The sequence below is a fragment of the Ochrobactrum sp. 19YEA23 genome, from assembly GCF_029909865.1.
Classification (GTDB): domain Bacteria; phylum Pseudomonadota; class Alphaproteobacteria; order Rhizobiales; family Rhizobiaceae; genus Brucella; species Brucella gambitense.
The window spans coordinates 1-55,491 of sequence record NZ_JASAMQ010000009.1 but is presented as its reverse complement, the minus strand read 5'-3'; the positions used below and the strand labels follow the sequence as shown (position 1 = coordinate 55,491).

The following is a 55,491-nucleotide window of genomic DNA, read 5'->3' as shown; positions in this document are numbered from 1 at the left end:
CCGTCGACAAGCTTTCGGTGGTGCTTGTGGCGCTGTTCGGTGCTGTGTTTCTCGGTGAGCGCATGTCGACCATCAACTGGTTCGGTATTGTGCTGATCGGCTGCGGCGTCGTTCTGGTGGCGCTGAGGGTTTAGAGCATTTCCAGCAAAAGTGCGAAGCGGTTTTACGTTGGATAATGCGTAAAAACAAATAGATAGAGCGGTTCTGATGATTCCGTTAAAACTGGAACCGCTCTAGAACCCGGCCCACTGCCGGAGCGGATTGGTCGGGTCCATCAAAAGACGCACGGCCAGCGCGAGGCTGACCACGATCAGCAATGGCTTGATCATGCGCGAGCCGACCTTCATCGCAAGGCTCGCGCCGATTTGCGCGCCGATGAACTGCGCAATACCCATGCAGATGCCGATTTTCCAGTTGATGACGCCGACTGCTGCGAAGGTCGCAAAGCCGCCGACATTGGAGGCGCAGTTCAACAGCTTCGTATGGGCTGTCGCTTTCAGCACGCCATAGCCAGCCAGCGCCACGAAGGCGAGCATGAAGAACGATCCCGTGCCGGGGCCGAATACGCCGTCGTAAAAGCCGATCAGCGGCACGATGGTCATGCCAAACAGGAACGGGCCAATGCGGCGGGAACGGTCGATATCGCCGATATTCGGCTTCAGGGCAAAGTAGAGAGCGATTGCCATCAACAGTAGCGGCAGCGCCGTGCGCATAATTGCAACAGGCAGAACCGTTGCGAGCAGTGCGCCGAAAACAGAACCGACCAGCGAAGCGAGCGCTTCCTGCCATTGCTCGCGAATATTCACATGTCCCTTGCGCGCATAGGCGATCGTTGCCGATGACGAGCCGAACAGACCCTGCAGCTTGTTGGTGCCGAGCGCTTCAACCGGGGGAATGCCCGCGAGCAGCAAAGCGGGGATGGTGATCATACCGCCACCGCCGGCAATGGAATCGATGATGCCAGCGATGAACGCAGCAGCCGTCAGGAGCAGGGTGAGTGAGTCGAGAAATTCTGGCATGGGGAGGGTCCGGGAACTGTTATCGCAACATAACGTTGTTTTCCCGATGCGCCAGCATTAATGATGTGCTTCTAACCACGAACCCGGAGGGGCGCCTATGAGCGAAAGCATCTTCGACCGCATTAGCGCATTTTTGAACAAGAAGAGCGCCGTGCAGCGTGTTGCCGATGATCCGGCGCTGGCTTCGGAATTGCTGCTGCTTTTGCACGTCGTGTTCGCCGATGGCGACCAGCATCCTGCTGAAATCGCGGCCTTCAAGGAAATCGCCTTCAAGAATTTCGGTATCGCAGCGGAAGATATTCCGGAAGTGGCCGAATATCTGAAGGATTTCGCTTACGAAACCACGACCAAGCAGGCCGCGAATATGCTGGCCGAAATGGCCCCCGAACGTCGCCTCTCGCTGTTGCGCGATCTGATGACGATTGCCTGCGCCGATAACCGTATCGACAAATCGGAAACGGTGCTGATCCAGCGCGTCGCGGATGTGCTGGGCATCAAGCATGAAGAATTGCAGCAAGCGCAACGGGGTTCGCCCTGTGGGGCGTAAGGCACGGCTTTCCGTTTTGGGAATGGGCAGCTCTTCAGGCGCGACGCTTGCAGAGCTGATGGCGCTTGCGGGCAGTGTTTTATCGCAATGCGGACTGCCCAAGCCCGACATGATCGCCACACTGGCATCGAAAGCCAGTGAGTCCGTCTGGACCGAACTGGCGGCTCATTATGGGTGCGCCTTGCGCTTCTATGAGGCCGGGCGTCTGGAAGAAGAAACGCCGCGTCTCGCCAATCCGTCCGAAGCAGTATTCAGGCGCATCGGTTGCCACGGAGTAGCCGAAGCTGCCGCCCTTGCCGGGGCGGGGCCGTCAGCTCAACTGATCGTTCACAAGACGGGTGTGCTTCACGCTACCGCCGCAATTGCGATAGCGTAAAGCCGGATCAGCATATTGTCGTTCAGATTGTGACTGCCTTGCGACGACGCTGAACGAGACAGGTCGCAATCGTTGCGAAAAGCAGCAGGGCCGCGGTCGCAACAATCACCGCCACGTAAGCATTCTCAAAAGCGCTTGAGGCCAGAGCAGCGAGAGTTTCTGCCTCCAGCTTTGGCAAATTCTGGGCGACCAGAAGCGCTTCATCCAGACTGTCGCGAACGACAGGCGCAATGGTGCTGCCTTCCGGTAGCACAATGCTTGCCGTATACGAGGCAGACAGGATGCCGCCGAAGATCGTGACGCCCAGTGCATTGCCAAGCTCATAGGACACTTCCTCGATGGATGCCGCCATGCCGACCTTGTCGGCGGGGGCATTACCCATGATGGCGGAGGAAGCGGCAGTCATTGCAGCGCCAACGCCGAAACCCAGCAAGGCAAGCCCGATAAGATAGCCGTAGCCGGATGTCTTGAACGTCAGGATATAGACGATCACGCCAAGCGCTGCGGTGCCAAGTGCGCCGGTCAGCAATCTTCCCGCGCCGATGCGGGGCAGTTGCATGCCTGCCAGTGGACCTGCCACGAAGGCGGCAAGCGGAATTGGCAGAATCGCCAGACTGGCCTGCAAAGGCGAGAAGCCTTCGATCAGTTGCAAGCGTTGGCTGAAAACCAGCTCCATTCCAGTGATTGCTCCCGAGGCGACCAGCGCCGCGAACACGCCGATTGAAAACAGCCGATTCTGAAAGAGCGAGAAATCGATCAGCGGTTCTCTGCCGGAAAACTGTCTGCGCACGAAGATAAAGGCGGCGATGGCTCCGACGGCGAAAACGACTGCGAAGACACTCATTGATGCATCGCGCTTTGCCAGTTCCTTGACCGCATAAGTCAGCGCAATCAGCGCAACCATGATCTGGATCGAGCCGACCAGATCCCATTTGCGCGCGGAGCCAAGCGGGCGATTTTCCAGATTGTAGGCGGACAGCAGAAGAGCAATCGCAACAACCGGCACGTTGATGAGGAACACCGAGCCCCACCAGAAATATTCAAGCAGCACGCCGCCCGCGACCGGGCCGAGAGCCGCGCCGCCGGAAGCGATAGCCGACCAGATGCCGATGGCAAGCGAGCGTTCACGCTCGTCGGTGAAGGTCAGGCGGATGATTGAAAGCGTGGCAGGCATCATCATGGCTGCACCACAGGCCAGAAAGGCCCGCGCGGCGATGAGCGCTTCCGGGGTGGGCGAATAGGCTGCACAAAGCGACGCCACACCGAATACGACGAGGCCGGTCATGAACATACGCTTGTGCCCAAGCTTGTCGCCCAGCGTACCGAGACCGGGCAGCAGGCCCGCCACGACCAGCGGGTAAATATTCATGATCCATAGCTTTTCCGAAGCACTGGCTGCCAGATCGTGCGTCAGGTGCGGCAGGGCTGTGTAGAGCACAGTCATGTCCACGACGATCAGGAACAGCGCGCTGGAAACGATTGCAAGAACCAGCCAGCGATTTTGCGGCAACATCGGAGTTCACCTTTTCAATACGGTTGTATTTAAACTTGTCGAGCCGGGTGACATAATATAAATCCATCCGTATGGAAAGTAATAAGTTGCACAAGATGGGACGTCCCCGCACGATTGATCGCGATCACGTGCTGGACATGGCTGAAAAACTCGTCACGGAAGGCGGCGTTGCGGCTCTGACGATGGACGCGGTGGCTCAAGCTTCAGGCGTGACCAAGGGCGGTGTGCAATATTGCTTCAAGAACAAGGACGGGCTGTTGAAGGCCATGATCGCGCGCTGGGGCGACCGCTTCGATGCGGAGGTCGATGCCGTTAAAGGGAGTGGGGCCGATCCGCTGGCGCATATCGCGGCGCATATCAAGGTGACGCGCGATAGCGATGCGGAAGACAATTCCCGTTTCGCGGCAATGATGACGAGCCTCACCCCCAATACCGAGCATCTGGACGATACCCGTGACTGGTACCGCAAGCAGTGGAGCGGGCTTGATGTTTCGACGCCCGAAGGCCGCCGTGCGCGGCTCGCTTTCATTGCCAATGAGGGTGCGTTTTTGCTGCGTAGCTTCAATTTCTTCGAGCTGTCGCCAGAAGAATGGCAATCGATCTTCGACGATATCGAGGATCTGATGCCGAATGGCGCGGAAAAGTAATTGACTTTGTTCTCTCGCCGAAGGCATTCGAAGGGCAGGAGAACAAGGAAAAAGACGTGACCGTTCATTTCATTGGCGCCGGTCCGGGTGCGGCAGACCTCATCACTGTGCGCGGCCTGCGGCTGATCGAAAAATGCCCCGTCTGCATTTATGCGGGATCGCTGGTGCCAAAGGATGTGGTTGCCTCCGCACCGGCGGATGGGCGGCTCGTCGACAGCTCGTCCATGACGCTTGATGAAATCATCGCTGAAATGGCGGCGGCACATGCGAAGGGGCACGATGTCGCCCGCGTTCATTCCGGCGATCCGTCAATTTATGGCGCTGTCGCCGAACAGATGCGCAGGCTAGATGCGCTGGACATTCCCTATGATGTGACGCCGGGCGTTCCGGCTTTCGCCGCAGCAGCGGCGGCGATGAAGCAGGAACTGACGATCCCTGAAGTCAACCAGACGATCATTCTCACGCGCACGTCGATGAAATCCTCGGCCATGCCGGAAGGTGAAAACCTCGCCACGCTTGGTCGTTCGGGGGCTACCTTGGTTATCCACCTGTCCATCCGCAATCTTGGCAAGATCGAACGTGAGCTGACGCCGCTTTATGGTGCGGACTGCCCGGTTGTCGTGGCCTATCGGGTCGGCTGGCCGGATGAACTCATCCTGCGTGGCACTTTATCGGACATTGCCGGAAAGATCGAAGCGGCCGATCTGAAGCGAACTGCGATGATTTTTGTCGGGCGCGGGCTTGATCCGAAGAATTTTCGGGACTCGGCGCTTTATCATGAGGCGCATAGCCACGCGGCCCGGTCAAAGACCGAATCGTAAGCGGATCAGCCGGACTGTTTCTTCCACCGTTGTCGCGACATGTTCCGCCACGACCGCTGGGCGAGCGATCATCATGACCGGCAAGGCGAGATCGCGCGCGGCGCTGACCTTGGCATAGGAGGTGTCGCCGCCTGAATTGCGACAGACGATCAGCCCGATACGCTTTTCCATCAGAAATTGTTTTTCCTGCACATAGTCACCGGGTCTGGCGAGCAGGATTTCGCAATCCGCAGGCAAAGGGGCGTCGGTCGGGTCGATCATGCGCATGATGAAATGCGCGTCGGCGCGCGTTGCGAAAGGCGCAATATGCTGACGCCCGAGCGCGAGGAAGACACGTTTCCCCACCGGGATCAGTTTTGCTGCCTCTTCTTCATTGGCCACGATGATCCATTGATCGCCGCTCTGCTGCGCCCATTGCGCTCGTTCGAGCCGGAGCAGGGGCGTTCCGGTCAAAGCGGTTGCCGTCACTGCATTTTGAGAAATGCGCGTGGCATAGGGGTGGGTGGCATCGATGACGTAATCGATTTTCTCAGCCGTAATATAGGCGGCGAGACCGTCCGCGCCGCCGAAACCGCCGCTGCGCACAGGACCGGGCAAGGGTGCCGGATTGGCGGTGCGTCCCGCAAGCGAGGTCACGACTTCGACCGGCAGCGCCGAAAGCTCCTGCGCCAGCTGTGCTGCTTCGGTTGTGCCGCCCAGAATGAGGACCTTGGGTCTAGACGCGGGCAAGAATGGTTCCCACCCGGTCGGTCATGATGATTTCCACATCGACAGGCGCGCCGCGCAAGGTCGCAAGCGCCGTTTCCTTTGCCTTGACGGCAATCGGCATGGCGATATCAATGCCAATTGCTTGAGTCATATCAAGTACTTCCTTGGCGGTGTTCGCAAAGAGAATCCGGTCTTTAAGGTTTCCCGGTGCACCAGCCTGTTCGGCAATCTCGGCCAGAAAGCCCATATCGACCTGACTGCGGGCCGAATGCAGGTCGAGCGCGCCTTGGGCAAGCTTGGTAAGCTTGGCAAAGCCACCTGCGATGGTTAGTTTTTCGATGGGGTGGTCGCGCAGATATTTGAGAACGCCGCCAGCAAAATCGCCCATGTCGAGAATGGCGAAATCGGGCAGATCGTAGATCGCCTGCGCGGTATCTTCCGATGTCGAGCCTGTCGCGCCAAGCACATGTTTCTGGCCCGCCGCGCGCGCCACGTCAATGCCGCGATGAATGGAGTGAATCCAGGCCGAGCATGAGAAGGGATGCACAACACCGGTGGTGCCGAGAATGGAAATGCCTCCGACAATACCGAGGCGCGGGTTCCACGTTTTCTTGGCGATTTCCTCGCCATCGGGCACGGAAATGGTGATGACGAGATCAGCGGGCAGGCCGTATTCCGCACAGATTTCCTCGCAGATTTCGGTCATCATGCGGCGCGGAATCGGGTTGATCGCCGCTTCACCCGGTGGAATGGGCAGTCCGGCCCGCGTGACGGTGCCAACACCTTCGCCAGCGCGAAAGACCACACCGGTTCCGGGCGGTGCCGGGAAGACGGTGGAAATGATCGTCGCGCCATGCGTGACATCCGGGTCGTCGCCCGCATCCTTGACGATACCCGCCATGGCATAGCCGTCGCCAAGCCCTTCATAGGCCAACTGGAAATAGGGCACTTCGCCCTTCGGCAGGATGATTCCGACCGGGTCGGGGAATTCACCGGTGATAAGCGCGGTCAGCGCCGCTTTGGTCGCAGCGGTTGCGCATGCGCCCGTGGTCCAGCCACGCCTAAGCTCGCTTTTTCCAAGCTTTTTATTGGGATCTGCGGTTTCGTCGGTCATGGATGCCTTATAAGGTATCTGATAGCACTGCCGCCAGATGAAATAACGGTTGAAGAGAATGAGCGGAATCGGATCGACGACAGAACGGGGCATTGCCCTGCCAGCGATGGAGCCGGGCCATGTATGGCTTGTCGGCGCCGGGCCGGGCGATCCGGGTTTGCTGACGCTTCATGCCGTCAATGCGCTGCAACAGGCGGATGTCATCGTTTACGACGCTCTGGTGGATGAAGCCTGTCTTTCGCTGAAAAACGAACAGGCAGTGTTGGAATATGCGGGCAAGCGGGGCGGCAAGCCGTCACCGAAACAGCGTGATATTTCGCTCCGGCTTGTGGAACTGGCGCGACAGGGTAAAAAGGTCCTGCGCCTCAAGGGTGGTGATCCCTTTGTTTTTGGTCGCGGAGCGGAAGAAGCGCTGACGTTGGTGGAGCATAGCGTGCCATTTCGCATCGTTCCTGGCATCACGGCGGGGATTGGTGGATTGGCCTATGCGGGCATTGCCGCTACGCATCGCGATATCAACCAGTCGGTGACTTTCCTGACCGGGCATGACGCGACGGGATTGCTGCCCGACCGCATTGATTGGGATGGCATCGCAAAATCGTCACCGGTTATTGTCATGTATATGGCGATGAAACATATCGATCTCATCACGGCGCGGCTGATCGCTGCCGGACGCTCGCCGGACGAGCCGGTCGCATTTGTCTGCAATGCCAGCCTGCCCGAGCAGACCGTTCTCGAAACGACGCTGGCGCGCGCTGCCATCGACGTGGAAGCGTCAGGGCTCAAACCACCAGCCATCGTGGTGGTCGGGGAGGTGGTCCGGCTGCGCAATGGTCTTGACTGGATCGGCGCTGCACACGGCCGCCAGCTTGTAAGCGATCCGCTGGATATCAAACGCGGAGGCCAGAGCGCATGAAGGGTTTTATGATCGCCGCGCCCGCATCCGGTTCGGGCAAGACGACGGTTACACTTGGTTTGTTGCGCGCCTTGAAGCGTGGCGGTGTGGCTCTAGCGCCGGTGAAAGCCGGGCCTGATTATATCGACCCCGCCTATCACAAGGCTGCAAGCGGCGCGGATTGTTTCAATCTCGATCCATGGGCGATGCGCGTGGAACTGATCAGCGCCCTGTCGGCCCGGATGACCGAAGGCGGCAAAGTGCTGATCGCAGAAGGCATGATGGGCCTTTTCGACGGCGCTCTGGACGGGCAGGGCTCTTCCGCCGATCTGGCAAGGCTGCTTGATCTGCCGGTGGTGCTGGTGGTTGATTGCGCAAAACAGTCCCACTCCATTGCGGCGCTGGTCTCAGGTTTCAGCCGGTTCCGCAAGGATGTGTTCGTTGCAGGCCTCGTGCTTAATCGTGTCGGTAGCGCCCGTCATGAAGCCATGTTGCGCGATGCGCTCACGCCGCTGGGCATTCCGGTTCTGGGCGCATTGCCGCGCGATGCTGCACTGGTTTTGCCCGAGCGGCACCTGGGGCTTGTGCAGGCGGGCGAACATGCTGACCTGGAGCGTTTCCTCGACCATGCAGCAGATGTGGTAGAAGCGCATATCGATCTTGCCGCGCTGAAACATATCTGGTCGGCACCGAAGCGCTTCGATCCGATGGCCAATGTGCCGCGTCTACCGCCGCTTGGCAGCCGCATTGCTGTCGCGCGCGACGATGCTTTCGCCTTTGCCTATCCGCATCTTTTCGAGGGATGGCGCAGGCGCGGCGCAGAGATTTCCTTTTTCTCGCCTCTTGCGGATGAAGCGCCGTCGCCGGAGGTCGATGCGATCTATCTGCCGGGCGGCTACCCTGAACTCCATGCGGAACGGCTTGTCGCCGTGCAGAATTTCCAGAGCGGTATCAGGGCTGCGGCGGCGCGGGGCGTGACCGTTTATGGCGAGTGCGGCGGCTATATGGTGCTGGGCGAGGCGCTGGAAGATGCCAGCGGAAAACAGCACCCGATGCTGGGTCTTTTGCCGCTGCAAACCAGTTTTGCCAAACGCAAGCTGCATCTTGGCTATCGCGTTCTCGAACCGTTGAGCGGCTCGCCCTGGCAGATGCCGTTGAAAGGCCACGAGTTTCATTATGCCAGCATCTCGCGTGAAGGCTTAGCGGACAGGCTATTCAAAGTTCGCGATGCGGCAGGGGATGATCTGGGCGAGGCCGGTCTGCGGGTTGGCTCAGTCGCCGGTTCCTTCATGCATGTCATCGATTTTTCCGGAGAGCATGCGTGACATCCAACATTGAACATGGCGGCGCGCTGGACAAGGCAATTGCACGTTTTGGCGGTATGCCGGGCGACTGGCTCGACCTCTCGACCGGGATCAATCCCGAGCATTATCCATTGCCGGACATTCCAGCCGAGGTTTGGAACCGCTTGCCGGATGATCGGCTGTTGCTGGGAACATGCAAGCTTGCGCGCGACTATTACGGGCTGCCGGAAGGCGCACCTATCGTTGCCGCACCCGGCACGCAAGCGCTGATCCAGATCATTCCAGCGCTGACGAAGCCTGCGACCGTCGCCATTCTGACGCCGACCTATCAGGAACATGCGGCTTCATTCGCCGCTTCGGGTTGGCAGGTCGTGGAATGTGATGGCATCGCCGATGTTCCGGACAATGCGACGGTTGCGGTGATCGTCAATCCGAATAATCCCGATGGACGGGTGATTGCTGCGGATGAATTGCTCGCTCTGGCCCGAACTTTGGGTGCGAGAGGTGGCTTTCTGGTGGTGGACGAGGCTTTTGCCGATCCACATCCCGAAGTCAGCGTCGCAGCGCTGGCGTTGAACGAGCCGCTGATCGTGCTGAAATCCTTCGGCAAGTTTTTCGGCCTCGCCGGTGTGCGTCTGGGTTTCGCCATCGCGCAAGCTGGAATTGTAGACAGGATAGCGCGACGACTGGGTCCATGGGCTGTGCCGGGGCCAGCGCTTGTTATCGCTTCCGACGCCTTTGTGGGCGGCGGGACATTGCAGGCGTTTCGCACGCGGATAGACATTCGGCGCAGAAGACTGTCGGATGTGCTCGCGCGGTGCGGATTGTGGGAAGTCGGCGGCACCGCACTGTTCTCGCTGGTTGCCCACGACAACGCACACGGATTGTACAATGCACTCTGCGCGGAGCATATTCTTGTCCGCAAGTTTGCTTATGCTCCACATTGGTTGCGTATCGGCCTTGCCAATGACGATGCTGATCTCGCACGTCTGGAAACTGCGCTCAAGCATTGTCTGGGAAGAGCAGCTTGAAAAAGTGATTCATGAATCTCGGTTAAACCCATGGAAATAAAGCTGATTATTCTGTCGCTGGCGCTCATCCTTGATCGCGTTGTGGGTGATCCGCCACAGCTCTGGCACAGACTGCCACATCCGGTGGTTCTGTTTGGCAAGGCGATTTCCTGGGGCGAAAAGCGTTTCAATGACCGCACATTGCCGGAAGCGGTTCTGCGCCGAAACGGCATGTGGCTGACCATAGCGCTCGTCGCAACCTGTATTCTTGTAGGGCTGCTGATTGAAAACCTGCTGCCCTTTGCTGGCTCTGCCGGAGCGGTGGCGGAAATCCTCATCGTTGCCGTGTTACTGGCGCAGAAGAGCCTCGCAGATCACGTCGGCGAGGTTGCACGCGGGCTGCGTGACAACGGCATCGAGGGCGGGCGCAAGGCGGTTTCGATGATCGTCGGGCGCAATCCTGATCAGTTGAGCGAAGGTGGCGTCAGCCGCGCTGCCATTGAAAGTCTGGCGGAAAATGCATCGGATGGCATCGTTGCTCCGGCTTTCTGGTTTCTTGTCGGCGGTCTGCCGGGGCTGTTCGCCTACAAGATGATCAATACCGCCGATTCGATGATCGGCCATCTCAATGATCGCTATCGTCACTTCGGGCGTTTTGCTGCGAAACTGGACGATGTTGCCAATTACATTCCGTCGCGCCTGACCGGCCTTCTGGCTGCGCTGGCGACGGCGTTGACCCGCAGCAAAGGGGCAGCGAAGGCTGCTTTATCGGTGATGCGCAGCGATGCGCGGTTGCACCGCTCGCCCAATGCCGGCTGGCCGGAATCTGCCTTTGCCGGTGCGCTTGATCTGGCATTGGCCGGTCCGCGTCAATATGGCGAAGAGAAAGTGGAAGGGCCGATGCTCAATGCCTCTGGCAAGCGCGAGGCAGAAGCGACCGATATCGACGCGGCGCTGGACCTGTTCTGGGCGACCATGAGCCTTCTTACAGGCCTGTTGATCGCCGCCAGCATCGTAGGACTTATTGTCTGATCTAAAAGTCGCCATGCCGGTCTGCAAATGGCAATTTCTGCGCTTCCGGTGCTCACGTACCCAAATGTACGCTGCGCTCCGGTTCTCGAAATCACCATTTTCGCCTCGGCCTGTCGCTTTTTGATTCAGACATTTATCTATCGGCTGGTATGAAGCGCGAGCCTTCGTAGCGCTGCAAGCGGTTCGGGTTGTCCGTCCGCATGCCGGTACCATCGAATTTGATCGTGCCGAGCACTGTTTCAAACGATGCACTGCGCAGCGTGTCGAGTAATGGCTGCTTTTGTTCGTCGGCTTTGCTGACGACATCGGCGGCAATCTGCACAGTTGCGTAGCCGGTAATCGCATAGGATTCCACAAGGCGGCCCGCCTGATGCAGCGCGTCGATTGCCGGTTTCGCGGTCGGCAAATCCTGCGGCTTCAACGGTGCGGTCATCAATGTGCCGTCGCTCAATCGCTGTGCGCCGGGTGCCGCATCGAGCAGGCTGCCACCTGCGATGACCAGCGGATAATTGAGCGAAGCAGCACTTGCGCCAATGGCGGCTATGTCGTCGCGCTCGCCGCCGACATAGACATGTGTTGCGCCAGCGCGCTTGAGCCGGGCAACGAGAGCATTCTGGTTTTCAAGCCCCGGACGGTAGGTATCGGTGAAGACCGGCTGCAGTTGCTGTTCTTTCAAGCTAGCCAGAACCCGGCTTGCGCGCTCGCGCCCTTCAATGGTGCCGTCGTCGATCACCGCGAAAGGCTGTGCACGCCAGAGACTGCCGAGAAAACTCGCCGTCGCCTGCGTTTCCTTCTCCAGTCCCGTGCTCAGGCGGAACACCGGCAAGGGCGAAGCGGCGCGACGCTCGACCAGTGTTTGCTCGCTGACGCCCGACACGATAACCGGAATGTTGCGCTCGGCCAGAATGGGCACTGCCGCCTCCAGCGCCTCGGCGCAGAGAAAGCCCGATGCAATACGAACATTTTGCGCGATGAAGCGTTCTGCGGCCTGTTGACCGCCTTCGGCGTCGCAACGATCATCGAAGATGACGAGATCTGCGCTCTTTGCGTCAGCGGCGGCGCGTGCGCCTTGTGCAAGCTGATTGCCCAAAGGTGCGAAGGTGCCGGTCAACGGTGCGGCCAGACCAATCCGGATATTCTCCGCATAAGCAAATCCCGATCCCGCCAGCAACAGCATGGCAAGGCTTGTCAGAGCGGTGACGGGAAGCTTCCCAGACTCAATCACGTTATTGGTCTTCTTTATACAATTCGTGGCAATGTGATCGAAAAGTGGGTAGCGGTTTCCGCGCCTTTGTGCAATGCCCGTAATCTATGCCAGTATTTTGGCTAAATATTACGGTCGGCAATGGATCGATTCTGACGTGCAAACGATAAACAACATCATCTCCAGTGCGGCATCTGTGGAGCCAAAGGCTTACCGCGATGCCATGAGCCATTATGCTGGCGCGGTGCAGATTGTGGCGACCGATGGTCCGGCAGGGCGGCGGGGCCTGACATTGACGGCGGCCTGTTCCGTATCCGACGCTCCGGCAACGGTGCTGATCTGCCTTCAGAAGGTCCACGAGGACAATCGCCTGTTCATCGAAAATGGTGTTTTCTCCATCAACACGCTGGCTGGAACACATCAGCAGCTGGCCGACGCCTTTTCCGGGCGCATTGGACTGACACAGAATGAGCGCTTCGAACTGGCGACGTGGGACACGCTTGCCACCGGTGCGCCGGTACTGACCGATGCACTGGCGGCTTTCGATTGCCGGGTTGTCAGCATTCAGGATCATTCGACGCATCATGTGCTCTTTGGCGAAGTGATTGCCCTGCGCTCAAATCCCGATGCAACTGCACTCATCTATCTAAACCGGCGCTATCACACGCTCGATTTGTGATCGGCTGACCGGAGGGGAGGAGGCAGAATGAAGAAGCGATTGAACGCAACAGCGCGGGCTGGTCTTGGCGGCATTGCAACGCTGTTGTTGTCGGTGTCCCTCGCTTGCGCGCAAGGGCCATTACCGCCGTTCAAGGATGATGCCTTCGCCCATCCCGGCGTGTTGAGCAGTGCGGATAACGGCGACTATAAAGTCATTGATTACAATGAGATGCGTGACATCAACGGTCGCGACAGCGTGCCGGAAAAGCGCGTCAAGGACAGCTATATTTCGCTGAAGGCGCGCGCCTATCAAAAGGATGCCACCTTTCAGACTGCGGCTGGGCCGGTGAAAGCGATGGTCGCTGGCAAGCAGCAGGGCGCGTCCTTCATCGTGATCTATCTGCACGGGCGCGGTGGCAACCGCTTGCAGGGGATGAATGATTTCACCTTTGGCGGCAATTTCAACCGCGTCAAGAATCTGGCTGCGTTGAATGGCGGTCTCTATGTCACACCGGATTTCAAGGATTTCGCCGATACGGGCGAAGCGCAGATCGCTGGGCTGATCGACGCCTTGAAAGCGGCATCGCCTGCCGCACCGCTGATCCTGTCCTGCGGCTCGCAGGGTGGTTCGCTGTGCTGGCGCATTGCGTCCAATGAAAAGGCCGGCGCTCAGCTTGCCGGGCTCATTCTGCTCGGTTCGCTGTGGGATGACGGCTTCTTCACATCGGCGACGTTCAAACGGCGTGTTCCGATTTTCTTCGGGCACGGCAGCCGAGATCCGGTTTTCGCAATTGATCGGCAAGAAGCTTTCTATCGGGATATCCGCAAGCGCGCGCCCGGCTATCCGGTGCAGTTCCGGCGGTTCGAGTCTGGCAACCACGGCACGCCGATCCGCATGAGCGACTGGAGGGAGATGCTGAACTGGATTCTCGCAAAACAGTGACGACAGTTTTGTGGATGCGAATCGAAATTCCGGCTCTGTGGCGTTCCTGCCACTCGACAATCGGCTAAAAGCGAATAGTTATCGAAGTTAAAATTTTACCTATCCAGCAGACCTTATGAGGTAGACCATTATGTACGGACGAGTCCGCACCGGAGCCCGTTTCCTTGCCATTGCCATGTTGGCCCCGCTTGCTGCCGCCTGTACGACGACTGCACCGGTTGCCATCACCCCCGGCAAGACCGATTCGCCGGTGCCTGCCGCCAGCTCTTCGTTGCCGAGCTTCCTTCCGACCCCGGTGAAGACTGTCGAGTATTCTTTGGCGCAGCCTTGCATCACGGCTGCTGCCAACAAGTACTTCCTGCCAGAACATGCCATTAGCGCTGTCGACTCCCGCCCGGGCGCCAATGGCGGTACGGACGTGGACCTGAAGGTCGATCTGCGCACCGCAGTCTGCCAGCTGACCGCCAAGGGCGGCGTGCGCGCCGTTATCGACACTTCGCCGAAGAGCGCCGATCAGGTTGCCGCTGAAGCCGCAGCCGCCAAGGCAGACGCTGCAGCAGCTGCCGCGCCGAAGAAGACCAAGGCGAAGAAGAACTGATTCAATAAACTTGGATAAGTTACGAAAAAGGCAGGGATTTCCCTGCCTTTTTATTTGCTCATTTATCCGGCTTTTCGCCATACCAGCGCGGCGTATAGACCCATTCGCCGCCTGTTGCCCGCTCAAACCGCTGCGTGTGGGACGAGCCGACGATCACCACCGTGCGCATATCCACATCATCGGGCGTCAGCTGCCCAAGCGTTGTGACGCGGGTGGTTTCTGCCGGTCTGCCGATATCGCGACCGAGTACAACTGGTGTTTGTGGTGCGCGATGCTGGCGCAGAATTTCCAGTGCGCGGCCAAGCTGATGCGGGCGGGCCTTGGAAATCGGATTGTAAAAGGCCATGGCGAGATCGGCTTCTGCCGCCAGCGCCAGACGCTTTTCGATCACGTCCCATGGCTTCAGATTATCAGATAGCGAAAGAATGCAGAAATCATGGCCGAGCGGTGCACCAATGCGTGACGCCGCGGCCATCGCAGCCGAAATGCCCGGCTGAATGACCAGTTCGACGCCATGCCAGGCAGGATTGTCGGTTTCGTGCAGTGCCTCGACCACAGCAGCCGCCATTGCGAAAACGCCGGGATCACCGGACGATACCATCGCCGCAGTGCGGCCTGATGCCGCCAGTTCGAAGGCATGGCGCGCGCGCTGCATCTCTTCGCGATTATCGGTCATGTGGATGGTTTGACCGGCATGAAACGGCCCAGCCATGCGCACATAGGTCTCGTAGCCGAGAATATCTTCCGCCTGCTCGAGGTCGCGCTGCACGGCAGGCGTCATCAGATCGCGCGTACCGGGGCCAAGCCCGACCACGACCAGCTTCCCGCGTTTGCGCCCGACCCGCAGCACATCGGCTGGGGCAGGGGCGACGGCCAGCACAACGCCCTCCGTTTCTATCACGCGCAGCGGCTGCTCGACCGAAAGATTGGCGAGAGCAAGCGCATTTTCGGCTGACGGTACAAAGCGCAGTTCTGCACCGAGCGCGCTTGCCGCTTCATGGATTTGCGGCGCAGCGCAATGGCGTTCATGGGCAAGCACGAGCGCGAGCGATGACGGAGCGAGACCCGCTTCGTCGAAGGCTCTCGTGATTGCTTCCGCGATATTGTCAGTCGGCTGGCCGATTGCGACCGCGACGACCTGCGGGTGATAAATAAGCTCATCCGGCAACGGTGCGCGGTTTTCCGGCGTGATGCTGATGCTGAGCCTGCCATCGTCGGAGAACGGCAGTTTTGACGTTTGCAGCCAGCGGGAGCACCCATTGAGACGCAGTTTTGCACCTGCCAGAAGATCGGACGTAAAGGCTTTCGCCGCATCCGGATTGGCAAGCGTTAGTTCCGCTGGCGGGTGCAACAAATTGATCCCGAACCGCAATTCGCCGGAGGTGGTGATCGCCGGGGCGACCTCCAGTGCTGCGGCGATGGTTCGCGCCATGTCGTTGACGCCAGTCAATCCGCCGAGAAGCGGCACGACAGCGCTGCCGTCTTCGGCAATCGCCAGAACGGGCGGCTCACTGCGCTTGTTCTGCAAAAGCGGGGCCAGTGCGCGAATGACAATACCGGCGGCGCAGAGCGCGATGACCGGGCGGCCTTCTTCATAGAAGGCGCGTATGGTGTCGCCGAAATGAGCGAATGTTCTGTCCGCACCCGTGACGCGGTCCTGAAGTCCAAGCACTTCGGCCTGATCGAGCGCAGCGGCGATACGGCGCGCCGTCGGGATCGCCGCTTCCGCCAGCGCAACGATAGCCGGCTTCATACGCCGTTCCATTTCTGGCCGGGAACGAGAATGATCGAGAAATAAGGACAATCGCTGCCGCTGACATCCGATAGCGGTACAATGCGCTGATTGGCCATGGTGGCGCGCTCGACATAGAGTGCGCGGTCCATCAGGCCCAGATCGGTCAGCACGTCGCGCACCTTGTCGAGATTCTTGCCGAGTTTCATGATTGCCGCAGCACCGGTATCGGCAAGCCTGCGCTTCAATTCGTCGGCTTCCATGACGCCGGAGAGGATCGATAGCGTCTGGTTACGATAGACAAGCGGCGCGCCTAGCACAGCCGAAGCGCCGAGAACCGAACAGACGCCCGGAACCACCGTGGTTTCATAGGTTTCGGCGAGCCGGTCATGAATATACATGAACGAGCCGTAGAAGAACGGGTCGCCTTCCGCAATCACGGCCACATCCTGTCCCTGATCGAGATAGGCGGCGATTGTTGCGGTGATCTCACCGTAAAAATCGCTGACGATCTGCTCATAATCCATATGCGCAGGCAGCTTTTCCGTTGTCACCGGATAGATAAGCGGCACCAGAACCTGGTCCGGCGAGAGAAAATCCTCGACGATGGTGAGGGCGTTGCCCTTTTTGCCCTTGGCAGCGTGATAGGCCACCACGGGCGCTGATTTGAGCAGCCGAAGCGCCTTCAGTGTGATGAGTTCAGGATCGCCGGGGCCGACACCCAGACCGAATAGCTTGCCCTTTGTGGTCATTATTCGCGCTCCGAAGCCAGAGCATTGACCGCTGCGGCGGTCATGGCGCTACCGCCGCGACGTCCGCGCACGATGACATAGGGCACGCCGCGACTATTGGCGGCGAGTTCGTCTTTCGATTCCGCCGCTCCGACAAAGCCCACCGGCATACCGATGATAAGCGCTGGCTTCGGTGCACCAGTATCCAGCATTTCGAAAAGTCGGAAGAGCGCGGTTGGCGCATTGCCGATGGCGACGACACTGCCTTCGAGGTGCGGCAACCACAAATCGAGTGCGGCGGCAGAACGGGTATTGCCGATTTTCTTCGCCAGTTCAGGCACGGAAGGGTCGTTCAGCGTGCAGATGACCGGATTGTCGGCAGGCAGACGCGAACGGGTGATCCCTTCGGCAACCATGCGTGCATCGCAAAGGATCGGCGCACCCTTGGCCAGCGCTTGCTTGCCTGCCAGACCAGCTCCGTCCGAAAAGGCGATGTCGCTCACCACATCCACCATGCCGGAAGCATGGATGACGCGGACGGCGAGTTTTTCAAGATCGGCTGGGATATGGCTCAGATCCGCCTCAGTGCGGATAATGGCGAAGGAGCGGTCATAGATGGCCTGTCCGTCGCGAATGTAATCTGTCATGGTTTCCGCTCTGGTGAATTGAGAAGGCGCGCGGCAGCGTCGATGGTCACATCTGTCGCCAATAGCCGCCCGAAACGGGATGGTCCAGCCTTGTCTGCAAAAAAGACATCGTAGCGGCCCGGAGTGCGGGCCAGTAGCGTGTAAGGCAGCGGCGCAAGCGCTGCGCAGGACTTGGCGCAGCCGGTGAGATGGACCGCTTCTGTGCTGTCACCGCCGAGGAGCAACGCCAGTTCTTTCGCATCGTTCTGCGTGTCGGACAGGGCCGAGGCGCAGCCCTTCGACCCGGTGCAGCTGCGCAGTCGCGATTGTGGTGCCTTGGCGTCGGTCGAAAGGCCCAGCGCGTGCAGTTGCCGGATGGCATCGTCGCAGTTTGCTGCATCGACATTTGGCAGGATCACGCCCTGCCACGGTGTGAGCCGAATTTCTTCGCCGCTGACTTTTTGCGAAAGAGCGCCAAGCGCCCGCAGTTGCGTCGTATCGAGCCGCCCCAGAAGCGGCATCGCTCCAATGTAAAACCGCCCGTCCGCTTGAATGTGGGTTCCGAGATGGACGCTTGCGTGCGGCTGCTGTCGCTGCCAACCGGCGGCTGGCTCGACCGGAAAAGAAAGGCTCGCAATCAGTTCGCTCAAAAACTCTTCGACAGCAATGGCTTCGAAGAGCTGCTTCATCCGCGCTACGCCTTTGGAACGGGTGAGAAATAATCGCAGCACCGCTTCCACAAAGGGCAAGGCATGATCGGCTTCTATACATCCCAACGCCGTTTCATCGGGTGACGAAGCGAATCCGAAAGCAAAGTGACGACCGCCATCCGTTGCCGATAGCCAGATATCTCCCGGATGTGAAACCATTGCGCAGGCCTCGCCGCCATCGATCTGGAACGAGAATTTCGGCGAAAGCGCGTGATAGTCGGTATTGCTCTCAAGCGTTGCCAGCAATTGCTGCGCCAGCGGCGTGACATCACAAGTTTGATCGCGGTCGATACCGGCTGTCGGGCTGACCATGACATTGCGGACATCATCCGCTGCGGGATTATCGGCACCAAACCCGGCTTGATATAGCGCTGTGACCGCTTGTTCCCAGTTTTCAGGCGCGATGGCGCGCAGCTGAAAATTGGAGCGAATCGAAAGCTCCACGGCGTTCGGGCCAAATTTTTCGGCAATTTCGGCCAGTGCAAAGACCTGATCGGCGTTTACCTGTCCGAGCGGCAGTTTTATGCGTGCAATGGCACCGTCGCGCGCCATAACCATGCGCGACAGGCCGGGACAGGCATTTCGCCTGTCGGACGGTTCGGTCTTCGTCGCTATGGTCTTTTGGTTCAACATAGTTGCCTTATACGCCCCCCGTGACAGGCCGGAAAGTGGGAACCGCTTTCGGACTTGCACTTGCCATCGCCGCACCCTACGAACGAAGAAAACGGAGCGAAGAGCATGGCTTGCTGGCTAACGGTCATCGGCATCGGTGAAGACGGGTTGAACGGCCTTGGCGAGACTGCGCGGCGGGCTCTTGCTTCGGCTGATGTGATCTTCGGCGGTAAGCGACATCTGGGGCTGGTCGGTGAAACATCCAGTGCCCGGCAGATTGCATGGCCTTCGCCTTTCGACGATGCTTTTCCGATGATTGCTGCCGAGCGTGGCAAGTCAGTGGTGGTTCTAGCCAGCGGCGATCCGATGCATTACGGCATGGGTGCTTCTCTGACCCGGCACTTTTCACCCGAAGAAATGCTGATCCTGCCTCATCCGTCTTCGTTTTCGCTGGCCGCGGCGCGGATGGGCTGGTCGTTGCAGGACGTGCGCTGCCTCAGCGTGCACGGACGGCCGCTGGAATTACTGGCCAAGCATATTCTGCCCGGCGTGAAGCTATTGATCCTCAGCAATGACGGTTCTACGCCGGATAAAGTGGCACGGATGCTAAGCGCGCGTGGCTTTGGACCAAGCCGCATCGATGTGCTGGAGCACATGGGTGGACCGAACGAAAAGCACAGTTGTGGTGTTGCCGGGACATGGACGGTGCCAGCGGGTGCCGATCTGAATGTCGTCGCCGTGGAGTGCCTCGCCGAGCCGGATGCGAACATTCTTCCCGTGGGGATCGGCTTGCCGGATGAAGCCTTCGAAAATGACGGGCAACTAACGAAGCGCGATATCCGCGCCGTGACGCTGTCACGGCTGGCGCCGCTGCCCGGCGCGTTGTTGTGGGATGTTGGCGCGGGGTGCGGTTCTATCGGCATCGAGTGGATGCGCACGCATGCATCCTGTCGCGCCATCGCCATCGAGGCGAACGAGGGGCGGCAGGGTATGATCGCGCGCAATCGTTACGCTCTCGGCGTGCCGGGTTTGCAAATCGTGGCTGGCGAAGCGCCGGGCGCTCTTGCGGGACTGGAGACGCCGGATGCGATTTTCATCGGCGGCGGCGTGACAGATGAGGGCGTGCTGCAAGCCTGTTGGGATGCATTGAAACCCGGCGGGAGGCTGGTTGCCAATGCCGTCACGCTGCAAAGCGAAATGCAGCTTTTTGCCTGGCGGCAACGTTTTGGCGGAGAGCTGATACGGCTCTCGGTAGCGCAGGCCGCGGGGCTTGGCTCGTTCGATGTATGGCGTCAGGCGCTGCCCGTTACGCTTTATTCCGCACGCAAAGATAAATGATGACTTGAATTGTCATCTTATATTCGGGTAAGGCTGACGCATCAGATCATCCCAGAGGAGGACGGGTCGTGTCCGAACTCAACGCCAATACCCGCTTTGCGCTCACTAATGCCGGTCATATCGTCAATCAGCTGCTCGATCATTTCGTCGAACATGCCGATGTGCAACGCGACGGAACGCGCGCGAAGCTTGTTCTAAGCTTCGGTCAGGCCGATGTTCAATGGGATGATGAGACGGTCAGCGTCGATGTGAAAAGCGACGACGAGACCGGTCTAGCCTATATGAAATATTCCATTGCCGAGCATGTGCTCGAGTTTCTGGAAAAGGGCAGCCCAACGCCGAAAATCATCTGGCAGGGCGATGGCGCAGCGGGTCTGCCGCTGCCTTATTTCCGCGAAATGCGCGTGATGGCTGTGTCCAATGTCACGCCGCATATGCGTCGTGTGCGCCTGAAGGGCGACGACCTTCAACGGTTCTCGCATAGCGGGTTGCATATCCGCCTGCTTTTCCCACCCAAAGCTTTGGCGCAGCCGCAGTGGCCGGTGACGGGCGAAGACGGGCGTCCAGCCTGGCCGGAAGGCGATGCGAAGCTCGCGACGCGTGTTTATACGATCCGCAACATCGATGCGGATGCGGGCTGGGTCGATATCGACATGGTGGTGCATGGTGATGACTGCGACGCGCCTGGTTCTGGTTGGGCGCTTAACGCCAAGCCGGGCGATATTGTCGGCATGACGGGTCCGGGCGGCGGCGATGCAGGCGACGCCAAATGGTATCTGCTCGCAGGCGATGAAACTGCGCTGCCAGCCATCGGTCGTATTCTTGAGCGACTGCCAGAAGATGCAAAGGCCGTCGTGCGTATCGAAATTGGCGACAAGACCGAGGAACAGAACCTCGTCTCACGGGCCAATGTCGATGTGCAATGGCTGAATCGTGATGGTGCCGAAGCTGGCACTACGACGCTTTTGCAGGATGCAGTGCGCGCGGTTGAGCTGCCGGAAGGCGAGGAAGAAATCTTCGTCTGGGCGGCGTGCGAATTCAATGCCTTCCGCAACATTCGCAGCTACATGCGCAAGGAACGCAATGTTCCGAAAAATCGCCAGCTGATCGTGGCCTATTGGCGACGCGGTCTGGATGGCGATAATGCCCGGCGGGCTTCGGAGGAATAAAGCATTTCCAGCAAAAGTGCGAAGCTGTTTTGCGTAGGATAATGCGATGAGAGTAATGTAAAAAAGGGGACCGAAAGGTCCCCTTTTTGTTACGTGGTGCAGGTCGGTTCAGCGTCTGAACCCTTCGCTCGCCCGCATCAGGTTCTTTGTATAGTCGGCGTGAATATTGCCGGTGACGAGATCGCCAGCCTGCAATTGTTCGACCACTTCACCATTGCGCATCACCGCAAGACGATCGCACATATGGGTGACAACGCCGAGATCGTGGCTCACCATGACGAAAGTCAGATTACGGTCGCGGCGAACCTGTTCCAGCAGGTTGAGCACTTCCGCCTGCACCGATGCATCAAGCGCCGAAGTCGGCTCATCGAGAAGCAGGATGCTCGGCTCGACAATCAATGCGCGGGCGATAGCGATGCGCTGGCGCTGGCCGCCGGAAAGCTGGTGCGGATAGCGGAAGCGGAAGCCTGAACCGAGCCCCACCTCATCCAGCGCACGCACGATGCGTTGTTCGGCATCGCTGACGCCATGAATGGCGAGTGGTTCCAGCAGAAGCCGGTCCACCGTCTGGCGCGGGTGCAGGGAGCCGTAGGGGTCCTGAAACACCATCTGCACGTTGCGATAGAAAGCCTTGTCGCGGGGCGTCTTGAGTGGCTTGCCGTCGATGCGGATTTCTCCGTTCTCAACCGGCGCAAGGCCTGCGACTGCACGCAGAAGCGTGGACTTGCCCGAACCGGATTCACCGACGAGCCCGTAGGATTCGCCGCGCGCCACATTGACGGTGACGGATTTCAACGCATGAAAATGGTCGAAATAGACGTCAACATCATCGACGCTGAGTGCGGGCGCGGACGCCTGTGCCTGAACTTGAGTCATGCCTTCCAAGCCTCCTCACGCTGCAAGGTTGGCAGAGGATGGCGGTCGGCTCCGATTTTCGGCATGCAATTCAGCAATCCTTGCGTATAGGGATGTTTCGCGTTCGCGAGATCCTTGGCCGCGATTTCTTCGACGATACGGCCCGCATACATCACGATCACGCGGTCGCAGAAGGACGAAACGAGACGCAGGTCGTGGCTGACGAAGATCAGCCCCATGCCGCGCTCGGCCACCAGCTTGTCGAGAATGCCGAGGACTTCAAGCTGCACCGTCACGTCGAGCGCCGAGGTTGGCTCGTCGGCAATCAGCAATTCCGGTTCGGCCACCAGCATCATGGCGATCATCACGCGCTGGCCCATGCCGCCCGAAACCTCGTGCGGATAGAGCTTCATGACGCGTTCAGGATCACGAATCTGCACCGCTTCCAGCATGGCTGTCGAGCGGGTGCGAATTTCCGCACTGCTATATTTGCCATGCGCCTTCAGCGTTTCGGCAATCTGCTTGCCGATGGTCATCACAGGATTGAGCGAATATTTCGGGTCCTGCAACACCATGGCAATGCGGCCGCCACGCAAAGCGCGGCGTTCACGGGCTGAAATTTTCAGAAGATCAATGCCGTCGAAATTAAGCGTCTTGGCGGTGATTTGCGCGTGGAGGGGCGTCAGCCCCATAATCGCGCGGCCAGTCTGGGATTTGCCCGAACCGGATTCGCCGACGATGCCAAGGCGTTCGCGGCCCAGCTCGAAGCTGACACCGCGCACCGCTTCAATTGCGCCAGTGCGTGTCGGGAAAGTGACGCGCAGGTCTTCTACAGTCAGAAGCGGCTTCATTGGTTGTTACCCCGCGGATCGAGCGCATCGCGCAGGCCGTCGCCCAGAAGATTGAAGCCGAGGCTGACGATCAGGATCGCAATACCGGGCATGGCTGCAACCCACCATTGGTCGAGAATGAAACGGCGACCTGATGCGATCATCGCGCCCCATTCCGGCAATGGCGGCTGTGCGCCGAGGCCAAGGAAGCCGAGGCCCGCTGCCGTCAGAATGATACCCGCCATGTCGAGTGTTACGCGGACGATAAGCGACGAGGTGCAGAGCGGCATGATGTGACGCACGACGATACGGATCGGCGATGCGCCCATCAGGCGGACTGCCGAAATATAGTCGGAGTTACGCACGGTCAGCGTTTCTGCGCGCGCAATACGCGCATAAGGCGGCCATGAGGTGATCGCGATGGCGATGATAGCGTTCTCGATGCCCGGTCCCAGAGCCGCCACGAAGGCGAGCGCCAGAATGAGCTTCGGGAAAGCGAGGAAGATATCGGTGATGCGCATGAGCACGGCATCGACCCAGCCGCCTGCATAGCCAGCTACCGTACCGACCAGAAGGCCGATCGGAGCTGCGATGATGGCAACCAGCAGCACGACATAGAGCGTGAGGCGGGAGCCATAGATCAGACGCGAGAGAATATCGCGGCCCTGATCATCGGTGCCAAGCAGATAGCCGGGCGTACCGGGTGGCAGCAGGCGTGCATTGGCCAGATCGCCCTCGATGGGCGAGTGCGGGGCCAGAATGTTGGCAAATGCCGCCACGAGCACCAGCGCGATGATGATGAACAGGCCGAGAACGGCCAGCTTGTTGGCAGTGAAACGTCGCCAGACCATATAGGCGCGGCCAAGCCGGGCCTGCGTGCGCGATTGCGGACGCTCGGAAAGCAGCCACTCGCGCCAGGAGAGGTTGGTAGTATCTGTCAGCTGGCTCATCGTCTGCGCGTCCTTGGATCAAATAGCCGATAGAGAAGATCGGATATGAGATTGATGGCGATAAACACCGATCCGATGACAATTGTGCCGCCGAGAACAGCGTTCATGTCGGCGTTTTGCAGCGAATTGGTGATGTACTGTCCCAATCCCGGCCATGAGAAGATGGTCTCGGTGAGAACCGAGCCTTCCAGAAGGCCCGCATAGGTCAGCGCGATAACGGTGATCAACGGCACGGCGGCATTGCGCAGTGCGTGAAACCAGATGATCCGTGTTTCGGAAATGCCCTTGGCGCGCGCCGCGACGATATATTCCTGATCCAGCTCGTTGAGCATGAAGGAACGCGTCATGCGGCTGATATAGGCCAGCGAGAAATATCCAAGCAATGCCGATGGCAGGATAAGGTGGGAGAGAATATCCCGGAAAGCCGGCCAATCACGCTGGAGGACAGCGTCGAGCAGGTAGAAGCCCGTGATCGGCGTGAATGTGTATTCGAAGGTGATGTCAATGCGTCCGGGACCGGAGGTCCAGCCAAGACGGGCATAGAAGACCAACAGCGCTAGCATGCCGAGCCAGAAGATCGGCACCGAATAGCCGACAAGGCCGATGATACGCACAATCTGGTCAACGAAGCTGCCGCGCTTGACGGCGGCAAGCACACCGAGCGGAATGCCGAGCAAGGCGCCGATGATGGTGCCAATCGTCGCCAGTTCCATAGTGGCCGGAAAGACGCGTCGAATATCGGTCATGACCGGATTGGTGGTGAGAACCGATGTTCCAAAGTCGCCGTGCAGCACGCCTTTTACGTAAAGGAAGAACTGCTGGTAATAGGGAAGATTGAGGCCCATCTCCTCGCGTACACGCGCAACGACATGCGCAGGCGCACGGTCGCCGACGATGGCCAGCACCGGGTCGATCGGAACGACGCGCCCGATAAAGAAGGTGACGGCCAGAAGGCCAATATAGGTGGTTATGACAACGGCCAGAAAACTGCCAATCGCCATAAGAACGGATGAGGAGCGCGATCTCGCGCTCCTCACCGTTTTCACACTTTGTGTGCTACTCACTGTATCGTTCGCTCATATTATCCGTTTGTTTTCGCAACATCCCGGCAAAGCCGCAAAGCGTCCTTGCCGGGAATGCTATGACTATTCCTTGCTGATCGGAGCAAGGAAGTTGGAATCGAAGGTCGGGCCGAGCTTGTAGCCCTTCACATTCCCGGCGATACCGGCAGCTTCAACCTGCTGGTAGATGAAAATGAACGGGCTGGTGTCGAGCGCTTCCTGCTGCAGCTTGCGATACATTTCAGCGCGCTTTTCGCTGTCGCGTTCCAGAAGAGCGGCCTGAGTCTGCTTAGTCAGTTCAGGAATATCCCAGGTATTGCGCCAGGCGCTCGTCTTGTTGGCCGAGTCATCGGCATTGTTCGGATTGCTGGTGAAGGCTTCCGCATTGGAATTCGGATCCCAGTAATCCATGCCCCACTGACCGATATACATGTCATGGTTACGCGCACGATACTTGGTCAGGGTCTGCTTGCCGTCGCCGGGAATGATATCGATCTTGATACCGGCCTTGGCCGCATTCTGCTGCACGGACTCGGCAATGCCGGTCACAGGCTGCGTGTTGCGAACGTCGAAGGTGACGGAGAAGCCGTCCTTCAGGCCAGCTTTGGCAAGCAGCTCCTTGGCCTTTTCGATGTCCAGCTTGTACGGGCTGGCTTCGAGCGCACCAAGAACGCCCTTCGGCTGATAGGTCTGGCGGATTTCGCCGATGCCCTTGAGCATGGTCGAACCGATTGCGTCATAGTCGACCAGATATTTGAAGGCTTCGCGGACTTCAGGCTTGGCCAGATTTGGGTTCTTCTGGTTGAGGCTGAAATAGTACATCGTGCCTTTCGGCCCGCTGGCGGACTGCAACTTCTCGTTCTTCTGGACGGCTTCAAGATCGCCCGGTTCCAGATTGCGCGCAACATCGACGTCACCGGATTCAAGCATCAGGCGCTGCGTCGCGCTTTCCTTGACGTGACGGTAGAATACACGCGCCAGCTTGGCTTTTTCGCCATAATAATTGTCGTTGCGTTCCAGAATGACGACTTCATTGGCGCGCCATTCGCGGATCGTAAAGGGACCGGAACCTGCCGACTTGGTTTTCAGCCATGCGTTGGCATAGTCGGTATCGTATTTGTAGTCGTCGGTCGGCGTGACCTTTACGGCATGTTCTTCGAGAAGCTTCTTGTCGACGATTGCGCCGATGGTTGCTGTGAGGCAGTTCAGTACGAAGCTGGGTGCATAAGGCTTGTCGACGGTGAAAACGAATGTGTCTTCGTCTACGGCCTTGGCTTTCTCGTTGACGTTGTCCTTGGTCAGGCCAAACTGGGTCAGAATGAAAGCCGGGCTCTTGTCGAGGCGCACAGCGCGCTCAAACGAATAGGCGACGTCAGCAGAGCTGATCGGGTTGCCCGAAGCGAACTTGATGCCTTTCTTCAGCTTGAAAGTGTAGGTGAGGCCGTCGTCTGAAACTGTCCAGCTTTCGGCCACACCCGGCACGACTTTCGACGTGTCATTAATATCGAGACGAACGAGCATGTCATAAGCATTACCGATGAATTCAGCCGGGCTGAGTTCGAAGGATTCCGCCGGGTCGAGCGTGATGGTGTCATCGATTGCCCATGCTTCAACCAGCGTATCAGCTGGTGTGGCCGACAAGGCCGGATTTGCGGCCAGCACGGCGGCAAGCGCTGCGCCGGCGGCTAGAATACGAAAACGTCCAAAATGCATCATGTTGTGTGTTCCCTTCCTGTATTTTTGTTGGGATTTTGTTGGATTGTATTTGTATCTCAGGCTTCGTGCCATGCCTGCTTCAGGACTCTGATCCAGTTGCCCCGGCAAAGCTTTGCCAGTTCCTCGTCATTGTATCCCGCCTTTCGCAAGGCCGTCACAAGGTTCTGGGTTCCGGCGGCATCGGAAATTTCTGCTGGAATGGTCGCGCCGTCATAATCGGAACCGAGCGCCACGCAGTCGATTCCCACGCGCTCAACCATGTAATCGATATGGCGCACCATATCGGACATCGGCGTGTTGGCATCTTCCTTGCCATCGGCGCGTAACATAGTGGTCGCGTAGTTGAGACCAGCGAGCCCCTTGCTTTCGCGAATGGCGTCCATCTGCTTGTCCGTCAGATTGCGGGCCACTGGCGTCAATGCATGGGCATTGGAGTGGCTGGCGATCAGAGGCTGGTCGCTGAGTTCAGCAACATCCCAGAAGCCCTTCTCAGTGATATGGGCGAGATCGATGAGGATACCCTTGCGGTTGCACGCCTTGATAAGGCGCTTGCCCGCTTCCGTCAGACCGGGGCCGGTATCGGGGCTCATCGGGTAAGAGAAGGGCACGCCGTGCCCGAAAATATTGTTGCGGCTCCACACAGGGCCAAGCGATCGCAGGCCAAGGCCGTAGAAGACATCGAGCGCTGCGAGATCGGCGTCGATTGCTTCGCAACCTTCCATGTGGAGAACGGCGGCAAAGGTGTCGCTGTTCAGCGTCTCGTCGAGTTCACGGCCATTGCGGCACAGTTTCCACGCGCCAGCCTCTTCAAGGCGGAGCGCAATGGCTGCAATTTCCACTGCGATGTCGAGGGAAGGGCTGCGCTGAAGCGGCGGCGAAAGCGGCGTGTCGTAGTGACCATTGGCGTCCGGTTTGCCAAGTTCAATATGGTGGCCGGACGGCACATAAATGGCGCAAATGCCGCCAGCGAGACCGCCTTTGCGGGAGCGCGGCGCATCGATATGGCCGGTTTGCGTTCCGTCGATGAATTCCCGGATGGGATCGTCGCCGTTTCTGGAATTCTCCCAGAGCCTCAGAAGGACATCATTATGCCCATCGAAAACGCGCTGCATGCTTTCTTCCTGGCTGAGTGGCAAAGCTTTGCTTTCGCACTCTATAAAATAAACTCATGTGACGGGAAGAATTTGTATCGGCCTTATTGCATAAAATTTAAACAAAGATGCCACGCGCCTAATCCCCAATCGTACTTCCCTATAAGATAGGAGACGTAGTGGGAGTCAATAGATGAGGGTGTGCTCAAGCCTATCTGAAAGCAAAGAAACTGGTGCAAAAAGAAAGGGCTACGGTTGAACCGCAGCCCTTGTGCAAAAATGGAATTGCCTTATGCAAAAACGGTATAAGGCCCGTTACGCTTAGAAACGATAGTTCAGACCGGCCTTGATGGCGTGGTTCTTGAGGTTATTGCGCTGCGAAACGCCATTGACTTCAGACTTCACATCGCCGAAGCGCTGGAAGTCATATTCAGCCTTTACGGACAGCGGGCCGGTCAGGGCCTGTTCAACACCAGCGCCAACCAGCGCGCCGCCTTCCCAACCCGGGCCCGACGTCGTGTTGTCCTTCGCCTTGAAGCGGGTCACACCGTAACCGGCTGTGCCGTAAACGAGGGTCTTGTCGAAAGCGTAACCGGCCTTGATCTTGGCATTGGTATTCCACGACTGCTGGAGGCTGCCACCATGACCGATACGATGTTCGGCTTCTGCGAAATTGGCTTCAACTTCACCACCGACAACGAAATTGCCGCTCTGGATGTTCTTACCAGCCACAACGCCACCGAGCACGCCAGCGCGGTTCGTGAACGGGCCCGGGATCTTTGACGAAGATGCACCGACCTGTGCGCCGACATAATTGCCGGACCAGTCGTGCGGGCCTGCGGCAACCGGTTCGTTGTAGGAATAGTCGTTCGAGCCCATCATATCGGCAGCGAATGCCGGGGCTGCGATGGCGAAGATGCCGGCGCTGAGCGCCACTGCGGTAAAGGTACGCTTCAACATTTTATACTCCGTTTTTCCATCCGGAACGCTGATGGAAAATATGCAAGATCTGTTCGACAAAAGACGGTGACTGCCGCCCTCGGTTGGTTCCCGTGTGACGGTGGTCTTTTGTTGGGTGATTGTGACTAAATTTAAGAAAATTCGAGCGAATTCCACCCGTCGCACAGCCATTCTTCGCGCTATGCTTAACAAGTGGTAACGATCTGCGGCTGGCCCGTTTCAGGCGAGCGCTACATCAGGTTCAGTCTGCGGAAGCTGATGCATTTTTGTTTGCCGACGATGATGTGGTCATGCACGATGATTTTCAAAGGCTTGGCGGCCGCTATCAGCGCGTGCGTCATGTCGATGTCGGGTCGAGACGGTGACGGATCGCCTGAAGGGTGATTGTGCACGAGAATAATTCCCGCCGCAGCAAGCTCCATCGCGCGGTGAAACACCTCTCTTACATAGACCGGCGTATGGTCGATCGTGCCTTTTTGCTGAACCTCGTCGGCAATGAGTCGGTTTTTTCTGTCGAGAAACAGAATGCGGAACTGCTCACGCGTCTCATGGGCCATGGCCGCCATGCAGTAATCCATCACCTTTTCCCAGATGCTGAAAACTTCGCGCTTCATAACCTTGCTGCGCGCACTGCGTTTGTGAACGGCTTCGATGATCTTGAGGTCACGCGCCACAGAGGGACCCGCGCCGGGCACTTCGGCGATCAGTAATTCGGATGCACCCAACACTTCGGCAAGTGTACCGAAGCGGGCCAGCAACGCTTTTGCAACAGGTTTGGTATCTGCACGTGGGATCACGCGAAAGAGCAGCAGTTCAAGCAACTCATAATCGGCCAGCGCATCGGGCGCAGTCTGGAAACGTTGCTTCAGACGATCCCGATGGCCGACATGGTGCGGCTGCTTCGCGACTTTCGGCGACAACTGAAGTGTGTCGCTGAAACCGGGGATGTCATAGCTCCCCGGCTTGTCGTTCTTCTTGGTCATTCTGTTTAAACCCCCGCAAAAACAGATGAGACTATATTTCCGGTTTTACCGCATTGATGCCGGACCAAAAACATTGGCCGGAGACAGTGTGAATATTTCACAGCCGTCCTTGGTCACGCCGACGGTATGTTCATACTGTGCAGTCAAGGAGCGATCGCGCGTCACGGCAGTCCAGCCATCGGCCAACACTTTCACATGCGGTTTACCGAGGTTGATCATCGGCTCGATCGTGAAAATCATGCCTTCCTTGATTTCCACGCCTTCGTTCGGCGTGCCGTAATGGAGAATATTCGGCGCATCATGGAAAAGCTGGCCGACGCCATGGCCGCAAAAATCGCGCACCACGGAGCAGCGCTCACCTTCAGCGAAGGTCTGGATTGCTGCGCCTATAGCGCCCGTCTTCACGCCCGGCTTGACGACGGCAATACCGCGCAGCAGGCTTTCATAGGTCACTTCGAGCAGGCGTTCGGCTGCGCGCTTGATCTCGCCCACGGCATACATGCGGCTGGAATCGCCATGCCAGCCGTCGAGCAGATAAGTCACGTCAATATTGACGATATCGCCTTCGCGCAGCGGCTTGTCGTTTGGAATGCCGTGGCAGACAACATGGTTGATCGATGTGCAGGTCGACTTGGTATAGCCGCGATAGTTGAGCGTTGCCGGAAAGGCGCCATGATCCATACCGAATTCGAAGACGAAGCGGTCGATCTCGTTTGTGGTCACGCCGGGCTTCACGATGTCGTTCAGCGCGTCGAGGCAGCGCGCGGTCAGATTGCAGACCTTGCGCATCGCCTCGAAGGCATCCGGGCCATAGAGCCTGATCTGGCCGGTATATTTCATGGGGGCGCTTGTCGCTTCGATATAAGTAACCATCACTCGATCCGTCTTTGTCTATTCAATTGGCACCAGCTCGGTGGCGACAATGCTTTTGTCCGTTATGTGGCATCGAACGGCCCATGCCTCAACCCCGGATGCAACAGCGCGCTCAAAAGCGCGTGCATAGACAGGGTCGAGATCGCCGGAAATGCTGAATTTGCTGCAATCACTTCGCTGGATAATAAACAACATCACACCACGATGACCAGCGGCAACACCGTCGGTCAGCTCATTGAGATGTTTTGTCCCGCGTACGGTCACGGTATCGGGAAATTCTGCGAGGCCGGGTGTGCGGATGAAGTGCACATTTTTGACTTCCACATAGGCGCGGGGTAGGGCGCTTTCATCGAGCAGAATGTCGACGCGGGAATTCTGTCCGTATTTCTGTTCGCGCTTGAGACTGGCATAGCCGCTGAGGCTCGGAATGAGACCAGCGAGGATAGCTTCCTCGGCAATCTTGTTTGGCAGGCCGGTATTGACGCCGACCAGCGTGCCGTCAGCCTCAACGATCTGCAATGTATGGGCATATTTGCGGTGGGGTGCATTGGAAACGCTAAGCCATGCGCGGGAGCCGGGCGTCGTCAGGCCCAGCATGGAGCCGGTATTGGGCACGGCCGCCGTAATGAAGCGGCCATCGTCAAGCGTTACGTCTGCGAGAAATCTCTTGTAGCGGCGTTCGAGCCTGCCGGAGATGAGGGGCGTTTGAAATAACATAAAGCTTCTGAACAGTTGGACGGAATGGCGAGATGTTTGTCCGCCTAAAGCCGCAAAAAGTCAAAAGCACTATCGGGTGGTCATGATGCTGGTTTTAGAAAAGAGCCTTGATGACGTCTGCCCAGCTCAGATCCGCACCAAGCGCCATCGCTGCGGCGACAAAGCCTGCACCGAGAAAGGTGAGAGTGGTTCTGGTTTCGCTGGTCATCATATCTTTCCCCATCAAATCGGTCGTTTGAAGTTGTGAGGAATGTCGCGGGGGAATGAGCCCGGAATGTGATGCGATGATGGCTATTCCGGGCATTTTGCGGGCAATTTGCAGATAAGGTAAACGACGGCGCTTACGCTTGTGCCTGCTCCCAGTTGAACACTAGCTCTTCGCGGAAGGCGAAGCGGACGATGTGATTCACAACGACATCCTGCAACCGGTCGAGATTTTCGGCTGATGTTTTCACCGTCACGGTGAGTTTTTCCGAATCGGCATCCAGAATCACCAGACGGTCTTCACCGAGATCGATCTGGCCGTGTTCAGGTGTGAACTCGACGGCAAATTTATGCGCCCAGTGTTTGCAGAGCTGCTGGAGGTAGCGGCTGGCATGGGCGGTAGGAACGATGGCTGTGGCTTGCGACATGAGCAGTATTTCCCTTTAGAGCGCATCCCGAAAAGTGTGAAACGGTTTTCGGAAAAGATGCGCGTTAAAACAAACATTTAGAGCGCCGATCTGATCCAATCAGATCGAAACGCGCTCTAATTGCGAAATGGGTGCAGATGCGCGTAGCAATATACCGGCAGAACGACCAGTATTGTTCTCATCAATTTTTTGGGAAAAGAAAAACCAGCAAGTGGTACGCCCAAGGGGAATCGAACCCCTGTCTGCGCCGTGAAAGGGCGCTGTCCTAACCGCTAGACGATGGGCGCCTGCTGGTGTGGGGCGCTTATAATCAGGAAAATTCAGACATGCAAGCCCCTTTTTCAGCATCTGTGAAATAAATTCAGATGGTGCAAAACGACGCGCGAAATCGCGCGCTCAAAGAGCTAATGGCTTGATATGTCAGGAAAAAGAAAAACCAGCAAGTGGTACGCCCAAGGGGAATCGAACCCCTGTCTGCGCCGTGAAAGGGCGCTGTCCTAACCGCTAGACGATGGGCGCCTGTTGCTGGTGTGAGTGGGCTTATATTCAGGAAGGTACTGACTCGCAAGCCCCTAAAATCAGTTTTCTGAAAAAAGTCGCAGAAGCGCCCATTTAACGGGGTGATGCCTGTGGATTTCTCGGCTATGGCCTTGAAATAGATGGCAAAAAGAAAGGCTGGCTCCAACGGGGCCAGCCTGATTGTAACTGAGAATCGTGTCGCGGATCGTCAGATCAGCCTTTGCATTTCCAGTTCCAGTCGCGTTCCGGTCCGATATCCACGTGGATCGATGTCGTGTGGCAATAGGTGCCGACGCCACCGCGTCCCGGCATTGACCGGGCAAACCGGGCCATTTCCCATTTGGAAACGCCATCGATCTGAATATCGGCCGCAGCGCAGATCATATGCAGCGATTTGCGCGCGCCATTGACCTTGCGGTTATAGGAAGGACTGCGATAGCCGGACGTCACCATGACCGGGCGTCGGAAATGCCGCTCCATGGTCTTCAGCATGGAAACGAGCTGCGGCTTCAGGCAGGCGACATCCACGGTCTGGCGCTGCACTTTCAGGCCGTTCGGTGCGAGGCGGGCGAGGCCGGGTGCCGAAGCAAGCGTGACATTGGGCGAATCGTCATACTCGTTCGCATCAATGTCGGTGTCGTCATAAAGGCTGTTGCGATGCTTGATCTCGATGCCGCCATTCGCACGCACGCCCGGCAATGTGTAATTGTAATCGTGCTTTGCAGCAGGTGATACAGGCGTCGCCATTGCCAGCTTCTTGTTTTCCATACGGTCAGAGCGTGAACCAGTCGATTCGTCGGAAAAGAGGCGCGAGATGCTGCCCTGAGAAGCTGTCGGGCGCTGCGGGGTTGCATAAGCACTGGCATTTTTCGGCGTGCCAAAAAGCGAAGCAACCTGCACCGGCTTTTCTGGCTGGGCTGGCTTGGCAGCTTCCTGTGGCTGCGGCTTTGCGTCTGTAGCAGCTGCCGATTCCGTTTCGGCGTCTTGCTGCTTGGCTTCGGCGCTTTCGCTCTTTGGCTTTTCGGCGCTGGCCGTTGCCGTTGTCGCCGCTGGCTCAGTCGCTTCGGAGGGCTTCGATTCGGCAGTATCTTTTCCGCCAAATAAACCGAAGAGCGAATTGCTTTTCTTTTCTGGTGCAGCCGCTGCCACTTGTGTGGGGTGCGTTTCGCTTGCCACATTTTCCGCAGTCGCGGTCACAGCAGCATTTTTCGCGTTTTCTTTGGCGGGCGCGGTGGCAGGGTTCTGTGCCGCCGTAGCGGCTGCGACCTGCTTTGCGTCGCCGGGCTTTTCTTCGGCCTTTGTTTCTACGGTCTTGGCTTCAGCGCCAGCTTCGGCGGCGGCCGTCTGGTCGGCTGCGCTTTGCAGCGTCTCTGTCAGCATTGAGCCATTGGTATTGGTAGTCATTTGCAGCGGCTTGCCGTCAGGACCGGTCCCCGTAGACGTGCAGGACGACAATAGCAGCGCGAGCAGAGCTACGCTGCCTGAAAGTCGTCGGCCGGTTGTCCGGTGCGCAGAAGGTACAAATTTCAATAGTCCGCTCCAGCTCGATTTCCCTGACCAGCTTGGCGAACCGGACAAGTCCGAGCCCACCTGGTTTCGGGAGATCGGCTCTCCCGTGCGGGTTGAACCAATCACGGAATGTGATTTCTCCCGCAGTCCCCTAATAAAAGCCTTACATAAGCCTTGGGAAACAAACTCCGTTATATCAATGCGTTGAAGTGGCTTCTGCAGTTTTGCGGTGAACCAATTTTAGCATTGTGCAAATCACCCGATCTACAATTGTTGCCAATTTTTAAGTTCTTTATGCTGTGAAGGCAACTATCGAAGTGCATTTTGTACGACTGAGAGCCCGCTTTATTCCAGAAGATTGAGGATTAATCCTTTAGTAACGAAATATTACTTTATGTAATCTTTCGAAGGCGCGGCGCTGCGCAGGCGGAAATAAACGGTGTTGGCAAACCAAATGTCGGAATTGGACCAATCGCTTGTTGACATGGTGCATCGACTTGGTGCTATCCCTTCGGAAGTATATTCTGTCGTGACTTATGCGGCAGCATCAACGGCAAAACCGGGATCAGACATATGACCAAGAGCACGCGGCAGATCGCCCATCTCATGCTGGCAGTAACGGCCGCAGCGATGCTCACTGCCTGTGCCGGTGGCAAGGAATTTCAGGGTACCCCGCAGGAAGGCGCATTGCGCACCGGCGTCTACCCGACATTCGGCCATATGCCGAAAGCTGCGACCGACCAGATCACGCCGGAAGAAAAGCAGCAGATGACTGCGAAACTCGATTCCGATCGTACGCGTCTCGCGGCGTCGAAAACCACTGGCGGCGGCTTTACCCCCGCGCAGGCTGCGGCCATGCGCAAGCAGGCGCAGGATGAATCGGATGCTACCCTGAAGCAGATCGAATCCGGCGAAGAATAACCCCTTCATAAACACGGAAGGCCACGTCCCAAACGGCGCGGCAAGAAGTCTCGACCCGATTCGATATCAGGTGTATAGCTCCTCCTACGGCGCAATGACGCGTCCTATTGTTAACTCTCCTTTTGGAACAGGATCATGTCGGAAGAATTCCATAAAGTCCGTCGCTTGCCCCCTTATGTCTTTGAACAGGTCAATCGCCTGAAGGCATCGGCGCGAGCGGGCGGGGCCGACATTATCGATCTTGGCATGGGCAATCCGGATCTGCCGACGCCGCAGAATATCGTCGACAAGCTGTGTGAGGCCGTTCAGGATCCGCGCGCGCATCGCTATTCCTCGTCAAAGGGCATTCCGGGGCTGCGCCGTGCGCAGGCTCAGTATTATGCGCGCCGTTTCGGCGTGAAGCTAAACCCGGACACGCAGGTCGTGGCCACGCTTGGTTCCAAGGAAGGCTTCGCCAATATGGCTCAGGCCATCACGGCGCCGGGCGACGTGGTGCTTTGCCCCGATCCGACCTATCCGATCCACTCGTTCGGCTTCATCATGTCGGGCGGTGTCATCCGTTCGATTCAGGCCAAGCCGGATGACAGCTTCATCCCGGCTCTGGAGCGCGGCGTAAAGCACTCGATCCCGAAGCCGATTGCGCTGATCCTCAACTTCCCGTCCAATCCGACGGCTTATGTGGCAACGCTCGACTTCTATAAGGATGTCGTGGCCTTTGCACGCAAGCATGACATCGTCATCCTGTCGGATCTGGCCTATTCGGAAATCTATTTCGACGGCAATCCGCCTCCGTCCGTGCTGGAAGTACCGGGCGCCATGGATGTGGCAGTCGAGTTCACGTCCATGTCCAAGACGTTCTCGATGCCGGGCTGGCGCATGGGCTTTGCGGTTGGCAATGAACGCCTGATCGCGGCGCTGACGCGCGTTAAGTCCTACCTCGATTACGGTGCATTCACGCCGATCCAGGTGGCGGCAACCGCAGCGCTCAACGGCGACGGTTCCGACATTGCCTATGTTCGCGATGTGTACAAGCAGCGCCGCGATGTGCTGGTCGAAAGCTTCGGCCGCGCAGGCTGGGATGTTCCGCCGCCAGCAGCCACGATGTTTGCCTGGGTTCCGATTCCGGAACGCTTCCGCGCCATGGGCTCGCTCGAATTCTCCAAGCTTATGGTCGAAATGGCCGATGTGGCCGTTGCGCCGGGCATCGGCTTTGGCGAACATGGCGATGATTATGTGCGTATCGCTCTGGTCGAAAACGAACATCGCATTCGTCAGGCTGCACGCAATATCAAGCGTTTCCTCTCCACCAAGGATGAGAACCTGCACAATGTAATCCCGTTGGAAGGTCGCCGCTAAGCGCCATTCCGGGTTCTTCCTTTCTGGCCGTGCCAGGCGTGCGGCCAGAATTTCCCACCTACCGAAAATCCACTACATCCAGACAATCAGAGTCAGAAGGTCGATATAATGAGTGATGCATTGCGGATCGGCGTTGCGGGCCTTGGCACCGTTGGCGCTTCAGTGTTGCGTATCCTGCGTGACAAGTCCGAAATGCTCACTCGCCAATGCGGTAAACCGGTGACTATTACCGCCGTCAGCGCCCGTGATCGCTCGCGCGACCGTGGCGTTGACCTGAACGGCATCGACTGGTTCGATGATCCGGTCGAGCTGGCGAAGTCAGCTGATATCGACGTTTATGTCGAGCTTATCGGCGGTGACGAAGGCCCTGCGAAAGCTTCCGTCGAGGCGGCTTTGCGTGCCGGTCGTCATGTCGTGACCGCCAACAAGGCGCTTCTTGCGCGCCACGGCGTTGCCTTGGCGAAAATCGCCGAAGACAAGGGCGTTCTGCTCAACTTCGAAGCGGCAGTCGCCGGTGGCATTCCGGTTATCAAGGCAATGCGCGAGTCGCTGACCGGCAATACGGTTTCGCGCGTCTATGGCATCATGAACGGCACCTGCAACTACATCCTGACCCGGATGTGGGAAGAGGGCATTTCGTTCGAGACCTGCCTCAAGGATGCGCAGCGTCTTGGTTATGCTGAAGCCGATCCGACTTTTGATATTGAAGGCAACGATACGGCGCACAAGCTTGCGCTTTTGACCAGCCTTGCCTTTGGCACGCAGATTGCCGCCGACGATATCTATCTTGAAGGCATCAGCAATATTTCGCTGGCCGATATTCGCGCCGCCGATGAACTGGGCTACCGCATCAAGCTTCTGGGCGTTGCGCAGAAGACCGATACGGGTATTGAACAGCGTGTGCATCCGACCATGGTTCCAACCTCGTCGGTCATTGCGCAAGTGCATGGTGTCACAAACGCCGTAGCCATCGAGACCGATCTGCTGGGCGAACTGCTGCTGTCGGGACCGGGCGCTGGCGGCAATGCGACTGCGTCTGCCGTCATCGGCGATATTGCCGATATTGCCAAGAGCCGTCCGGGCTTCCAGCATGGCCCGGTATTCGGCACGCCTGCCAAGGCGCTCCAGCCCTATAAGCGCGCCAAGATGCGCAAGCATGCGGGCGGCTATTTCATTCGTCTGACGGTTCTCGACCGCATCGGCGCTTTCGCCGGTATCGCCAAGCGCATGGCCGAGAACGATATCTCGCTTGAGTCGATCGTGCAGCGCCCGCCCATGGGCGATACGCAGCAGGAAGGCATCAAGACCGTCATCCTCGTCACGCATGAGACCACGGAAGCAGCCGTCAAGAAAGCGCTGGAAGCTATCCTCAAGGACGATCATCTGGTGGATAAGCCGCAGATGATACGCATCGAGCGCGCGGGCTGAATCGCGAGTCGCTTTCCGCAACCTGTCGTGGTTATTCCGGGGCAGGTTGCACCATGATGCCGGGCATGCCAGTTCACGCCCGGCCATGGCATGAAACGAAGCGTGTTGCCCTTAAATCGATTAAGCATTTGAGCGCACATAGTTTTTAGCTTTCGGGCTCTTGCAGGGCACCGGGGACTTTGACAAAAGGTTCGCATAGTGTCGCTATAAACGCGGCATGGCGCCCTTCGTGGTGCATCAACGCAATTCGAATTCAGGACTTTGTTCAAATGGCCAAAACCGCAGAGCAGCACCCCCACGGACTGGATCGCATTCTTACACTGGAACTGGTCCGTGTAGCCGAACGCGCAGCAGTGGCAGCAGCGCGGCTGCGGGGCCGCGGCGATGAAATGGCTGCCGATCAGGCCGCCGTTGACGCCATGCGTCAGGAACTGAACCGCCTGCCGATTTCGGGCACGGTTGTGATCGGCGAAGGTGAACGCGATGAAGCGCCGATGCTCTACATCGGTGAAGAAGTCGGCACCCGGCAGGGACCGGATGTCGATATCGCGCTTGATCCGCTGGAAGGCACGACGATTTGCGCCAAGAACCTGCCGAACTCGCTGGCTGTCATTGCCATCGCCGAGAAGGGCAACCTGCTTTATGCGCCTGACGTTTACATGGAAAAGATCGCCGTTGGTCCGGGCTACCCGAAGGGCGTTGTCGATCTCGACGCCACCGCTACCGACAACATCAACTCTATTGCCAAGGCGAAGGGTGTAAAGCCAAACGAAATCACGGCTTGCATCATGGACCGTCCGCGTCATGCGCGCCTGATCGAAGAAGTGCGCGCAACCGGCGCTGCGATCCGCCTGATTGGCGACGGCGACGTTGCAGGCGTGATGCACACGACCAGCCCGGAGGAAACCGGCATCGATATCTATATTGGCATTGGCGGCGCACCGGAAGGTGTTCTGGCTGCAGCAGCTCTGCGCTGCATTGGTGGTCAGATGCAGGGCCGTCTCCAGCTGAACACGGACGAGAAAATCGCCCGCGCTCTCAAGATGGGCATTACGGACCCGAAGAAGGTCTACACGATGGAAGAAATGGCCAAGGGCGACGTGCTCTTTGCCGCTACCGGCGTGACCGACGGCAACATGCTTTCCGGCGTGAAGTTTGCCCGCGATTACATCCAGACGCATACCATTGTGATGCGTTCCAGCTCGCAGACGGTGCGCGAGATCAAGGCTCGCCATCAGGATCTGTCGAAGTTCTAGTTTTTCGCGTCATATGTGACGATGAAGCAAACAAATCCCGGAAAGCCCCGCGCTTTCCGGGATTTCTGTTTATGGAGCCTTGCGCAACTGCTTTGGCCAAAGATTCGTCATTTTGATCGCGACTGTGTTCAGTCACCTTTAGATGAAGAGATGGAGCGGGCATGACTGAAACGCCGAACAAGCTACGGATCGCGGTACTCTTTGGCGGACGTTCCGCCGAGCATGATGTGTCGGTTCTTTCCGCAACGAATGTCATGAACGCATTGGACCCGGCCAAATACGAAGCCATTCCAATCTATGTCACCCATGAGGGGCAATGGCTGCTGACGAGCTTTGCTGGCGGCAAGCTGGAACGGCCCGAACACGGTACTGAAGTTTCATTGTTGCCGGGCGGTAAGGGACGCGCTGTTGCGCTGCCCGAAAACGGCTTGCCTTATGAACTGGCGCGGATCGACATCGTCTTTCCGGTCTTGCACGGCCTTCACGGCGAGGATGGCAGCGTACAGGGACTGACCGAAGTGGCGCGTGTGCCGATGGCGGGTTGCGGCATCTGCGGCTCGGCGAATGCGCTCGACAAAGACATTGCCAAGCGCCTGTTGACGGAAGCTGGTATTCCCGTGGCGCGTGCGACGACGATTACGCGCGAGGCGGTTCCAACCTTCGATGCGCTGACGGGCGCGCTTGGTCTGCCAGTCTTCATAAAGCCCGCGCGTCAGGGTTCGTCGGTCGGTGTCAGCAAGGTTCAGACGGAAGCTGATTATCAGAAAGCGCTTGCGGAAGGCTTCCGTCACGATGCCAAGCTTCTGGCGGAAGAGTTCATCCAAGGTCGCGAGATTGAGTGCGCAGTGCTAGAGGATGAGAATAACGGCCTGTTCGTTTCGCGAACTGGCGAAATCGTGCCCGCGCAAAGCCATGGTTTTTATAGCTATGACGCCAAATATATCGACGAAGACGGCGCGGCGCTGAAAGTTCCGGCGGACTTGCCGGTGCAAATCGAGACTGAAATTCAGGCGGTTGCAGCGCGGGCGTTTCGGGCGCTTGGTTGTGACAGCATGGCGCGTGTCGATTTCTTCGTGACGCCGGATATGCGGTTTCTGATCAACGAGCTGAATACCATTCCCGGTTTCACCAATATCAGCATGTATTCGAAAGTCATGGCAGTGAGTGGCGTCAGCTATCCAGAAGTTATTGACCGGCTGGTGGCGCACGGACTGGCCCGTGCGGCGCGTGACAATTAAGATGAAGCGCCACTGATAAATTGCGGGCGGCATTGCAAAGATGCCGCCTTTTGTGTCTTTAAGAGCTTATGACGACAGATCGCCTCTTCCTTGGAATAAAACAATCTGCAACCGGCCAGAAATGGGTGGATCGGCTGGGGCTGCGCGAAGCGAACACAGCGCTTGCCATCGCCCAGCATCATGGCATTTCCGATCTGGTTGCGCGCGTTCTGGCGGGACGAGGCGTAACGGTTGAAGGCGCGCCGGAATTTGTTGATCCGACGCTGCGCAATCTCATGCCCGATCCGTCGACGCTGACCGATATGGAAAAGGCGGCAAGCCGTATTGCCGATGCTATCGAGCGCCGGGAAACTGTGGCGATCTTCGGCGATTATGACGTGGACGGCGCATGTTCTTCCGCGCTGATGGCGCGTTTCCTAAAACACTATGGCATTCAGCATTCGATCTATATTCCGGACCGGATTTTCGAGGGTTACGGCCCCAATCCCGATGCGATGCGCGAGCTGGTTTCCAAGGGTGCCAGCCTGATCGTCACCGTTGACTGCGGCACGAACAGCGCTCCATCGATCACTGCGGCCAAACAGGCCGGAGCGGATGTTGTCGTGCTTGACCACCATCAGGTCGGCGGCGATCTGCCGGAAGATGCGGTGGCCATCGTCAACCCGAACCGCGAAGACGATATTTCCCAACAGGGCCATCTTTGCGCTGCGGGCGTGGTGTTTCTGACACTGGTGCAGGTCACCAAGATATTGCGCGAGCGGGGCAAGGGGACTGCACCCGATCTGCTGTCGCTGCTTGATCTGGTCGCACTGGCAACAGTTTGCGATGTGGTGCCGCTACAGGGCGTCAATCGTGCCTTCATCGTCAAGGGTCTGCTGGTTGCGCGTGCGCAAAGCAATGCCGGTCTGGCAGCGTTAGCGCGCGTGTCGCGTATCGGCGAACCGATCAATGTTTTTCATCTCGGCTATCTCATCGGCCCACGCATCAATGCAGGCGGTCGTATCGGCGATGCCGGATTGGGTGCGCGGCTGTTGACGCTCGATGATCCATCGATGGCAGACCGTATCGCCGTCGAACTTGACCGGCTCAATCAGGAACGACAGGCGATGGAAGCGGAAATGCTTCTGGAAGCGGAAGCGGAAGCATCGCTTGAGATTTCAGGCGGTGAGGGCGCTTCGGTGATCGTGACAGCCAGCGAGCGCTGGCATCCGGGCATCGTGGGCTTGCTGGCTTCCCGCCTGAAGGAAAAGGCACGTCGACCCGCTTTCGCCATCGCCTTTAATGCCAATGGTGTGGGCTCCGGTTCGGGGCGTTCGATCAGTGGCCTTGATCTGGGCAAGCTGGTGCGCGGTGCTGTGGAGCGCGGGCTGCTCGTCAAGGGCGGTGGTCATGCCATGGCAGCCGGTATCACCATCGAACGCGCCAAGCTCGGCGCGCTGAGAGCCTATCTTGAAGACGAATCGGCGCATGTCGTTGCGCGCTTGCGCGAGAACCAGAGCCTTTCGATCGACGGTGCGCTGGCCGCTTCCGGTGCTACTGTTTCGCTTTATGAAGCCTTGCAAAAGGCCGGGCCTTACGGTTCCGCCCATCCGCAACCGACCCTGGCTCTGCCGCATCATGTGCTGGCCGATGTGCGTGGCGTCGGTCGTGACCATGTGCGTGTTACTCTGCGCGGCGCGGATGGCAAGCGGGTTAATGGCATTGCGTTTCGCGTGGCTGAAGGCGATCTCGGGCGCTTCCTGTTCAACAATATCGGGCAGAGTGTCCATGTGGTCGGCAACCTGTCGCTCAATCATTGGAACGGCTCGGTCTCGCCCCAGATCCAGATTCTGGATGCAGCAAAGCCGGTTTAACCGCATTTGAAATTTCTCGATTTTTTTTGCGTTCACGCCCTTGTGAAGAACAGGGGGCAATTCCCATATGAGCAATGATTTAAACATTCAGTCATGTCTCTAAATGGGAGTAAACAATGCCGGGTTTCGGAAACCGCCTGACAAAACTGACCGCTGCGATGGTCCTGGGCCTGATCGCCTCATTCGCCGCTGTCGATTTCGCCGAGGCTCGCCGTGCAGGCGGAGGCGGTTTTGGCAGCCGTGGCGCGCGTACCTATCAGGCGCCTGCGCCGACGCGTACCGCACCGAATAATGCAGCTCCGATTGAGCGTTCGATGACGCCGAATACCGGTGCAACGCAGACGACCCGTCCTGCCGCCGCTGGCGCGCAGAATGCGGCTCCTGCGCGTGCAGGCGGCATGTTTGGCAATTTTGGTCGCTCCATGCTGGGCGGCCTTTTGGTTGGCGGTTTGATCGGCATGATGCTCGGTAACGGCCTTGGCGGTCTGGCTGGCATGTTCGGCCTCCTGTTGCAGGTGGGCGTAATCGCGCTGATCGCGATGTTCGTCATGCGCATGTTTGCCAATCGCCGTCAGGGCGCAACGGCAACGGCTGGCGCGGGCAATGCCAACGCGCAGCCATTCGGTTCCGCACAGCCGTTTGGCGCGGCAAAGGATGCCGCACCGCAGCAGGCTGGCAGCTTTGGCGGCCGCACGCCTTCGGTCAATCCATTCGGCGCAAGCGCCAAGCAGGCGGAAGCGCCGGTTGCCCCGGCGGTTGAAGAAGAGCCGATGGACGTCGGACAGGAAGAGCTTGATCGTTTCGAGCAGATGCTTTCGGAAGTCCAGAGCGCCTATGGCCGCGAGGATTATGCTGCGCTGCGTAAGCTGACCACGCCGGAAGCCATGTCCTACCTCGCCGAAGAACTGGGCGAAATCGCTTCTAGCGGTATGCGCAACGAAGTGAAGGACGTAAAGCTGCTTCAGGGCGATGTTTCGGAAGCCTGGCGTGAAGGCAATGTCGATTATGCGACCGTGGCGATCCGTTACTCCGCAATCGACGTCATGCTTGATCGCAACACGGGCGCGGTTGTCGAAGGCAACCCGAACGAGCCGGTCGAAAGCACGGAAATCTGGACCTTTACCCGTGTCGATGGCGGCGAGTGGCTGCTCGCGGCAATTCAGGGAACGGAATAAGCATTCCAATCAACAAAAAAGCCCGGTCGCGAGACCGGGCTTTTTTCGTTTAAGCATTTCCAGCAAGAGTGCGAAGCGGTTTCGCGTGGGGTAAATGCCTGAAAGCAGAATTCTTACCAGCTGCCGACATTCTCAGCGGAAGCCCAAGGCTCCTGCGGGGCAAGGCTCTCGCCCTTCTGAATCAGCTCGATGGAAATGCCGTCCGGCGTCTTGATGAAAGCCATGTGGCCATCGCGCGGTGGACGGTTGATGACGATACCAGCGTCCTGAAGCTTCTGGCAGGTGGCGTAGATATCGTCCACTTCATAGGCGAGATGGCCGAAATTGCGTCCGCCCGTATAGGCTTCCGTGTCCCAGTTATAGGTCAGTTCGAGCGTCGGTGCGCGCTCCGCCTTGGCGCGTTCTGCATCGCCGGGAGCGGCAAGAAAGATCAGCGTGAAACGCCCCTTTTCGTTTTCGATGCGGCGGGTTTCTTCAAGACCGAATTTATTCACGTAGAAATCGAGTGATTCATCGATGTCGCGGATTCGAACCATCGTGTGCAAATAGCGCATATTATTCTCCTGAAGCATTTCCAGCATGTGCCGAAGCGTTTGGGGCTCGAGAAGGGATATAGCAAATAGCGGGCGCTTTTCCACGTTGCACTTTTGTTTTGTGACGTTCGGACAAGCGCGGACGCCCGTAAGGCGTCAAAAAACATCAAATGGGGAATTGCCTTCGGGCGTCGTTGCCATATGTCCCGAAATGAAGTCGGTTTCAGGACTTTGCGGCAGGTGCGGTAACCATGGAAACACAAAGTCTGTGATGATCGTGGGGGAGAACAAAAGTTTAGGCTTGCCGCCTCCGGTTAATGAAGTGTTATTCTTTGATTAAGAATCAGCTTTGAATCGCAACGGAAGAATAGAGGAGGGGCGAACGCATGGCGGACAAGTCTGTGTCGAATGACCAGTTTCACAGCCAGCACGCCTCGGAAGAGCTGGGCGATATCATTGAAATTTCGGGCCACATCAAGTGGTTCGACGTGGCCAAGGGCTACGGTTTCATTGTGCCGGATCAGCCGGGCCTGAACGATATCCTGCTTCATGTGACGTCGCTTCGCCGCGATGGCTTCCAGACGGCGCTGGAAGGCGCACGGATCGTCTGCGAAGTCCGCAACGGTGAGCGCGGCATGCAATGTTTCCGCGTTCTCTCGATGGATACATCCACTGCCGTTCATCCGGCGCAGATGCCACCGCAGCGCACGCATGTGACGGTCACGCCATCGAGCGGTCTTGAGCGCGTTATCGTCAAGTGGTTCAACCGTACCAAGGGGTTCGGCTTTCTCACCCGTGGTGAGGGCACCGAGGACATTTTCATTCATATGGAAACGCTTCGCCGTTTCGGCATGATGGAACTGCGCCCCGGTCAGGTCGTGCTCATTCGTTTCGGCACGGGCGACAAGGGCCTGATGGCCGCTGAAATTCACCCGGATATCGGCACGGCCATCCCGGTTTCACACTGATTTTCCAAGCAAGTTGAGCCTGTCTTCCCAAAGTGAAATCGCTTTGGGAGACACACACGCATGAAAACGGGCCTTACGGTGCCCCGCGCTTTGAACTGTCTGTGACGATAGTAGTCAAAAGGCGGTGAGGGGTGGCCGTTCCTCTCTTGTCCCCATTCTGCCGCGTTGATAATCTCCCCGCCCGAATTGCAGGTTTTTGGCGTGGGTTGAGTATGGCTCGGTTCTTTTTCGTTTTTGCATTTTTATTCGCAGCTTTCGGCGCGCAGGCGCAGGAAAAGCAGCCGATGCGCTTGCCAGTGGATGCTGCGCCGCTGACCTTTATCACGGCCAAGGGCAATAAACTCCCCTTTGCACTGGAAGTGGCTGATTCCGACGATGCGCGTGTGCGCGGGCTGATGTGGCGCACCGATTTTCCCAAAGACCGCGCAATGATCTTCGTCTTCGGCGAGATGCGCCGCGTGATGATGTGGATGCAGAACACCCCACTGCCGCTGGATATGGTTTTCCTTGATGACAAGGGCCGTGTCACGGCAATTCACGAAAATGCGGTGCCTTATTCGGAAGATATCATTTCATCCGAAGTGCCGGCAGCTTTTGTGGTCGAACTTCTGGGCGGTACGGTAAAACGCACCGGTATCAAGAAGGGCGACAGGGCCGTCCACCGCGTGATATGCGGCGAGTGTCGATCCTAATCGCGCCAGACATCGCCGACGGAACAATCAAAAGGAATGAACAGTTGAGTGCCCTCGATATCGAATATTTCGAAAATGACGGCCTGCGTCTTGCATATCGTCAGGATGGAGAAGGCGATCCGATCCTGCTGATCCACGGCTTTGCGTCTTCAAGTCTCGTCAATTGGGTTTCGCCGGGCTGGTTCCGGACGCTGACCGAGGCAGGCTATCGCGTCATCGCCATAGATGATCGCGGACATGGATTCTCAGCCAAAAGCCACAAGGAAGAAGATTACACGCCGACCAAGATGGCGGGCGATGCGGCAGCGCTGCTCGATCATCTGGGCATCGAGAAGGCGCATGTGATGGGCTATTCGATGGGTGCGCGGATTACGGCGTTTCTGGCTATCGAGCATCCGGAACGTGTTCACAGCGCAATCTTCGGCGGATTGGGCATCGGCATGGTCACCGGCGCTGGCGACTGGGAACCGATTGGCGAGGCGCTTTTGGCGGAAGATCCGACAACGATCACCCATCCGCGTGGCCAGATGTTCCGCAAATTTGCAGACCAGACCAAGAGCGACCGTATTGCGCTTGCAGCCTGTGTGATCACCTCGAAGGAGCTGGTACCAGCCGCAGCTATCGCACGGATCATGCAGCCGGTACTGGTTGCCGTCGGCACGACCGACGACATTGCCGGTAATCCGCAGGAACTGGCCGATTTGCTGCCGAACGGTCAGGCGCTCGATATTCCGGGACGCGACCATATGCTGGCCGTTGGCGACAAGGTTTACAAAAAGGCAGTGCTGGAGTTTCTGAAGGAAAATCCGCTCTGATCGCCCTATAGGGCCTGTGTCAATTTCTGCGGTGTCAAGGCAAAGTGTTTTCAGTTATGCTTCGCGCCGAACTCGTATTGCGGTGCGGAGCCATGCCGGAAAATTCGGCTTTCGTTTGGTCCGCGCGGTGCAAAACCGGAGTATATCCATGTCTGTTCGCTCAACTGCGAAAATGAATGTCAGCCTCGGGCAAGTCGATCCTATCTGGCACTCGATCCGCGCCGAAGCGGAGGAAGCCGCCAAGTGCGATCCGGTGCTCGGAACGTTTCTCTATGCAACGATCCTCAATCAGCCGAGCCTTGAAGATGCCGTTATGCACCGCATCTCGGAACGTCTTGGCCATGCGGACCTGAGCGCCGATATTTTGCGCCAGACATTCGACGCGATGCTGGATGCCAATCCGGAATGGTCGCAGACCGTTCGCGTGGATATTCAGGCCGTTTACGACCGTGACCCGGCCTATAGCCGTTTCATGGACCCAATCCTTTATCTGAAGGGCTTTCATGCGATCCAGACGCACCGTCTGGCGCATTGGCTCTATCACGAAGGTCGCCGGGACTTTGCCTATTATCTCCAGAGCCGTTCGTCGTCGATCTTCCAGACCGACATTCATCCGGCAGCGCAGTTGGGCAGCGGGCTTTTTCTCGATCATGCCACGGGGCTTGTCGTCGGCGAGACTGCATTGATCGAAGACAATGTTTCGATTCTGCACGGCGTCACGCTGGGCGGCACGGGCAAGTCGAGCGGGGACCGCCATCCCAAAATTCGCCATGGCGTGCTGATCGGTGCGGGCGCGAAGATTCTCGGCAATATCGAAGTGGGCCATTGCTCAAAGATCGCGGCAGGTTCTGTCGTGCTGAAGCCTGTTCCGCACAATGTCACGGTTGCCGGCGTGCCTGCCAAGATTATTGGCGATACAGGCTGCGCCGAACCGTCCCGCGTCATGGACCAGTTGCTGGGCGATGGCGTGCTGGGTGAAGGCATTTAATCGCGCAGAAGCAGAACGCACAGAAACCGGGCCGCTTGCTGGTTTTTTTCCGCAAGCGGCCTATATTTTGTCGAAAGCGGTGGTTAGGCGCTAAAACCCCGAAGGACTGGCTCCCCAGGGGTTTACATCACAAAAGACCGGGTGCAATAAACCGGCCTCATTCAAATTCAGGAGAAGCCGGTTGAAACCCGAAGAACTCAAAAAACTGGACGCCTATTTCAAACGGACCTTCAACAATCAGGGCCTTCAGGTGAAGGCGCGCCCGCGCAAGAACGACTCGGCCGAGCTTTATATTGACGACGAGTTTCTGGGCCTGATCTACAAGGATGAGGACGAAGGCGAACTGTCCTACAATTTCTCGATGGCTATTCTCGACGTCGATCTCTAAGGCGCGACTGCGAAAAATCGCCTGATTTTCGCGCGTGATCCATGATGATCCGTCATAGCCCGACGATCTGACGCCCTTTCCGCATTGCGGAGAGGGCGTTTTGTTTTCAGCAACGGTTGATGCGGCTTTACCGCTTCACTGCTGTTGTCGGAGAAATTCGAGTACGCGCTGAACGAGTTGTTCGGTGGTATTGTGTGCTGTATCGAGCGCGATGCGGTCATGCGACCAAGACTCATATTCGTTGCGCCGTTGCTCGACCCGCTCCCAGCTGATCTCCGCCATTCCCGGAATATTGCGCCTGCGATTTTCGATCCGCTGACGGTGGATCGAGAGATCGGAACAATGACATTCCACGAAAGTCAGAGTCGCATCGGTGCGCTCCGCGAGTTGCACCCACATGTTTCGGGCCGCCTCCACCGGATTAACCGCATCCACAATCACCGATAGGCCGAGTTTCAGATTTTCTCCCGCTATCGCTTCAGCGATCTGACAGGCGGCGATGCCCGTCATCTCCTTCGGAATGTCGGCGCGCCACATGGCCGCTTCAATCGGGTCGATGGACAGAACCGCTATCTGAAGTGCTTGGGCCAATCCCTCGGCAACCGAACTTTTGCCGGAGCCGGGAAGCCCGGCGGTCACAATCAGTCGCGGATGCGCCATCGTCGGGAATCACCTTCTGTCATACAGGCTCGTCTGCATTGTCGGTGGGCGCGACGAACTGAAAACATCCTAGCCGGATGATCTAACTCTCATTACGACAGTTTTCAGTTATTCCCCAACAGATGCCCGGTTGCGAACTGGCGCACGGCTTCATCGAGTGTCTTCCACTCGGCCAACATATCGCGGGGAAAGCGATAGAGAATCTGCAGCCCTTTGCCGAACTGGATATCGCGCTCGCAGGCGTTGAAATTTTCCGCTGATGCATCGCTCATGCACCGCGCCACGAAAGCGGGATTGCCGCTTGCTGTGTCGGAAAGCACGAGTTCTTCGCCGATGTAACCGCTGCCTTCCGTAAACCGGTGGATGGTCAGTCCTCCCGGTAAAGGTTCCCCCTCCGGCTCTATCAACGCAGCATAGATCGGCAGATAGCGTCCGCTCATGTCGCGGGACATCGTGCGTTCCTCAATTGACATGAACAGCAATTGCCGTTTTGGCGTGAGCAGATTGAAGATTGCGCGATCCGCTTCTGTATAGCCAGTCATTCCGGGCCAGCGTGCGTAAAGATCAAGCCGGGTGCTCAGTCCGTCGCGCCGCTGATTGGAAAAGCGGATCATATTGGCTGGCATCGACAGCACATTGTTGCCAATCAGCACTTTATAGAGATGCGTGCTGTCGGAATGGCCGCCGCGCGCAATCATCGGGCCGAGCATGCGCCCGCCAATATTGATCGCAACGGAAAGCAAAATAAGCACGGCAATCGCCAGCAAAACGCGGACGAACAGCCGGTTGCCATCTTTTGTCGTGGTGGTTTCGATTGCGCTTTCCATTCGGCGGGAATGCCATGCTGATGATATTGCAGCGATTATCGGCCTTTTATGGTTAACGGAGCATGAAGCCGCGCTTGTCCCGCATCCAAAAAAAGCTTAGCTCTTTTCATGAAGACATTCTGATGGAGGAGCCCACATGCCGATTTATGCTTATAACGGACACAAGCCACATTTCGCAGACCGCGCCAGCAACTGGATTGCGCCGGATGCGACACTGATCGGCAAGGTGGTCGTGGGCGAAAATGTGGGTTTCTGGTTTGGCGCTGTGCTTCGCGGCGACAATGAAGTGATTTCCGTCGGGGATGACACCAATGTGCAGGAACACTGCATCATGCATACCGATATCGGCTTTCCGCTGACGATTGGCGCGGGCTGCACCATCGGCCATCGGGCGATCCTGCATGGATGCACTATCGGCGAGAATACACTGATCGGCATGGGCGCTATCGTGCTCAACGGTGCGAAAATCGGCAAGAACTGCCTTATCGGCGCCGGTGCTTTGGTGACGGAAGGCAAGGAAATCCCGGACAACTCGCTGGTTGTCGGCTCGCCCGCGCGCGTTTTGCGTGAGCTGGATGAGGCGGCGGTGGAAAAGCTGAAGCTATCTGCCAAGCATTATGTCGAGAAGGGACATTCCTTCATGCGCGGCATGGAACCGGCCTGACTTCTCGACAATAAAAAAGGACGGGGCCAGAGGGAGACTGGCGGCCCGTCCTTTGATTGAAGTCGGCGTTTGATCAGTTCTTGATGCTGCCGACGAGAATGTCGCGGTCATCCTTGATCGAAACCCAGCTGCCGCTGTTCGCCGTCGACTGACGCTTCAGGTAGGTGTAGTCGGTCTTGTTCCAGGCCAGAACGCGCTCATCGAGATTGTCGAGAATGAAATCGCCGCGGTCGGTGCGAACCGTCAGGACGGCATGGCCATCGCCATTCGGCTGGCGAACGACGGTGAACAGCAGCGTGTTGGCAGGAATACCAAGCGCCATCAACTCGCGCTGCTTTTCCAGCATGTAGTCGTCGCAGTCGCCAGCGGTTACCGGATATTCCCAATATTCCTCGCGACCCCAGACTTCCATGTCTGTTGCTGGCTTGATTCGCGTGTTCACGCTGTCATTGACGGCAATGATCTGCTGCCACAGCTTCGGCGTCAGCTTGAGAGCATTGGTGTTGCGGCTGACGATTTTGCATTCAGCCGGATAGCGCTCGCAAAATTCGTAATGTCCGATCGGCTGCGAGGTGCGTTCGCCGGTGCTCATCCATGGCGAGTTGGAGGCCGGGTTCGCTGCCTGGGCCAGTCCGACGCCAATCAGCAGAAGAAATGCTGCGATGATGGTTTGCTTGGTCATTCTTTTGTCTCCCTGTTGGAGATCAAAATGACCGGGACAATTTGAAGGCGCGCAAATTTGCGCACGAAAATGCGATTCAAATTCGATTAAAACTGCGCCGAATACTGAAACTTTTTGTAAAGAAAGCGGCTATTTCAGCCTGAAAACGCGGGTTTTCGCGTGATTTTGATGTTTACACCCACGAACGCGGTTTGCCAATCCGTAACCTTGACGCGCGTTCATCTTTTCAGTCGCATAATGTTTAGCTGAAAAGGCCGTCGAGCGTGGTGCTGGTCTGGATGGTGGCAAACTCGATGGCGAAACCGTCTGCGAAATGGCGCACGACCCGCCCGCGGATCGGCCCCAGCAGGACACCGCTCTTGATCGCCGGTTTGACGTCGCATTCGATAGCCGCGCCCGAAAGCGACAAGTCGGCAATACGGCAGAGCAACTGGGTGCCATCGGGGAAGGTGACATTCTGATGCGACTTGCGCGGTACGACACGCTCGTGGCGGCGATCTTCCGGCAGAGAAAGTTCATGCCGGTTGGCAAGCCATGTCAGCTGTGCCGATAGCTTGTCCTTCTTGGTCGCGGTATTGGTGAGGAGAAGGTGAAAGCCTTCCGCTGAAATCTGGTAGGCGGTGCCTTCGATTCGTCCGACATGGTCGATATAGGCAATGATGCGTTCGCCATTGCGCGGCGTTGCGATACCGGTCATCAGGGCGGTGCCGGGCGACATGCGCTTCAGGACGCAAGGATATTCGCTGCGGTTTTCCAGCATATAGCGACCGTTGAGATCAACGTTCACGGCATTGAAATTATCCTGCCGCCCGCAATTCGCAGGTGATGTCGCCGCAAATCCCCTCATTGAAGCTGGCCCATCTCCGTCTGTCGCCAATAACCTGTTATTTACATTACACTTAAAGCAGTTTTGGCGCAAAAGAGAAACTGCGATTTCAGGCTTTGCCGCCATTGATGACGCGCAGATGCGGTGCCTTGCGCATGGGCGGCGTCGCCATGCGGGTTTCTGTCCATTGGCGGGTACGATTCGAAGCATTGACCGTGAAGATGGCTGCCTTCACCGCTTCGTCGGCAAGCGCCACATCCGGCGCAATCGGCTCAATATGGTTGAGATGGCCGAGCACCAGAGGGTCGGCGCCTGCCCATGTCACATTGTCCAGAACGGCCATACTGCCCATAAGGCCGACACGACCATTGCTCGCTTCCAATGGGGCGAGCAGCATTTCGAAGCTGAGGCTGCGACCCGTAAGACTGATTCCATCATGAAGGCTCAGCGCCGGGATCTGCATCGCGCTGACATTCTGCGCTAATTCGCTGAGAGCAGGGCGGTCGCGCTCCGGCCACAAGGACAACAGGCGCACCCCCTTCAGCTCGCGGCCAAACAGGGTGCAGATTCGCGTGCCGCCAAGACGAAAGACCAGTTCGCCATTTTCATCGGCTTCTGCGAAGAAGAGATCAGACAAATGCCGCCCGAGCCGACGCGGTTCGATATCGGTGCGCTGCGGCGCCTGGAAACCGTGCTCAAGATCGTCATTGCGATCAAAGGCCAGTCGCTGCCATTCGCTGAAGATCGCGATCGTGCTGCGGTGTTTCATCGTGCGCCGTTCGTTTGATTCAGGGTGGATTTGGATGCTGATCGATTGCGAAGCGCTTTGGCTCCAGCTCGCGACCATTAAAATAGTATTAACGACGCAGATGCCAGCTTAACCCTTTCTTCATCCACGACGCTCCGCTGTTAAGGTTAACAACAAGTAATTCTTGCAATGCGGATAGGGCTGGCGTTTGATGAGCCCATCAGACGAAGCCGTTGTCTTGGTTGGTGTTTTTCTGAGATCCAGTTGTTATTTTTGCGAATCTCGTTGGTTCGCGTCAGGGCCGGTGGTTGACCTCCACTGGCCTTTATTTTTAACGATTTCTATCCTATCAAATGCTGGTTTCGCCACGTGACCGGTCCGATTGGGCCGATTGTCGTTTCTGGGCCTGACTGGCCCCACCACGGTTTCGCAATCTGGAAAGCAGTGTTCATGGTCCTTCCGCAACCGGAAATGCAGAATAATCGCGGTCGTTCGGGCGGAAGTGAGCCGATCTTCAATATTCCGGGCGTGGTGATCGCGCTGATCGGTATCTGCGTAGCGGTCTATGTCTATCAGAACTATCTGATTAGCGAGCAGCAGAACTATGAGTTCATGTTGAACTTCTCACTGATTCCAGCGCGATTCTCGACGGCAGGCGGTTTCTCAGATCCGGCGGGCCTGTTCACGCTGATCAGCTATTCCTTCATGCATGGCGGTATCGAGCATATCGTGGTCAATATGATCTGGCTTGCCGCCTTCGGTTCGCCGCTTGCCGGACGAATCGGAACCGCCCGCATGATCATTTTCTGGATATTTACGGCGATCATCGCCGGACTGACGCACTATGCAGTTTATCCGGACAGCGTGACGCCGCTGGTCGGTGCTTCGGGCGCGATTTCCGGCATGATGGGCGCTTCGGCGCGCTACGGCTTCCGGCGTGTGAATTCCGGACGGCGTGCGGAATTTGCCGGTCCGGTGCTGCCGGTTGGCTTTACGCTGACGCTGAAACCCGTCCTGACCTTCGTTGGCGTCTGGTTTGTGATCAATATCATCACCGGTCTTTACACGACCGGCGGCGCGGATCTGTCCGGCATCGCCTGGGAAGCGCATATTGGCGGTTTTATCGCTGGTTTCTTCGGGATTTCACTGCTGGATCGTCCGCGCAGCTATGACGCAGTTCTAAGGCGTTAGAACAGTTCCCTCCCAGTTTTATGGTACTTGCTAAACCTGCAATCAAAGCGCACCATCACGGAACGCGGCGGGAGGAGCTGCGTTCTGCTTTTAGGCGTTTGAGCGCCTGAAACAGCGAATGCTAAATCTTGGAGGGACTTGGCATGACAGTAAGATCGATTCTCGAGAAAAAGGGCAGGGATGTCGTCGTAATTGCACCTGCCGACACGCTTTCCCATGCCGTGGCCATGTTGAACAAACATAAGATCGGCGCGCTAGTGGTTTGCGACGAGGCCGGTCATATCCAAGGCATTCTTTCCGAACGCGATGTGGTCCGGGCGCTGTCCGCCAGGGAAAGCGGCGCGATGGCCATGCCGGTTGCAGAGGTCATGACCGCAAAAGTGCAGGTCTGTCGGGAGCATCACACGATCAACCAGGTCATGGAAATCATGACGCGCAGCCGTTTCAGACATATGCCGGTTGAAGAACACGGCAAACTGGTCGGAATCATCTCTATCGGTGACGTCGTGAAGCGGCGAATCGAAGATGTAGAGCGCGAGGCCGACGAGATTCGCACCTATATTGCGACCGCCTGACCCTGTTCGTTCAACAATGCCATGCGCCGGTAAGATATTTCACGCGGCGCATGGGGGTTGAATCAACGATTGCGCAAATAACGCTCCGCCGCATAGAGCGAAATCGCTGCGGCGTTTGAGACATTGAGCGATTTGATTTCACCGGGCATGTCGAGGCGCGCCAGCGCAGTCACGGTTTCCCGCGTCTTCTGGCGCAGGCCTTTGCCTTCCGCGCCGAGAACCAGCGCGATTCGTCCACCGGCAAGCGTTGCTTCCATTTCCTGTGGGCCTTCCGAATCAAGCCCGATGGTCTGGAAACCCAGACCATGCAGTTCTTCAATCGCTTCGGCGAGGTTCCTGACCTCTATATGCGGGATAAGTTCGAGCGCACCGGATGCAGCCTTGGCTAAGACACCGGTTTCCTGCGGGCTGTGGCGGCTGGTGGTGATCAGCGCGCCTGCACCAAAGGCGACAGCCGAACGCATGATAGCGCCGACATTGTGCGGATCGGTTACCTGATCAAGAACCAGTAAAAGCGGGCTGTCCTGCAGTTCAGAGAGCTTTTTCGCGCGCAGCGGTTCTGCTTCGATCATCACGCCCTGATGCACGGCGTCGGAGCCTGTCTCCTTGTCGATATCCTTTGGATCGACAATTTCGACGGGGAAGGGTAGCGAATCGGCTTCTCCGATTTCAAGACGCGCAAAACCATTACGCGTTGCGCGCATGCGCAGAATCTTTCTAGCCGGATTCTCAACGGCTGCACGAACCGTATGCAGCCCATAAAGGCGCACGGTGCCATCCGTTACCGCGCTGGCCGATATGGCGGCGCGTTGTGGCCTGTGTGGCGCCTTGCCTTCAGCCGCGGCTTTCTGGTCGCGGTGCTGGCGGCGCAGGCGCGCATAATGAGTATCTTTAGGGGTGCGGGGCGTGTTCTGATCGGTCATGGCGCGCTTATAACTCTTATAAGAGAGGGAAGATAGCTGCTTGCCCTGTAAATGCTATCAGGCTGTTATGGTTGTCTATTAAGGGGCGAAAGCCCGCATATCCTGATTTTTCCGCGTGTCGGAATGCATGGCCGAGCCCGGTCTTCTGGGACGCTTTGGCGAAACTGTGGATAGCCATGCATTCTTTTCGCTTTTACCCTGTTGACAGGGGAAGCGCTTATCGTCATAAGGCCCCCCGTGGAGCGACGGTGAGCCCAACAGCCAACCGACCGCTTCGCAAAAATGCCTAGTTACTCGACTCTGCTGATAGTGATATTAGGAGGAATGCCCGAGCGGTTAAAGGGGACGGACTGTAAATCCGTTGGCTAAGCCTACGTTGGTTCAAATCCAACTTCCTCCACCACTGTCGGATTAGAGTTTAGAGTATGCGGGTATAGCTCAATGGTAGAGCAGCAGCCTTCCAAGCTGAATACACGGGTTCGATTCCCGTTACCCGCTCCAGTTTTCAAGAGCGGATAGGCGTGTAAGGAATCATCGACGGGCGGTTCGCCGTTCCGTTTTGGCATAAATGCTGGCCCTGAAGCCAATAGGCTTTTGCGCTGGCGCTTGAGCGGTTCTAGAACAAAGAGAACAACGGCGATGGCTAAGAGCAAATTCGAACGTACGAAGCCCCACGTTAACATCGGCACCATCGGTCACGTTGACCATGGCAAGACCTCGCTGACTGCGGCAATCACGAAGTTTTTCGGTGAATTCAAGGCGTATGACCAGATCGACGC

At 57.7% G+C, this 55,491-nt stretch carries 58 protein-coding genes and 4 tRNA genes (1 of these 62 only partly in view); 32 read left to right on the top strand and 30 right to left on the bottom strand.

Going from position 1 to position 55,491, the window contains the following annotated elements; genetic code table 11:
• Positions 1-134: the 3' end of an EamA family transporter gene (locus QBD01_RS20540; RefSeq protein WP_280994314.1), read on the top strand. 295 nt of this gene lie to the left of the window's left edge; 134 of the gene's 429 nt are visible here — the last part of the coding sequence; its start codon lies beyond the left edge, outside the window; its stop codon occupies positions 132-134.
• Between the two features lie 99 nt (positions 135-233).
• Here the strand turns inward: QBD01_RS20540 and QBD01_RS20535 are convergent, their stop codons facing one another.
• Positions 234-1,019 carry a TSUP family transporter gene (locus QBD01_RS20535; RefSeq protein WP_280994313.1) on the bottom strand — a complete coding sequence of 262 codons (786 nt, stop codon included), beginning with the start codon at positions 1,017-1,019 and terminating at the stop codon, positions 234-236.
• 97 nt (positions 1,020-1,116) lie between these two features.
• Here QBD01_RS20535 and QBD01_RS20530 point away from each other — a divergent pair, with 97 nt between their 5' ends.
• Together QBD01_RS20530 and QBD01_RS20525 are read left to right on the top strand one after the other, a co-directional pair.
• Positions 1,117-1,566: a TerB family tellurite resistance protein gene (locus tag QBD01_RS20530; protein ID WP_078339313.1), complete on the top strand. Its 450-nt coding sequence runs from the start codon at positions 1,117-1,119 to the stop codon at positions 1,564-1,566.
• Positions 1,567-1,588: 22 nt separating this feature from the next.
• Positions 1,589-1,942, top strand: coding sequence for a cobalamin biosynthesis protein (locus tag QBD01_RS20525; RefSeq protein ID WP_182521197.1), 354 nt, complete (start codon positions 1,589-1,591; stop codon positions 1,940-1,942).
• 22 nt (positions 1,943-1,964) lie between these two features.
• Here the strand turns inward: QBD01_RS20525 and QBD01_RS20520 are convergent, their stop codons facing one another.
• Entirely contained in the window at positions 1,965-3,455 is a 1,491-nt protein-coding gene (locus tag QBD01_RS20520) for an MFS transporter (RefSeq protein ID WP_280994312.1), read from the bottom strand.
• Positions 3,456-3,541: 86 nt separating this feature from the next.
• On the opposite strand from QBD01_RS20520, the gene QBD01_RS20515 reads away from it, so the two are divergent.
• Positions 3,542-4,102: a TetR/AcrR family transcriptional regulator gene (locus QBD01_RS20515; protein ID WP_280994311.1), complete on the top strand. Its 561-nt coding sequence runs from the start codon at positions 3,542-3,544 to the stop codon at positions 4,100-4,102.
• A 56-nt stretch (positions 4,103-4,158) separates the two neighbouring features.
• Complete coding sequence (cobM, locus tag QBD01_RS20510; protein ID WP_280994310.1) at positions 4,159-4,923, top strand: precorrin-4 C(11)-methyltransferase; 765 nt, start codon at positions 4,159-4,161, stop codon at positions 4,921-4,923.
• Here cobM and QBD01_RS20505 read toward each other — a convergent pair.
• On the bottom strand, positions 4,906-5,652 hold the full coding sequence (locus tag QBD01_RS20505) for a cobalt-precorrin-6A reductase (protein ID WP_280994309.1): 747 nt from the start codon (positions 5,650-5,652) through the stop codon (positions 4,906-4,908). The two genes, cobM and QBD01_RS20505, sit on opposite strands and share 18 nt — an antisense overlap.
• The gene (locus QBD01_RS20500; protein WP_280994394.1) at positions 5,639-6,745 is read right to left on the bottom strand and encodes a cobalt-precorrin-5B (C(1))-methyltransferase; all 1,107 of its coding nucleotides are present in this window, start codon (positions 6,743-6,745) and stop codon (positions 5,639-5,641) included. The genes QBD01_RS20505 and QBD01_RS20500 overlap by 14 nt, the downstream gene beginning before the upstream one ends.
• Positions 6,746-6,803: 58 nt before the next feature.
• Between QBD01_RS20500 and cobA the strand changes: the two genes are divergently transcribed.
• From cobA to cbiB, 4 genes are read left to right on the top strand one after another with little or no spacing between them, the layout of a single operon-like run.
• Positions 6,804-7,661: a uroporphyrinogen-III C-methyltransferase gene (cobA, locus tag QBD01_RS20495; RefSeq protein WP_280994308.1), complete on the top strand. Its 858-nt coding sequence runs from the start codon at positions 6,804-6,806 to the stop codon at positions 7,659-7,661.
• Positions 7,658-8,965 (top strand): cobyrinate a,c-diamide synthase, encoded by a 1,308-nt coding sequence (locus QBD01_RS20490; protein WP_280994307.1) that lies wholly within the window; start codon positions 7,658-7,660, stop codon positions 8,963-8,965. Before cobA ends, QBD01_RS20490 begins: the two co-directional genes overlap by 4 nt.
• On the top strand, positions 8,962-9,975 hold the full coding sequence (gene cobD / locus QBD01_RS20485; protein WP_280994306.1) for a threonine-phosphate decarboxylase CobD: 1,014 nt from the start codon (positions 8,962-8,964) through the stop codon (positions 9,973-9,975). Before QBD01_RS20490 ends, cobD begins: the two co-directional genes overlap by 4 nt.
• Positions 9,976-10,005: 30 nt before the next feature.
• Positions 10,006-10,986, top strand: a complete 981-nt coding sequence (gene cbiB, locus QBD01_RS20480) for an adenosylcobinamide-phosphate synthase CbiB (RefSeq protein WP_280994305.1) — start codon at positions 10,006-10,008, stop codon at positions 10,984-10,986.
• 133 nt (positions 10,987-11,119) lie between these two features.
• Here cbiB and QBD01_RS20475 read toward each other — a convergent pair whose 3' ends face one another.
• On the bottom strand, positions 11,120-12,211 hold the full coding sequence (locus tag QBD01_RS20475) for a branched-chain amino acid ABC transporter substrate-binding protein (protein WP_280994304.1): 1,092 nt from the start codon (positions 12,209-12,211) through the stop codon (positions 11,120-11,122).
• Between the two features lie 136 nt (positions 12,212-12,347).
• Between QBD01_RS20475 and QBD01_RS20470 the strand changes: the two genes are divergently transcribed.
• From QBD01_RS20470 to QBD01_RS20460, 3 genes are all read left to right on the top strand, one after another.
• Positions 12,348-12,869 (top strand): flavin reductase family protein, encoded by a 522-nt coding sequence (locus QBD01_RS20470; protein ID WP_280994303.1) that lies wholly within the window; start codon positions 12,348-12,350, stop codon positions 12,867-12,869.
• A 27-nt stretch (positions 12,870-12,896) separates the two neighbouring features.
• On the top strand, positions 12,897-13,793 hold the full coding sequence (locus QBD01_RS20465; protein WP_280994302.1) for an alpha/beta hydrolase: 897 nt from the start codon (positions 12,897-12,899) through the stop codon (positions 13,791-13,793).
• Between the two features lie 130 nt (positions 13,794-13,923).
• Complete coding sequence (locus QBD01_RS20460) at positions 13,924-14,391, top strand: hypothetical protein (protein ID WP_280994301.1); 468 nt, start codon at positions 13,924-13,926, stop codon at positions 14,389-14,391.
• A gap of 58 nt (positions 14,392-14,449) precedes the next feature.
• Here the strand turns inward: QBD01_RS20460 and cobJ are convergent, their stop codons facing one another.
• Genes cobJ through cobG form a run of 4 tightly spaced genes read right to left on the bottom strand, consistent with a single transcriptional unit; the run spans position 14,450 to position 18,823 of the window.
• Positions 14,450-16,144 (bottom strand): precorrin-3B C(17)-methyltransferase, encoded by a 1,695-nt coding sequence (cobJ, locus tag QBD01_RS20455; RefSeq protein WP_280994300.1) that lies wholly within the window; start codon positions 16,142-16,144, stop codon positions 14,450-14,452.
• On the bottom strand, positions 16,141-16,875 hold the full coding sequence (locus QBD01_RS20450; RefSeq protein WP_280994299.1) for a precorrin-2 C(20)-methyltransferase: 735 nt from the start codon (positions 16,873-16,875) through the stop codon (positions 16,141-16,143). Before QBD01_RS20450 ends, cobJ begins: the two co-directional genes overlap by 4 nt.
• The gene (locus QBD01_RS20445) at positions 16,875-17,501 is read right to left on the bottom strand and encodes a precorrin-8X methylmutase (protein ID WP_280994298.1); all 627 of its coding nucleotides are present in this window, start codon (positions 17,499-17,501) and stop codon (positions 16,875-16,877) included. Before QBD01_RS20445 ends, QBD01_RS20450 begins: the two co-directional genes overlap by 1 nt.
• The gene (cobG, locus tag QBD01_RS20440) at positions 17,498-18,823 is read right to left on the bottom strand and encodes a precorrin-3B synthase (protein WP_280994297.1); all 1,326 of its coding nucleotides are present in this window, start codon (positions 18,821-18,823) and stop codon (positions 17,498-17,500) included. The genes QBD01_RS20445 and cobG overlap by 4 nt, the downstream gene beginning before the upstream one ends.
• A gap of 105 nt (positions 18,824-18,928) precedes the next feature.
• Between cobG and cbiE the strand changes: the two genes are divergently transcribed.
• Both cbiE and QBD01_RS20430 read left to right on the top strand, forming a co-directional pair.
• Positions 18,929-20,140, top strand: coding sequence for a precorrin-6y C5,15-methyltransferase (decarboxylating) subunit CbiE (gene cbiE / locus QBD01_RS20435; RefSeq protein WP_280994296.1), 1,212 nt, complete (start codon positions 18,929-18,931; stop codon positions 20,138-20,140).
• A gap of 68 nt (positions 20,141-20,208) precedes the next feature.
• Positions 20,209-21,309, top strand: a complete 1,101-nt coding sequence (locus QBD01_RS20430) for a siderophore-interacting protein (RefSeq protein ID WP_280994295.1) — start codon at positions 20,209-20,211, stop codon at positions 21,307-21,309.
• Between the two features lie 108 nt (positions 21,310-21,417).
• Here QBD01_RS20430 and QBD01_RS20425 read toward each other — a convergent pair whose 3' ends face one another.
• The 14 genes from QBD01_RS20425 to QBD01_RS20360 form a co-directional block, all read right to left on the bottom strand.
• Entirely contained in the window at positions 21,418-22,185 is a 768-nt protein-coding gene (locus QBD01_RS20425) for an ABC transporter ATP-binding protein (protein WP_280994294.1), read from the bottom strand.
• Positions 22,182-23,015: an ABC transporter ATP-binding protein gene (locus QBD01_RS20420; protein ID WP_280994293.1), complete on the bottom strand. Its 834-nt coding sequence runs from the start codon at positions 23,013-23,015 to the stop codon at positions 22,182-22,184. The genes QBD01_RS20425 and QBD01_RS20420 overlap by 4 nt, the downstream gene beginning before the upstream one ends.
• Positions 23,012-23,944: a nickel transporter permease gene (nikC, locus tag QBD01_RS20415; RefSeq protein ID WP_280994292.1), complete on the bottom strand. Its 933-nt coding sequence runs from the start codon at positions 23,942-23,944 to the stop codon at positions 23,012-23,014. The genes QBD01_RS20420 and nikC overlap by 4 nt, the downstream gene beginning before the upstream one ends.
• Complete coding sequence (locus QBD01_RS20410; RefSeq protein WP_280994291.1) at positions 23,941-24,945, bottom strand: ABC transporter permease; 1,005 nt, start codon at positions 24,943-24,945, stop codon at positions 23,941-23,943. Before QBD01_RS20410 ends, nikC begins: the two co-directional genes overlap by 4 nt.
• 144 nt (positions 24,946-25,089) lie before the next feature.
• Positions 25,090-26,721 carry an ABC transporter substrate-binding protein gene (locus QBD01_RS20405; RefSeq protein WP_280994290.1) on the bottom strand — a complete coding sequence of 544 codons (1,632 nt, stop codon included), beginning with the start codon at positions 26,719-26,721 and terminating at the stop codon, positions 25,090-25,092.
• Between the two features lie 56 nt (positions 26,722-26,777).
• A complete protein-coding gene (locus QBD01_RS20400; RefSeq protein WP_280994289.1) occupies positions 26,778-27,833 on the bottom strand; it encodes a dipeptidase in 1,056 nt (351 codons plus the stop codon).
• A 300-nt stretch (positions 27,834-28,133) separates the two neighbouring features.
• On the bottom strand, positions 28,134-28,772 hold the full coding sequence (locus QBD01_RS20395; protein WP_138786275.1) for an outer membrane protein: 639 nt from the start codon (positions 28,770-28,772) through the stop codon (positions 28,134-28,136).
• A 230-nt stretch (positions 28,773-29,002) separates the two neighbouring features.
• Positions 29,003-29,755, bottom strand: a complete 753-nt coding sequence (gene radC, locus QBD01_RS20390; RefSeq protein WP_280994288.1) for a DNA repair protein RadC — start codon at positions 29,753-29,755, stop codon at positions 29,003-29,005.
• Positions 29,756-29,800: 45 nt separating this feature from the next.
• Positions 29,801-30,628, bottom strand: a complete 828-nt coding sequence (gene map / locus QBD01_RS20385; RefSeq protein WP_078339287.1) for a type I methionyl aminopeptidase — start codon at positions 30,626-30,628, stop codon at positions 29,801-29,803.
• Positions 30,629-30,646: 18 nt separating this feature from the next.
• Complete coding sequence (gene sfsA / locus QBD01_RS20380; RefSeq protein ID WP_280994287.1) at positions 30,647-31,345, bottom strand: DNA/RNA nuclease SfsA; 699 nt, start codon at positions 31,343-31,345, stop codon at positions 30,647-30,649.
• Between the two features lie 341 nt (positions 31,346-31,686).
• Positions 31,687-31,977, bottom strand: coding sequence for a DUF2218 domain-containing protein (locus tag QBD01_RS20375; RefSeq protein ID WP_280994286.1), 291 nt, complete (start codon positions 31,975-31,977; stop codon positions 31,687-31,689).
• Positions 31,978-32,189: 212 nt separating this feature from the next.
• Positions 32,190-32,264: transfer RNA gene (locus QBD01_RS20370), tRNA-Glu, on the bottom strand.
• A gap of 157 nt (positions 32,265-32,421) precedes the next feature.
• A tRNA-Glu gene (locus QBD01_RS20365) sits at positions 32,422-32,496 on the bottom strand.
• Positions 32,497-32,709: 213 nt separating this feature from the next.
• The gene (locus QBD01_RS20360) at positions 32,710-34,026 is read right to left on the bottom strand and encodes a D-Ala-D-Ala carboxypeptidase family metallohydrolase (protein ID WP_280994285.1); all 1,317 of its coding nucleotides are present in this window, start codon (positions 34,024-34,026) and stop codon (positions 32,710-32,712) included.
• Between the two features lie 552 nt (positions 34,027-34,578).
• On the opposite strand from QBD01_RS20360, the gene QBD01_RS20355 reads away from it, so the two are divergent.
• The 7 genes from QBD01_RS20355 (at position 34,579) to QBD01_RS20325 (ending at position 43,232) form a co-directional block, all read left to right on the top strand.
• Positions 34,579-34,926, top strand: a complete 348-nt coding sequence (locus QBD01_RS20355; protein WP_280994284.1) for a hypothetical protein — start codon at positions 34,579-34,581, stop codon at positions 34,924-34,926.
• A gap of 135 nt (positions 34,927-35,061) precedes the next feature.
• Positions 35,062-36,282 carry an LL-diaminopimelate aminotransferase gene (locus QBD01_RS20350; protein WP_182521161.1) on the top strand — a complete coding sequence of 407 codons (1,221 nt, stop codon included), beginning with the start codon at positions 35,062-35,064 and terminating at the stop codon, positions 36,280-36,282.
• A gap of 108 nt (positions 36,283-36,390) precedes the next feature.
• The gene (locus tag QBD01_RS20345; protein WP_280994283.1) at positions 36,391-37,710 is read left to right on the top strand and encodes a homoserine dehydrogenase; all 1,320 of its coding nucleotides are present in this window, start codon (positions 36,391-36,393) and stop codon (positions 37,708-37,710) included.
• A gap of 269 nt (positions 37,711-37,979) precedes the next feature.
• On the top strand, positions 37,980-38,966 hold the full coding sequence (gene glpX / locus QBD01_RS20340) for a class II fructose-bisphosphatase (RefSeq protein WP_280994282.1): 987 nt from the start codon (positions 37,980-37,982) through the stop codon (positions 38,964-38,966).
• Between the two features lie 161 nt (positions 38,967-39,127).
• Positions 39,128-40,204: a D-alanine--D-alanine ligase family protein gene (locus QBD01_RS20335; protein ID WP_280994281.1), complete on the top strand. Its 1,077-nt coding sequence runs from the start codon at positions 39,128-39,130 to the stop codon at positions 40,202-40,204.
• Positions 40,205-40,272: 68 nt separating this feature from the next.
• Complete coding sequence (recJ, locus tag QBD01_RS20330) at positions 40,273-42,057, top strand: single-stranded-DNA-specific exonuclease RecJ (protein ID WP_182521165.1); 1,785 nt, start codon at positions 40,273-40,275, stop codon at positions 42,055-42,057.
• 116 nt (positions 42,058-42,173) lie between these two features.
• Positions 42,174-43,232, top strand: a complete 1,059-nt coding sequence (locus tag QBD01_RS20325) for a Tim44 domain-containing protein (protein ID WP_280994280.1) — start codon at positions 42,174-42,176, stop codon at positions 43,230-43,232.
• A 113-nt stretch (positions 43,233-43,345) separates the two neighbouring features.
• On the opposite strand, the gene gloA is transcribed toward QBD01_RS20325, so the two are convergent.
• A complete protein-coding gene (gene gloA, locus QBD01_RS20320) occupies positions 43,346-43,786 on the bottom strand; it encodes a lactoylglutathione lyase (RefSeq protein WP_280994279.1) in 441 nt (146 codons plus the stop codon).
• A gap of 365 nt (positions 43,787-44,151) precedes the next feature.
• Between gloA and QBD01_RS20315 the strand changes: the two genes are divergently transcribed.
• The 5 genes from QBD01_RS20315 to QBD01_RS20295 all read left to right on the top strand — a co-directional run bounded on the left by QBD01_RS20315 (position 44,152) and on the right by QBD01_RS20295 (position 47,616).
• Positions 44,152-44,733, top strand: coding sequence for a cold-shock protein (locus QBD01_RS20315; protein ID WP_078339275.1), 582 nt, complete (start codon positions 44,152-44,154; stop codon positions 44,731-44,733).
• A gap of 212 nt (positions 44,734-44,945) precedes the next feature.
• Positions 44,946-45,425 (top strand): DUF192 domain-containing protein, encoded by a 480-nt coding sequence (locus tag QBD01_RS20310; RefSeq protein WP_280994278.1) that lies wholly within the window; start codon positions 44,946-44,948, stop codon positions 45,423-45,425.
• 44 nt (positions 45,426-45,469) lie between these two features.
• Positions 45,470-46,240, top strand: coding sequence for an alpha/beta fold hydrolase (locus tag QBD01_RS20305; RefSeq protein WP_280994277.1), 771 nt, complete (start codon positions 45,470-45,472; stop codon positions 46,238-46,240).
• A gap of 148 nt (positions 46,241-46,388) precedes the next feature.
• Positions 46,389-47,228: a serine O-acetyltransferase gene (cysE, locus tag QBD01_RS20300; RefSeq protein WP_280994276.1), complete on the top strand. Its 840-nt coding sequence runs from the start codon at positions 46,389-46,391 to the stop codon at positions 47,226-47,228.
• Between the two features lie 181 nt (positions 47,229-47,409).
• Entirely contained in the window at positions 47,410-47,616 is a 207-nt protein-coding gene (locus tag QBD01_RS20295; RefSeq protein ID WP_078339271.1) for a DUF3126 family protein, read from the top strand.
• Positions 47,617-47,751: 135 nt separating this feature from the next.
• Here the strand turns inward: QBD01_RS20295 and QBD01_RS20290 are convergent, their stop codons facing one another.
• A complete protein-coding gene (locus QBD01_RS20290; protein ID WP_280994275.1) occupies positions 47,752-48,276 on the bottom strand; it encodes an ATP-binding protein in 525 nt (174 codons plus the stop codon).
• 104 nt (positions 48,277-48,380) lie between these two features.
• Entirely contained in the window at positions 48,381-49,103 is a 723-nt protein-coding gene (locus QBD01_RS20285; protein WP_280994274.1) for a hypothetical protein, read from the bottom strand.
• 136 nt (positions 49,104-49,239) lie between these two features.
• Here QBD01_RS20285 and QBD01_RS20280 point away from each other — a divergent pair, with 136 nt between their 5' ends.
• Positions 49,240-49,767, top strand: coding sequence for a gamma carbonic anhydrase family protein (locus QBD01_RS20280; RefSeq protein WP_078339269.1), 528 nt, complete (start codon positions 49,240-49,242; stop codon positions 49,765-49,767).
• Positions 49,768-49,840: 73 nt separating this feature from the next.
• Here the strand turns inward: QBD01_RS20280 and QBD01_RS20275 are convergent, their stop codons facing one another.
• The 3 genes from QBD01_RS20275 to QBD01_RS20265 form a co-directional block, all read right to left on the bottom strand.
• Positions 49,841-50,449 carry a transglutaminase-like cysteine peptidase gene (locus QBD01_RS20275; RefSeq protein ID WP_078339268.1) on the bottom strand — a complete coding sequence of 203 codons (609 nt, stop codon included), beginning with the start codon at positions 50,447-50,449 and terminating at the stop codon, positions 49,841-49,843.
• A 241-nt stretch (positions 50,450-50,690) separates the two neighbouring features.
• Entirely contained in the window at positions 50,691-51,296 is a 606-nt protein-coding gene (locus tag QBD01_RS20270; RefSeq protein ID WP_280994273.1) for a PilZ domain-containing protein, read from the bottom strand.
• A gap of 88 nt (positions 51,297-51,384) precedes the next feature.
• The gene (locus QBD01_RS20265; protein WP_280994272.1) at positions 51,385-52,044 is read right to left on the bottom strand and encodes a PAS domain-containing protein; all 660 of its coding nucleotides are present in this window, start codon (positions 52,042-52,044) and stop codon (positions 51,385-51,387) included.
• Positions 52,045-52,473: 429 nt separating this feature from the next.
• On the opposite strand from QBD01_RS20265, the gene QBD01_RS20260 reads away from it, so the two are divergent.
• Together QBD01_RS20260 and QBD01_RS20255 are read left to right on the top strand one after the other, a co-directional pair.
• The gene (locus tag QBD01_RS20260; protein ID WP_280994271.1) at positions 52,474-53,214 is read left to right on the top strand and encodes a rhomboid family intramembrane serine protease; all 741 of its coding nucleotides are present in this window, start codon (positions 52,474-52,476) and stop codon (positions 53,212-53,214) included.
• Positions 53,215-53,357: 143 nt separating this feature from the next.
• A complete protein-coding gene (locus QBD01_RS20255) occupies positions 53,358-53,789 on the top strand; it encodes a CBS domain-containing protein (RefSeq protein WP_280994270.1) in 432 nt (143 codons plus the stop codon).
• A gap of 62 nt (positions 53,790-53,851) precedes the next feature.
• On the opposite strand, the gene rlmB is transcribed toward QBD01_RS20255, so the two are convergent.
• Positions 53,852-54,712 carry a 23S rRNA (guanosine(2251)-2'-O)-methyltransferase RlmB gene (gene rlmB / locus QBD01_RS20250; protein ID WP_280994269.1) on the bottom strand — a complete coding sequence of 287 codons (861 nt, stop codon included), beginning with the start codon at positions 54,710-54,712 and terminating at the stop codon, positions 53,852-53,854.
• 318 nt (positions 54,713-55,030) lie between these two features.
• Here rlmB and QBD01_RS20245 point away from each other — a divergent pair.
• From QBD01_RS20245 to QBD01_RS20235, 3 genes are all read left to right on the top strand, one after another.
• Positions 55,031-55,115 (top strand) — tRNA-Tyr (locus QBD01_RS20245).
• A gap of 24 nt (positions 55,116-55,139) precedes the next feature.
• Positions 55,140-55,213: transfer RNA gene (locus QBD01_RS20240), tRNA-Gly, on the top strand.
• Between the two features lie 93 nt (positions 55,214-55,306).
• Positions 55,307-55,491: GTP-binding protein (locus QBD01_RS20235; RefSeq protein ID WP_280994268.1), on the top strand; the 185-nt coding region annotated here is incomplete at its 3' end.

Bases quoted from the DNA above. Each gene is read 5' to 3' on its own strand.
- QBD01_RS20535 (WP_280994313.1), bottom strand. From the start codon at position 1,019: ATGCCAGAATTTCTCGACTCACTCACCCTGCTCCTGACGGCTGCTGCG.
- QBD01_RS20530 (WP_078339313.1), top strand. From the start codon at position 1,117: ATGAGCGAAAGCATCTTCGACCGCATTAGCGCATTTTTGAACAAGAAG.
- QBD01_RS20525 (WP_182521197.1), top strand. From the start codon at position 1,589: ATGGGCAGCTCTTCAGGCGCGACGCTTGCAGAGCTGATGGCGCTTGCG.
- QBD01_RS20520 (WP_280994312.1), bottom strand. From the start codon at position 3,455: ATGTTGCCGCAAAATCGCTGGCTGGTTCTTGCAATCGTTTCCAGCGCG.
- QBD01_RS20500 (WP_280994394.1), bottom strand. From the start codon at position 6,745: ATGACCGACGAAACCGCAGATCCCAATAAAAAGCTTGGAAAAAGCGAG.
- cobA (WP_280994308.1), top strand. From the start codon at position 6,804: ATGAGCGGAATCGGATCGACGACAGAACGGGGCATTGCCCTGCCAGCG.
- QBD01_RS20490 (WP_280994307.1), top strand. From the start codon at position 7,658: ATGAAGGGTTTTATGATCGCCGCGCCCGCATCCGGTTCGGGCAAGACG.
- cbiB (WP_280994305.1), top strand. From the start codon at position 10,006: ATGGAAATAAAGCTGATTATTCTGTCGCTGGCGCTCATCCTTGATCGC.
- QBD01_RS20465 (WP_280994302.1), top strand. From the start codon at position 12,897: ATGAAGAAGCGATTGAACGCAACAGCGCGGGCTGGTCTTGGCGGCATT.
- QBD01_RS20460 (WP_280994301.1), top strand. From the start codon at position 13,924: ATGTACGGACGAGTCCGCACCGGAGCCCGTTTCCTTGCCATTGCCATG.
- cobJ (WP_280994300.1), bottom strand. From the start codon at position 16,144: ATGAAGCCGGCTATCGTTGCGCTGGCGGAAGCGGCGATCCCGACGGCG.
- QBD01_RS20450 (WP_280994299.1), bottom strand. From the start codon at position 16,875: ATGACCACAAAGGGCAAGCTATTCGGTCTGGGTGTCGGCCCCGGCGAT.
- QBD01_RS20445 (WP_280994298.1), bottom strand. From the start codon at position 17,501: ATGACAGATTACATTCGCGACGGACAGGCCATCTATGACCGCTCCTTC.
- cobG (WP_280994297.1), bottom strand. From the start codon at position 18,823: ATGTTGAACCAAAAGACCATAGCGACGAAGACCGAACCGTCCGACAGG.
- cbiE (WP_280994296.1), top strand. From the start codon at position 18,929: ATGGCTTGCTGGCTAACGGTCATCGGCATCGGTGAAGACGGGTTGAAC.
- QBD01_RS20425 (WP_280994294.1), bottom strand. From the start codon at position 22,185: ATGACTCAAGTTCAGGCACAGGCGTCCGCGCCCGCACTCAGCGTCGAT.
- QBD01_RS20420 (WP_280994293.1), bottom strand. From the start codon at position 23,015: ATGAAGCCGCTTCTGACTGTAGAAGACCTGCGCGTCACTTTCCCGACA.
- nikC (WP_280994292.1), bottom strand. From the start codon at position 23,944: ATGAGCCAGCTGACAGATACTACCAACCTCTCCTGGCGCGAGTGGCTG.
- QBD01_RS20410 (WP_280994291.1), bottom strand. From the start codon at position 24,945: ATGGCGATTGGCAGTTTTCTGGCCGTTGTCATAACCACCTATATTGGC.
- QBD01_RS20405 (WP_280994290.1), bottom strand. From the start codon at position 26,721: ATGATGCATTTTGGACGTTTTCGTATTCTAGCCGCCGGCGCAGCGCTT.
- QBD01_RS20400 (WP_280994289.1), bottom strand. From the start codon at position 27,833: ATGCAGCGCGTTTTCGATGGGCATAATGATGTCCTTCTGAGGCTCTGG.
- QBD01_RS20395 (WP_138786275.1), bottom strand. From the start codon at position 28,772: ATGTTGAAGCGTACCTTTACCGCAGTGGCGCTCAGCGCCGGCATCTTC.
- radC (WP_280994288.1), bottom strand. From the start codon at position 29,755: ATGACCAAGAAGAACGACAAGCCGGGGAGCTATGACATCCCCGGTTTC.
- map (WP_078339287.1), bottom strand. From the start codon at position 30,628: ATGGTTACTTATATCGAAGCGACAAGCGCCCCCATGAAATATACCGGC.
- sfsA (WP_280994287.1), bottom strand. From the start codon at position 31,345: ATGTTATTTCAAACGCCCCTCATCTCCGGCAGGCTCGAACGCCGCTAC.
- QBD01_RS20375 (WP_280994286.1), bottom strand. From the start codon at position 31,977: ATGTCGCAAGCCACAGCCATCGTTCCTACCGCCCATGCCAGCCGCTAC.
- QBD01_RS20355 (WP_280994284.1), top strand. From the start codon at position 34,579: ATGACCAAGAGCACGCGGCAGATCGCCCATCTCATGCTGGCAGTAACG.
- QBD01_RS20350 (WP_182521161.1), top strand. From the start codon at position 35,062: ATGTCGGAAGAATTCCATAAAGTCCGTCGCTTGCCCCCTTATGTCTTT.
- QBD01_RS20345 (WP_280994283.1), top strand. From the start codon at position 36,391: ATGAGTGATGCATTGCGGATCGGCGTTGCGGGCCTTGGCACCGTTGGC.
- glpX (WP_280994282.1), top strand. From the start codon at position 37,980: ATGGCCAAAACCGCAGAGCAGCACCCCCACGGACTGGATCGCATTCTT.
- QBD01_RS20335 (WP_280994281.1), top strand. From the start codon at position 39,128: ATGACTGAAACGCCGAACAAGCTACGGATCGCGGTACTCTTTGGCGGA.
- recJ (WP_182521165.1), top strand. From the start codon at position 40,273: ATGACGACAGATCGCCTCTTCCTTGGAATAAAACAATCTGCAACCGGC.
- QBD01_RS20325 (WP_280994280.1), top strand. From the start codon at position 42,174: ATGCCGGGTTTCGGAAACCGCCTGACAAAACTGACCGCTGCGATGGTC.
- gloA (WP_280994279.1), bottom strand. From the start codon at position 43,786: ATGCGCTATTTGCACACGATGGTTCGAATCCGCGACATCGATGAATCA.
- QBD01_RS20315 (WP_078339275.1), top strand. From the start codon at position 44,152: ATGGCGGACAAGTCTGTGTCGAATGACCAGTTTCACAGCCAGCACGCC.
- QBD01_RS20310 (WP_280994278.1), top strand. From the start codon at position 44,946: ATGGCTCGGTTCTTTTTCGTTTTTGCATTTTTATTCGCAGCTTTCGGC.
- cysE (WP_280994276.1), top strand. From the start codon at position 46,389: ATGTCTGTTCGCTCAACTGCGAAAATGAATGTCAGCCTCGGGCAAGTC.
- QBD01_RS20290 (WP_280994275.1), bottom strand. From the start codon at position 48,276: ATGGCGCATCCGCGACTGATTGTGACCGCCGGGCTTCCCGGCTCCGGC.
- QBD01_RS20285 (WP_280994274.1), bottom strand. From the start codon at position 49,103: ATGGAAAGCGCAATCGAAACCACCACGACAAAAGATGGCAACCGGCTG.
- QBD01_RS20280 (WP_078339269.1), top strand. From the start codon at position 49,240: ATGCCGATTTATGCTTATAACGGACACAAGCCACATTTCGCAGACCGC.
- QBD01_RS20275 (WP_078339268.1), bottom strand. From the start codon at position 50,449: ATGACCAAGCAAACCATCATCGCAGCATTTCTTCTGCTGATTGGCGTC.
- QBD01_RS20270 (WP_280994273.1), bottom strand. From the start codon at position 51,296: ATGAGGGGATTTGCGGCGACATCACCTGCGAATTGCGGGCGGCAGGAT.
- QBD01_RS20265 (WP_280994272.1), bottom strand. From the start codon at position 52,044: ATGAAACACCGCAGCACGATCGCGATCTTCAGCGAATGGCAGCGACTG.
- QBD01_RS20260 (WP_280994271.1), top strand. From the start codon at position 52,474: ATGGTCCTTCCGCAACCGGAAATGCAGAATAATCGCGGTCGTTCGGGC.
- QBD01_RS20255 (WP_280994270.1), top strand. From the start codon at position 53,358: ATGACAGTAAGATCGATTCTCGAGAAAAAGGGCAGGGATGTCGTCGTA.
- rlmB (WP_280994269.1), bottom strand. From the start codon at position 54,712: ATGACCGATCAGAACACGCCCCGCACCCCTAAAGATACTCATTATGCG.